The sequence below is a fragment of the Sphingobacterium sp. B16(2022) genome (assembly GCF_012030425.1).
In the GTDB taxonomy this organism is placed as follows: domain Bacteria; phylum Bacteroidota; class Bacteroidia; order Sphingobacteriales; family Sphingobacteriaceae; genus Sphingobacterium; species Sphingobacterium anhuiense.
Map to the genome: position 1 here is coordinate 57,672 of NZ_JAAUVN010000005.1, position 57,671 is coordinate 115,342.

Genomic DNA, 57,671 nt, shown 5'->3' on the forward strand with positions numbered 1-57,671 from the left:
TCCTAAGAAACTTTCAAAAGCAACTGCATGGTTTAATTTGTCTAAGATTCTTTTTTTGATGTCTAAAGAATAGGTAGGCTTGTTACGATCAGCCTCCATACGATCTTGTAACCATTTAATTTTTTCCGGGTTACGGATGTATTTGAATTCTGCACCAATTGAGCGACAATAAGTATCTTCAATTAATTGTCTAATATCTTTTAATTTGGCAGGACCTAAGCCAACTTCTACACCAGCATTAAAGATTGTGCTCATGTCAGCTTCAGAAAGACCAAATGTCTCTAATTCTTTTCCAGGATAATATTTGCGACGTTCACGTACCGGATTTGTTTGCGTAAATAAATGACCACGGTCTCTGTAGCCATTAATCATGTTCAAGACATTAATCTCTTTTAAAACATGATCTGGTGTTGCATCTCCAGAAACACCAACACTTTCGCCAGCATTTTGACCAAAGTCAAAACCTTCAAAAAATTTTTGCCATCCAAAATCTACGGATTCTGGATCTTGTTTGTACGCTTGATATAAGCCGTCGATATAGCTCGAATCAGCGTTACTCAAATATGTAAGTTTGTCCATCTATTTGAAAAAATATGAATGTGTCAAAGTTAGGAATAAAAATAGAGTTTTAGGTACTGTGATTGATTATTTTAGTAACGAATTTCATTTTTAATCTTGTTTTTATCGTGAATAAAAATTTGACTCTATATGATGATTTGCGATTTAATTATTCAAATAAGCCATTTTGTTATTAACCCCAATAATCCTCTGGTTCTTGAATTCCTTTTGGATAATGTGTATTAATTAACTTTTGCCAATCTATTGGTGTATTATCTTTTTCACTTGTGCCGACCCCTGCTATATGCGACCAATTGCCATAGTTGGTTGCGGGACTGTAGTCGAATATATTTTGTTCAAACCAATATGCGCCTTTTAGCCAATTGATATTATATTCTTGCACAAGAAAGCTCGATACAATAATTCTCGCAAAGTAAGGGAGGTATCCTGTTTTTTGGAGTAAGATCATGCTTTGATTAACAAAATCATTTTCTGTTTCTCCAAATCTCCATTTATCAAAGAGTAATTGATCATTTTTACTCATTATTTGCTCTTTTTTAAATCCTTTCTCCTTAAAGAAAACATTTGGATATTTTTTTAACATGAATCTGAAATAGTCTCTCCAGAGTAACATATCTATAATTTTGTCAAAACGTTTATTTTTCTTACCGTTTTCCCTTTTCTTAATTTCATGATACAGGTTTATCGGCGATAATGAGCCCAGTGCTATAAAAGGAGATAGTAATGTATAGTCATGTTCTGACCCTCTAGGATCATCCAGTACAGCCTGCATCATTTCAAGTGCTAGATCTTCTCCACCTTCAATGAATTTGTTTTTAACAAGTCGTATTTCTTCTTTGCTATAACCTAACTCTTCCAAAGTAGGTAGAGCTGTTTTCTCGAGATGAGGGGCTGTTACAAAATTAGTAGGGTAATCTGCTGATCTTCTTACAAAACTTTCCCGCTCTATTTTCTTTTTGAATGTTGCAAATGAATTTGGAATATCACGGATTGGAAAAGGTAAATCTTCTTTATGGTAGAGGGTGTGACCGATGATATGCTTTAAATTAATTTTACTTTTCCAGAGTTCTTCTTCTACTTTTTCGGATATTGTAGTTTCTCTGTTAGCAACTTCACGATGATGATATACTTCATCGACCTCATATTTTTGTGCAATGCGAGGAATAATATCTTCAGGATAGCCGACAAAAGTAATCAGATCACTTCCTAAGGATTGTAATTTTTCTTTCAGGGCTTTAACTGTTTCTAGTTGGAAAGCAGCTCTTATAACATTTGTATTTAAGAAATCGTATTGGTTTTTAGCATAATATCTGGGATCAAAACAAAAGATAGGGATGATAAAGGAACTTTTTGAGGATGCTTCTAAAAACACTTCATTGTCATGAAGCCTCAAATCATTTCTAAACCAGATCAACGCGGCCCTTTTTTCCATACAGATATAATTTTTTTGTATTATTTTCCTCGAAAAAGCTTATAGGAAGTACAAATATATAAGGTTATTGTTTGTTTTATGGACATTATTTACATATTGACAATAAAAGGACAATAATTGTAAGTGTAAAAAAATGGTGGTGATTAAACCTTAGTGTTTTTTATTTGTTTAATCTCTAATTAAAGAAATTTGAATGGTTCATTCATGGAAGTATTAATTACAGGTTTAAACACGTATTTGGGTAGAAGGGCTGTCAGTCATCTAAATTCTGAGGAATTTAAAGTCACTGGATTGGTTCGTAATTTGGAACTTTTTAATAAACGATTAAATGAACCTGTAACAGCAGATTTAATTGAAATTGATTTATTTAAAACAAATACTTTGAGTAAAAATTTCTCTTTAGGAAATTTGCAGTTAGGGATTTATTTTACTCAGGTTCCGGGTTTGAATGACCAATTAAATATGCAAATGGAGCTTATTTCACTTCGAAATTTTATTCAAGTTTGCAAGGAAAACATGTGCAATAGAATTGTGTATGTTGCACAGTTGATGGATTCGTTCTATATTGATGCCATTCAGAGTTTATTTGAGGAACATCGAGTTAAGTATACGGTTGTCCTTAAATGTAGTGCAGTAGGGAAGGGCACTATTATTAGTGATATTTTCGGTCGCTTGGCCAAGAGTAAATTTATTCCTTACTGGAAACTTATCGGCGATTTAAAATTTAAGCCTATCCCACTATTGGATGTTTATCGTTGGATTAGGACAATTCCCTGGGAAGATAATTTTATTGGTGAGGTAATTTATTTGGGCGGGGAGGAGTCTTTAAACTATAAACAGCTTTTTAATCAATACATGGAAGTTTACCATCCTGATCGTGAGTATAAAACATTTTCCATCAAGAAATGGTTGGTAAAATTGGTTTACACTCGTTTTTATCGAATTCATGAAGAGAATTTTGATGAATTTAGGAGAGTGATGAAATATGAAGCTGAAGTTGATAATACCAGCTGGTCTAGAAAAGTGCACTTCACTTTTACCACAATTAATCGTTGCTTTTTGCTTGATCAATAAATCAAGGTAAGTATTTTTAAAACTTTTTCCTCCCAATTATTCTGTTAATTTTGTAATAGAACAATAGAATGGAGCTATATGGGATATAGAAGTTTAGCGGAGTGTGTTAGCGATTTAGAGCAACATGGACATTTGATCCGAATTAAGGAAGAGGTAGATCCTTATTTAGAAATGGCAGCCATTCACATGCGTGTTTTCGACGCAGAGGGACCGGCTTTGTATTTTGAAAATATAAAAGGCACAGATTTTCCAGCAGTTTCTAATTTATTTGGAACTTTAGACCGTTCTAAATTTATGTTTAGGGATACATTAGATCATATTAAAAAGCTGGTTGATGTCAAGATGGACCCTACCGCAGTTTTAAAAAATCCGTTTAAATATTTAAGCTCTTCGGCTGTCGCATTAGGAGCTCTTCCTTGGAAAAAGAAATCCAATGCCTCTATTTTGTATGGTAAAACTGAAATTAGCAAGTTGCCTCAAGTAGTAAATTGGCCTATGGACGGTGGTGCATTTGTAACCATGCCTCAAGTTTATACCGAGGATATTACTAAGCCGGGTATCATGCAGGCAAATCTAGGGATGTATCGTATACAACTCTCTGGTAATGATTATATTCAAGATAAAGAAATAGGACTGCATTATCAATTACATAGAGGTATTGGTATTCATCAACAAAAAGCAAATCAATTAGGGAAACCTTTGAAAGTTAGTATTTTCATTGGAGGTCCTCCTTCACATCCTCTTTCAGCAGTAATGCCCTTACCTGAAGGGTTGTCAGAAATGATTTTTGCCGGGGCTCTAGGAAATCGTCGATTCCGCTATTTTTATGATCATGAGGGATTTTGTATTTCAGCAGATGCTGATTTTGTGATAACAGGAACCGTGTATCCTAATGAGAATAAGCCTGAAGGTCCTTTTGGTGATCATATCGGTTATTATAGTTTAACCCATCCTTTTCCTTTAATGAAAGTTCATAATGTGTATCATAAAAAAGATCCGATTTGGTCTTTTACCGTTGTTGGTCGCCCTCCACAGGAAGATACAAGTTTTGGTAATTTGATTCATGAAATTACAGGTACCGCAATTCCTAAGGAAATTAATGGTCTACAGGCTGTTCATGCTGTTGATGCCGCTGGTGTGCATCCCCTATTGTTTGCTATAGGAAGAGAAAGCTACACGCCGTATCAAAAAGTGGATAGACCGCAGGAGATCTTGACGATAGCTAGCCAGGCATTGGGTAAAAATCAACTTAGTTTAGCGAAGTACCTATTTATTGCAGCGATTGAAGATGATCCTGATCTGAATATTTATGATGTTGCAGTTTTTTTGCGTCATATGTTAGAAAGAATCGATCTTTCAAGAGATTTACATTTTCATACTAATACTACTATAGATACTCTCGATTATTCTGGTGATGGACTTAATTCCGGCTCTAAAGTTATTTTTGCTGCCGCAGGTTCAAAGAAAAGAATATTGAGTAATGAAATTCCTTTGGGATTATCATTTCCTCGTCCTTTTAATCATGTTAAGATGGCGATGCCTGGTATCCTTGTTGTCGATGGTGCTGCATTTTCATCTTATGAGCAAGAGGAAGTGATTTTGAAGGACTGGTGTGATGCAATGAAAGATGTTGATTTTACGGGGATACAGATGATTGTTTTAGCTGATGACGCATCTTTTACTGCTGCAAATGAAAACAATTTTGTATGGGTAACCTTTACAAGATCGAATCCAGCATATGATATTTATGGTGTCAATAGCTTTACAAAATATAAACATTGGGGTTGTTATGGACCGGTTATTATCGATGCAAGACGTAAGCCGCATCATGCCCCTGACTTAATTAAAGATCCTGCTGTTGAAAAAAGAGTGGACGCAATGGGAGCAAAGGGGGGTTCGCTACACGGCATTATCTAATGGTCTATCTAAAGCTGTAGTTTAGATAGAAAAAAGGACATTTATACATAAAAATGTCCTTTTTCTTATTATTTCTTTTTCTTGCTCATGTAATACTTTATTGATTTATAACGCACAACTGTTTATAATTGCCGCTTCGAAAATTACTTGTAAATGATGTCAATATTGGTCCGATGAAAATTTTAAAGTCTGCTAAAGTCCATGAAAGTCCGTAGAAGTCCATGAAAGTCCGTAAAAGTGCATACATCACTTAATAGTGATCCGACATTGATCCGGTATTCTTAGGACATCTCTTCGAGACTGGTTTGAGTCTGGTTCAACTGATATTCGACAGCGAGGAAAACAATAGTCGAAACAATGCCGAACATCGGGTAAATTAAACACGTCACAGCCTCGAATCTTTTACGAACGGTTCTCTAAAACGGTTCGAAGAACAGGATTATAGATTTATATCTTTTATTTGGCAATCAACTTTATTCTAACCTCATTTTTGTGCATTTAAAAATGATTTGCTTGTTAACGATACTTTGGTCTGTTAATCTTTATTTAATACAATTGAGTAAAATCACTTACATCAATATTGTCTTATTGTTTAATATAAATTGTTTTTATGGAATTTTGTCTCGTTAAACGGAACGCTTCTAAATAGAAGAGAGATTGCGTAAAGTTAGTTCATTATCTCTAGTTTTGTATAGAAAACACATTAATAAAATAGATATGTCGAAGACGAAACTTACAATTAATAATAACGGATCAGTAAAAATTGAAGGCGATTTTGAAATCGTTGATAGAAATGGTGACACTTATGGTTTGCAGGGAAGAACAGTACTTTCGATTTGTCGTTGTGGATTATCCAAAAATAAACCTTTTTGCGATGGTGCTCACAATGGTCATTTTGAACATGAGGCTATTGCATTTGATCTTCCTCCAAAGAAAGCATAACCCCTTCTGTAAGCAAATTTAATTACGAAATTAAAATAAATAATACCCATTTTGATGTCATTATGATGTTTAAATGGGTTTTTTGTTTTAATCTGGAATTGCTATTTATATTATGCATTTAAAATGAAAAGTCATTGCATAAAAAAACCTTCATCAAATGATGAAGGTTTTAGCGGAGAGCGAGGGATTCGAACCCCCGGACCTATGACAGTCAACAGTTTTCAAGACTGCCGCATTCGACCACTCTGCCAGCTCTCCGTCACAAAAGTACAAATTTTAAGCTCAATACCAAATTTATTTTGGCATTTAAAGCTGTTTGAATGTATTGTGAGCTGTATCATCCTGTTTTTTAGTTACTTTTATTTTGATTTTTTTCTTTAAATCTTTATCCCTAGTTTGCAATCATGGAGAAGGATTATACTTTATTACGATCGTCGTTAATGTCATCATGTAAATTACATGTTGAGGATCGCATTGCAAACTTAGAACTGGCATTGAAATCGGCTCACGAGGCAAGTACTGATGATACTAAAAGTAGTGCGGGTGATAAATATGAAACTACGCGCGAAATGATGCAACAGGATATCGCGAGATGTCAAATGCAGTTGGCAGAAGCAAAAAAGGATGAATTAATATTAACGGGGCTTCTTGAACCAAATCATTTGGATTTTGTACAGAATGGAAGTATAGTGGAAACAAATTTGGGTATTTATTTTATTGCAATTAGCATTGGTGTTGTGAAAATCGATCATGATAAGGTGTTTGTAATATCTAATCAATCGCCAATCGGAAAGTTGCTTTTACGAAAGAAAGTTGGGGAATCATTTGTCTTTAATAATGTAGAACAACGTCTACTTTCTATTAATTAGTTTGGGAATCGAAACTATTTACTCTGATAATTGTTTAGATTTAAGTGTCTATATTGGATGATTTAGGCTTTAAAAAAAATAAAAAACTGTGATTATGGAGTTAAAAAGAGTATTCCCAATGTTAATGATGGCGGGCACTTTAGCTGTTGCAATGCCTTCCTGTAAATCTAAAGTTTCTGATGCTGATTTAAAAGCTAAAGTAGAAACGGTGATTACTAGCCATCAAGGTATAACGACATCGGTTAAGGATGGTGTCGTTACTTTGGAAGGTTTCGCATCTTCAGATGCAGAGAAGGCTCAGATTGAAACTGACGTCAAAGCTGCTGATAAGTCTATCAAGTCTGTTGTGAATAATATTATCGTGCAAGCTGTTCCTCCGGCAGAGATTTCTGTTAATACTGTGGATGAATCATTAGCTAAAGGTATTGTTGATGCTACAAAAGATTTTCCAACTGTACAGGCTACTGTTAAAGATGGTGTTATTTCAGTAACTGGAACTATTGAAAAAGCAAAGTTAGTAACACTAAAACAAGCTTTGGATAATTTACATCCCAAAAAAGTTGATCTGAGTGCGGTTGTCACTAAATAACTAATTCAAAAAACGAATATCATGGCTTTAGAAGAAAAATATAAAGTATTATTGGATACTGCGAGATCATCTGGTATTAATGATTTAAATTATGCCGAGCAGGATGGCGTATTGCAAATTAGGGGTACTGCTCCTTCTGCAGATGTTAAGAATAAATTATGGGAAATATATGGAAATATAGACCCAAATTTTGCAACAGGAGATGTAGTTATGGATGTAGAAGTAGCTACTGAGGTTCCAGGAAGTGAGGTCAGGGTTGTTACTGATAGTTCAAATCTGAACATTCGTAAAGGACCTGGTACTGATCAGCCTATCGTTGGGAAAGCTGCAAAGGATGAAATCATCACATTGATTAGTAAAGCTAATGACCAGTGGTGGTTAGTTCGGACAAAAGATAATGAAGAGGGGTATTGTTTTGCACAGTATCTACAGACAGTTTAAGTCTTTCTTAACCTTTAATAGAGCCTAAAATTACATTATTTTAGGCTCTGTTCGTTTTAGAGGGTTGTAGCGGGACCTTGACAATTAGGATAGTTGTAATAACAAATTTCAATATCATTTGAAACATTGTTATCTTTGAGCTTTTGAGCAATTTCTTAATTATATTATGCGAAATTTAGTGCTTGTATATTTTTTGTTTATACTTTCCTTTTCATCTTGTCAAACAGATCCGCCCACATTTGGTGATATTTTAGCAAAGTCATTTGATCAAGAGATATTTAAAGATTTTGATAGTACGGCATATTTCTCTGCTATTGAGAAAGAATTAAAAGGTGATAACTCTCGTTTGTTTAACCCGAAATGGATGCGTGTATTAGCAGATTCCTCTCGTGGTTTTACCTGGATACCTAATCAGTTGTTTACGGGTGGTACAGATACTTTATTGTACTATCTAGAAAGATCTGAAGAACATGGTATTGATCCCTCAATTTTTCATACTGTAGAAATTAGCCGTGCTTTGAATCGGCTAAAAAGTAAGCAAATAACGGATTTAAATGAGGCTTACCAATTGTTGGCGAAAGTGGAAGTTCTTTCTTCAGATGCTTTGATTGCCTATTTGAACGTATTGGAAAACGGTATTGTAAACCCTAAAAAACTTTACGGAAGATATTTTGTCGGGCATAAACGATATTCGTTAGATAAGGCAAAGCATTTGTTGGATAGTACTTTAAATGTTTCGGAGGTTGTGAACCATGCTCAACCTACAAATTCGATTTATAGAAAATTTCAGCATCTGTTGCTTGAAGGAGATCTTAATAAGGAAGAACGTGTCAAAGTTTTGATGACCATGGAACGGTTGCGGTGGATGGGGGAAGATTTTCCTGATAAATATGTCTTCGTGAATATTCCGGAAATGAAACTTCAGATGATCACAGCGGGGGCTGTTGAACAAACGATGAATGTTTGTGTGGGAGAGACTGAAAACAAAGCTTTTGCTAAAACAGGGGAAAATCACGAAACTCCTATGATGCGTGGTGTACTGGATAGAATGCAAGTTAATCCTGTATGGAATATACCTAAAAGTATTGTGAAAAAGGAACTGTTAAATAGTGTAAGAGCTAATCCAGGTTATCTTGAGAGTCGGAATATGGTGGTTTATAATCTAAAGGGGCAAATCGTTGATCCTTATACAATAAATTGGCAGGCAGATTCGGTAGAGAATTTTAAATTTAAGCAAAACCCTGGATTTGATAATTCATTAGGGAATATAAAGTTCATCTTTGCAAATCCTTATGCTATTTATCTTCACGATACTCCTGCTAAACAGAAATTTAAGGTGAGTAACCGTGCTTTGAGTCATGGATGTGTACGTGTAGAAGATCCTACCAGTTTAGCTGCTTTTTTAGTTAATAATGAGAAAGAGGCGGAAAAAATTGCAACAGAAATCAAAGATTCAGTTAATAATTCCAGATGGGTGAAAATGAAAGAGGGCATCTCTGTTTACCTATCTTATTACACGACTTGGTTAGATGGGGATGATAAAATTCAACAATTTCCTGATATCTATGGTTATGACGAACGATTGAAGGTGGCAATGAAGAAATATCTCAATTAATTTTTAGTAACCAAATAAAATAAAATCCCCTTTACTTTTGTAAAGGGGATTTTATTTTATTCGGATTTGCTTTTACTAGCTTTCTTTGTTTTTTTCTCAGCTCTTTTTTCTTTTAGCGTCTTTTCAGCTTTCTTTTTATCATTCTTTACCGCATTTTGTTCCTTTGCCATAACAGTTATGTTTAAGTGAATAATAATTCTTACTAAAGCTACTGATAATAAATAAGATTATTTCTGTCTTAACGTATTTAATTGTTTTTGAGATATAATAGTTTATTGGAATAGATATTGAAGTAAATATATATTGCACCATTGTTGAGATTAAACTTTGATCTTATATTTTAGTCTTAACGGATGGTTTTTATAATTTAAGGACATGAAGAAACAATTTCTAGGTAAGGCTCTGGCTCTATTTGAAAGATTTAAAACCCATAAAATTACGTCGGCGGATTTAGAGGAAGCTGAACAAAAGGCGAAAAATTTGGATGTTCGAAAGGAAGATTTTCAATTGTTGATAGCAATGTGTAAGGATACATTTTCGGGAAAATACAAAATGAATAAGTGGAATTTATCCGTTATCGTTGCGACCATAATATATGTGATATCGCCATTAGATGCTATTCCAGACGTTATTCCGGTGTTGGGATGGATAGATGATGTGACTATTATTGGATATGCTATCTCAAAACTCTCCGAAGAAATATTAAAATACAAGTTGTTTAGTAAACAATCTATTGTAGTCGAATCTTAGGTCTAAAATATATTCATTTTTACAAAGCCCTTGTTATTCTAAATTTCAAGGGCTTTATTTTTGAATTGCGACTTGTTTTTTTTAGCAAAAATATGTTTAAATCTATATCTTAATTTTAGCTGTTTAAATAATATTTAAATTAATTTTTGATTATAATTCACTTATTTTCAAAGTATTATAAATGTGTAGTTTCAACAATAAGCTAAATTTTGTTTGTATCTATGTGTTATATTTAGCTAGATTTGAACAATATTTTAAAACAAAAGTATGACTTTATCAAAGATTAAACAGTTAGCTGCTTTGGGTATTCACCAGCCCAAGGAAGTATTTTGTCAATTGGATAGAATTGCTCTTATTGGACATGCTATTCAAAAAGGAGAAGCTTCATTGGCTGAAAATGGGGCTTTGAATATTTTGACCGGTAAATTTACGGGAAGATCTCCTAAGGATCGTTATCTCGTAAAGGATGAGATAACTGAAAACAGAGTTTTTTGGAATGAAGTTAACCAAGCAATTACTTCAGATGCATTTAATAAATTGTATGACTTGACTACTGAGTATCTATCGGCTAAGGAACTTTTTGTAAGAGATTGTCAGGTTGTATCGAGCGATGATTTATCGAAACATCTTTTAGTTGTCTCCACAAAAGCTACTCAGGATCTGTTTGCTTCCAATATGTTTATTGAAACAAACGGTATTGAATATACTGAGGTCGATTGGACTGTTCTTGTGGCTTCGGATCTTCAAGTTCCTAATTTTCAGGAGTTGGGTCTTAATGCTCCAAATTGTGTTGTTATTGATTTTAGTCGTTGTGTTGTCTTGGTCATTGGGACTGGTTATACTGGAGAAATTAAAAAAAGTATTTTTTCGATTTTGAATTTTATATTGCCGGTTCAGGATGGAGTTTTGTCCATGCATTGTTCTGCAAATGTTGGTAAAGATGGAGATACAGCTTTATTTTTTGGATTATCGGGTACGGGTAAAACGACACTTTCTGCGGATGTGAATCGTAATTTGGTTGGTGATGATGAACACGGCTGGTCTGACAATGGTGTGTTTAATTTTGAGGGTGGGTGCTACGCAAAGTGTTTAGGGTTAAATCCGCAACAAGAACCGGAGATCTGCGGAGCTATAAAATCGGGATCACTTTTGGAAAATATTAAATTTCACGAGGGTACAGCTGTTCCTAATTTTGAGGATGCGAGTATTACTGAGAATATGCGTGTTTCTTATCCTTTATCCTATATTTCTTCCTATAAAGATGTAAAATTGGTTGATGCACCTAATAATATATTTTTCTTGTCAGCGGATGCTTTTGGAGTTTTGCCTCCAATATCAAAGTTAACTATAGAACAGGCCATGTATTATTTTATCAATGGCTATACTGCAAAGGTTGCTGGTACTGAGATGGGTGTTTCAAAACCAACGGCTACATTTTCAGCTTGCTTCGGGCAGGCATTTATGCCATTACATCCTATGGAGTATGCTGAGTTATTAAGAGATCGATTAAAAAAGAATCCAGATACTAAGGTTTGGTTAGTCAATACTGGCTGGATCGGAGGCCCCTATGGTGTAGGTAGGCGCATCAAGCTCGCTTATACGCGTAGTTTAATTCAGGCCGCATTATCAGGAGAACTGGAGGAATATCCTATGGAAGTGCATCCGATCTTTAATTTAAAGTATCCCACATTTTGTCAAGAAGTTCCAGAGCAGATTCTAGGGGCCAAGCAATTGTGGGGCAATGATGATGCCTATGATGAGCAGGCCATGGCTCTAAAATCACTTTTTGAGAATAACTTCAAAAAATATCAAGATACCTATTTTACTACCGTCTAATGTAAAGGCTAAATCATTGTGTATATATGAAAACGTTGGGTCAATTTATTATTGAAAAACAGGCTGATTTCCCTTTTGCAAAAGGAGAGTTATCCCGATTGTTAAGAGATATCGCTATCGCCGCAAAGGTGGTAAATCGTGAAGTTAATAAAGCGGGGTTAGCTGATCTTCTGGGTGCATGCGGGGATATGAATATACAGGGTGAGGTGCAACAGAAACTGGATGTCTATGCTGATGTTCAATTTACTTCCGCACTACAGAGGGGAGGAGAATGCTGTTATTTAGCTTCGGAGGAACATGAATTGGGCATTGACTTGTCGCATGATGTTGTTTCCAAGAATGCAAAGTACATGGTTTGTATTGATCCTCTAGATGGTTCTTCTAATATCGATGTGAATGTTTCAGTAGGAACAATTTTTTCAATATACAGAAGGGCGAACAATGAACCTGTTTCGATGGCTGATGAACTATTGCAACAGGGGCGGAAGCAGGTTGCGGCAGGATATATTATCTATGGTTCGTCGACTATGCTTGTATATACTACCGGAAATGGTGTGAATGGGTTTACTTTAGATCCTTCTATAGGAGAGTTCTGTTTATCTCATCCTAATATGAGAATTCCTGAAAGTGGGCAGATTTATTCTATCAATGAAGGAAATTATATTAAATTTCCACAAGCGGTCAAGAACTATATTAAATATTGCCAAATTGAAGATTCGGCTTCAAAACGTCCTTATACTTCCCGCTACATCGGGTCAATGGTTGCTGATATACATCGTAATTTGATTCGTGGAGGTGTTTTTATTTACCCTGAAACATTATCTTTTCCTACAGGAAAGTTGCGTTTGATGTATGAATGTAACCCTATGGCTTTTATTGTTGAGCAGGCAGGAGGCAAAGCTACTACTGGCAGTGAACGGATTTTGGATATTCAGCCTACTGAATTACATCAGCGTGTTCCTGTAGTTATAGGAAGTAAACTCATGGTTGAACAGGTGGAGTATTTTTATAGTATGGAGCTTGAATCGTCGTTGAATGTATAAAAACTCATGAATGCAGGTTGTTTTAAGCTTTACTTTCCTTAAATTTGATTTTACATTTGAATAGAATTGTATGCGCAAGATTATAAGAGTTATCACGTTATGCTTTGTTTTTTTTACTTTTCAGCAGGTTATTGCACAAACGAAGCCTGTAGTAGAAAAAGATACTTTATCATATCCGTATCATCCTGAAGCTAATGCACAAGAGGATTTAGATAAATTAATAGCTCAGGCTAATAAAGAGGATAAAAATATTATTATTCAAGCGGGAGGTAATTGGTGTATTTGGTGTTTGAGATTTAATGATTATATTCATAAAACTGCTGAGATTAATGATTATCTCCGTCATAACTATCTATACTACCATCTTAATTATTCCAAAGAGAATAAAAATGAGGCCATATTTAAAAAATATGTACCTGATTCATTAAAATTAGGATATCCATTTTTTATTGTCATGAATAGTAAAGGTGAGGTCCTTAAAATTCAGGAAAGTGGTAGTTTAGAATCTGGTAAAGGCTATGACAAAGATAAGGTCATGCAGTTTTTTAAAAGTTGGTCTAAACAATAAATATTTATAACCTTCAAAAAAGGCTTTGGGATATAACTCAAAGCCTTTTTTGTTTACAGAATAAATTCAATTGATCTTAAATATTTGGATTCTTTTATTGCTACTCAGGTTTTGAATTATTTTATATTGACAATTGGTTAGTTTTGTAAACTTATTCTCTTAACATTTTGTTTAAGAGATGACCTTACTCTCAAGGTGGATGTTTTTTAAAGATTGAAATGGAAGAAAAATTAAGAATATTTGATTTAGCTGAACGGCAGTTAGGATTATATCCCGGTCTAGCCATGTTCTCCAGTAAAATAAATGGAGACTGGACTGATCTAAAAACTGATGAGTTTATTAGTCAGGTTAATGCGCTATCAAAAGGATTAATAGAATTGGGGGTCAAGCCTAATGAAAAAGTTGGTTTAATCGCCGAAAGTAGTGTGCAGTGGCATATTGTTGATTTTGCAATTCAACAAATTGGAGCTGTAGTTGTTGCTATTTATCCAAATATTACGGATGCTGATTATCAATATATTTTTAATGATGCCGAGATTCGGGTTGCTATAGTTAGTACAAGGAGTCTTTATCAAAGAATTGTTAATATTAAAAATTCCATCTATACGCTCAAGTATATTTTCTGTATGAGTTCGCATGATGAGGTACGGAATTGGAAAGAGATTGTTCAAATAGGAAGTCATATTGAGGATGGGCATCTTCAAAAACTGAAAAATGCAGTAAAATCTGATGATCTTGCAACTTTGATTTATACTTCAGGAACTACAGGAAAGCCTAAAGGTGTGATGTTGTCACATGATAATATCATAGCAAATGTTCGATCGGCCCGAGAGATTACCCCCTGTAAGGCTTATGATCGCGGACTAACATTTTTACCTCCTTGTCATGCTTATGAAAGGATGGTTATATACACTTATTTTTATATCGGTATAACCGTTTACATTGCAGAGTCTTTTGATAAGATCGGTCAAAATCTAATAGAGGTAAAACCTAACATAATGACTGCTGTTCCTCGGATTTTGGAAAAAGTATATGAAAAGATCATTAAGAAGGGACATGACCTGCATGGTCTTAAACGTAAAATATTTGATTGGGCTGTATCGGTAGGGGAAAATTATGATCCCGATCCTCAAAAAAGAAGTTTTGTATATGATGTTAAATTAAACCTAGCTAGGAAACTGGTATTGAATAAATGGTATGAGGGGCTTGGAGGTTCTTTACAGACAGTTGCTTCTGGCAGTGCTTCTTTGCAAAGTAAGTTGACACGTGTTTTTTTAGCTGCAGGTATTCCTATTTATGAGGGATATGGGATGACTGAAGCATCTCCACTTATATCTGTTAATCATTATTTAAGAGGCACTCGGGTAGGTACTGTTGGACTTGCGGTAAAGGATGTTCAGATAAAATTGGCCAGTGATGGTGAGGTTTTAGTGAAGGGGCCAAATATCATGATGGGATACTATAAAAATTCGGAAGAAACGAGTAAGACGATTATTGATGGGTGGTTGCATACAGGTGATATCGGAGTTTGGGAGGACGGTCTATTTTTAAAAATTATTGATCGAAAAAAAGAATTATTTAAGATCTCAGGAGGCAAATATGTGACTCCTCAGCCTATTGAAAAAAAATTAGTAGAGTCTAAGTTTATTGAACAGGCGATGGTGGTTGGTGATGGGATGAAATTTGCTTCTGCTTTTATAGTTCCTGATTATGGACATTTAATTGACTGGGCCAAATCTGAAAATCCTAATCTTCTAAAATTATCTAAGGCAGATTTTCTGAAGCAAGATCAGGTTATTAAAAAAATAAATCAAGAAGTGCGTATGGCTAACCAACATTTTGGTAATTGGGAGCAGATCAAAAAACCTATAATCATTGCAGATGAATTTACAATTGAAGGGGGAGAACTTACTCCTACATTAAAGCTGAAACGTAAAGTGATTTTGCAGAAGTACAAGACAGAGTACGATCATCTTTATCAAAGTGCCATTGATTGAATTTGATAAAAGTCAAATATAGGAAATGGTGATTACAAAAAATATGTTTTAGCAAAGAGTAGATATTTTTGCGTTACGTTTTTTTGTCCACACGTAATTTCTAAAGCGAATTTGTTTGTTTTTTATTTAACAAGTGCGGTTTTATATTTTGTATTTATTGCCGATATGCTTGATGAATAGGGCTGAAGTCGATATTTGTGAAAATTAAATTCTTAATTATGAACGAAGTAAAAATTTATTGTAAAAAAAGATTAAAAACAGTTTCTAAATACCAATAATTGTTCTACTTTTGTAGCAACAAACACGGTAGATGTAGCTCAGTTGGTTAGAGCATCGGTTTGTGGTACCGAGGGTCGTGGGTTCGAGCCCCATCATTTACCCCAAGCCAGTACATAAGTACTGGCTTTTTTTATTCTCTTTTATTTCGACAGGTTGTTCAAGTAGTATCCTATATTTTTATTAACTTCAAGCATACAACTTATCAATGAAAATGCATCGCTATCTTTTCTTTATCTTTATTTTTAGTCAAACCACCATTTTTGCTCAGCAAAAATTACCGAAAGGTTTTAGTTATGTTAAAGATATCATACCTGGAATAAATGTTGATCTACGTTATTATAGTTCACATAATTTTGTTGGTAAGAAAATCGACGGTTATAAATCGCCTGTCCTTATATGGAGTACTGCAGCGACAAATGCTTTGAAAAAAGTGGAGAAGGAATTAAATGCACAGGGAATGTCATTGAAAGTTTTTGATGCTTATCGCCCACAAAAAGCGGTTCAGCATTTTAAAAGATGGGCTCTACAAATTAATGACACTTTATCAAAAAGAGAATTCTATCCGAATCTAGATAAAAGAAATTTATTTAAATTAGGTTATATCGCAAGTAAATCGGGGCATAGTCGAGGTAGTACGATCGATCTAACGATAGTCACTCTTATTGATCATAAGGAATTGGATATGGGAAGTCCTTTTGATTTTTTTGGACCAATATCCCATTTTGATACTGAGGAAATTAATGCGACGCAGAAAAAGAATAGAATAATGTTGAAAAGCATCATGATGAAACATGGTTTTAAAGGCTATGCTAAAGAATGGTGGCATTTTACTCTAATTCATGAACCTTACCAAAAAACATACTTTGATTTTGATGTTTATTAAGTTGGTGCTGTTTTTTTGAAATTCAAGAAATTGAAAAACTAACTTTGTTATGTTAATTTTTTAGATCTATCAAAGCGGTAAGAAATGCCTTATTCATTCCTGTTATATGGTTTAAGTATATCGATAGACATGCGATAATGAAAAATTAACTATTCGTTTATGGAAAGCATTCTTTAAAAGCATATACATTCTATCTACGCTGGGTTCAACAGTTAAATCTTATTTTCTGGCTTCTTTTTAGTTTTTTATGGTCGCAAGTTTTAGGAAAAGCCTGTGACCAATTTGTGTAATACACCTGTTACTAGATACAATTGTCAGATCTGTTCTGGAAATGCCTTTATTTTAATTTGATAAAGTAATCTACATAACATGAATTTAGGAATTTATTTCGATTCGAGCTCTAAATAAAAATGTTGGAACTTTTATTTCAGATTAAGGATGTCTGAAGGTTCTGCTAGTTCCTTATAATCGTAGATATTTAGTTATTTTTGTTGAACTTGAATTTGATTGCACACATTCATCTTGAGTATCCTTTGTTTTTAATTTAAAGAATATTAAATGAAACCATCTAATTATATATTGATTTTGTTTTTATTGCTCTGCTTTAGTGATAAAAGTTTCGCTCAGATCGCTGTTGATACGATTAGCGCAAGGAAGAGCGAATACATTGTTAAAGCTTCTCGTAATAAGGAAAATCGTAGAGAAAATAGGATGCGACGCAATTTTGTAGATACTGTCGCTAGTTTGCAGTCGAATAGTACTGTTGATAGTCTGCGGGCTGATCTATCAAAGATCAATGTAAAATACATTGCAAATATTCGTGCATACGCATTGGAAAGTGAGGCTATACATAAGCGTGATATACGGACTGAATTTATTGAGAAGGTGAATAATTTTTCTGGAACGCTTCCTCCAGATTCTGTGACTTCATGGACGCATTATGTTCGCACTCAAATCGCTGATTTAAATGCATTTCACAGTAGTTTAGAAAGTTACAACCGTAGTCTTAATTTGACTTTAAGTCAACTAAAAGGGTTTCGATCAAAGTATAGTCAAAGTGAAACTAATGAGCGGTTAAGCACTTATTTGACTACATCAGAACAAGATGTGCAACGTAAAATTGATTCTTTACAAGTGTCTGTAAGTATTACCAATGATAATTTGAAGGCTTATTATGGTTTATCCCATCATGTGAAGGAAACTGTCTCTACGCAAACTAATGCAGGGAAGTCGGATACCTCAGCTGTAAAAAGTTCATTATGGAAAGCTGGAGGTGCCGCAGTTACAAAAGAGAAAATTTTAAATAATTTAAAAGATAATTACAGAAAGAGTAAATCGCTAGATACTTATGTGAATAAGACTGAGTGGACGAGTCGGGTGTTATTGATTATTTTGGTATTTGCTTATCTCTATTGGATTGTTTCGACAGCTTATGTATTAAATAAGCATAACAATAGCCTATCTGCTACGAAATCATCTTTTAATTATTGGGTTCCTGTTGGAAAAGCATTTGTTCTATTTCTGACGTTATTACCTATTGTTTCCATTGTTACTCCAACTTTGGTTATTCAAGGGATGCAATTGCTAATTATGGCCATATTTGGTCTTTTGTTAAGAAAGAAATTTACTGTAAAACATGGTAAAATTGTAGGATTTTTACTTCTTTTTTATATATGCGATGTCTTTGTCAATTCTGTTGTGAGCGAAGACCTTATTATGCGGATTGTTTGTATTTTATTTAATATAGTGGCTTTAGGAATAGGGTTTTATCTAAAAAAGAATATTAACGATCCTACTGCCGCGGGCTATATTCAACTTCCAGTTTTTATCATATTTGCCGTTTTAAATATTGGTGCAATTATTCTGAATATTTTAGGCTATGTTGATCACTCTCGTAGTTTTAGTATTGCTGGTGCGGTTGGTCTTGCACAATCTTTTACCTTGACTTTTTTCACGCAGATGATAAAAGAGGATGTTAGAAATCAGTTTTCAAGAAATCGTGTGAAGAGAGGATTTTGGTTGCGATTTAATGAAGAACGTGCTTTGAAGGCTACAGGGGATGCTTTGAAATTTGTTTGTCTTCTACTAGCCATTATTGTGCTGGCGAATAACCTTCAGTTTGCTGCTTCTTTAGCATCTTCGGTGTCTAAATTTTTGAGCAGTAATCATCAGCTCGGTGGAATTAATTTTAATTTTGGTAATTTATTGTTAGCGGTAATTATATTGGCTGCTGCTAATTGGTTTCAAAAGAATTTGAATTTATTGTTGATCGGTGGTGAAAATGGAACGTTGAGTACTGATTACGATCAGAAAATGACCCTTTTTCCCTTATTTAGGTTGATTATAATTGTTATAGGTTTTTTTATAGCTATTTCTGCTTTAGGTGTTAGTCTTGATAAGTTGACGGTAATCGTTGGAGCCTTAAGTGTTGGTATAGGTTTAGGAATGCAGAATATCATTAATAATTTTGTTTCGGGTATTATTTTAGCTTTTGATAAACCTTTTCGCGTTGGAGATCGCATTGAGTTGGCTGATAAAAAGGGTAGGGTAAAAGAGATTGGTATTCGCGCGAGCATCTTAAATACTGGAGATGGGGCCGAGGTTATTATCCCAAATGGTGATTTATTATCTGGACGTGTGGTCAATTGGACTTTATCTAATGATGATGCAAAAACAAGTTTTGTTATTCAGGTGGATCGTACAGCTGAACTTGATACTTTAAAATCGTGGATTACAGAGGCTGTTGAGCATAGTACTTTTAGTAAACCTGAATTGGGTATTGGCATTAGCGTTCAAGATATAAGTGAAGAAATGATTTACCTTAGTATTAGTTGCTGGATTGATAATTCGGGTAATAGTGGTGGTTTTAAAAATGATGTCTTGATTGAATTGAATAATCGGTTCAAAAAAGAGGAACTGAAGTTTTACAGTATTGCCCCTTCAAATAAATAGTTGAACTTATATAATAATAGCAAAAGGTCAGAATTATAACTTAGTTCTGACCTTTTGTTATTTCATCTAAATGCTAATGCTATATAGCTGTTTCTGATAAGTAGAATTTGATTGAAGGAGTTACAAATTGATATGCACTTTAATTTAAATTGAAGAATAATGTATTTTAATAGATACAATCTTTTATTTTCAAATCTCTTTCCTACATTTACGGACCTATAAATACAGTTTTAAAACAAATTATTATTTAACGTCTAAACAGCTATAAATAAAATAAGAAAACACAAAATTGTAACATAATGTATAAACAACACAGAAAGGTGATGTTTGCTTTGGCATTTCCTTTAATGGTTAGTATTGCTCCTACGCAGGCCAATTTCAAGGGAGAGGCTTTGCAGAAGCAAATTAATCCAACGTTAACTATTGTGAGCGCAAAAAAATAAATGCGACGACAATAGAGGTTTTATTTACCGATAATCAACGATTAACATTTGATTTTTACGGAGGACATATTTTTCGTTTGTTTCAGGATAATACCGGAGGTATCATTCGTGATCCAGAAGCCAAACCTGCAGCTTCGATATTAGTTTCAAATCCCAGAAAGCCTGTTCATCTTTTAAATCTTAACGATTCAAATAATCAGATAACTATTGCTACAGATGAAATTTCTGTTGTTATTGATAAGTCAACTAATTTATTGACTGTTGTTAATCAAAAAAATAAAGACAAGTCTATTGTTTTTACAAAACCTATTCAATTTGAAAAGGGAAAGGTAACTTTAAGTCTTCAGGAAAAACCGGAGGAGTATTTTTATGGGGGAGGTGTTCAGAATGGTCGTTTTTCTCATAAAGGAAAAGTTATCTCTATTGAAAATCAAAATAGCTGGACCGACGGTGGTGTTGCTTCGCCTACTCCTTATTACTGGTCATCCGGAGGATATGGTTTTATGTGGTATACTTTCAAGCCCGGTAAGTATGATTTTGGTTCAAAAGAAAAAGGACAAGTTCAATTGACACATGACAGCGACTATCTTGATGTCTTCTTCATGGTAAATGATGGCGCTGTTCCTTTGTTGAATGATTTCTATCAATTAACAGGAAATCCTATTTTACTTCCGAAGTTTGGTTTTTATCAAGGTCATCTGAATGCTTACAACCGAGATTTTTGGAAAGAGGATGAAAAGGGCATCTTGTTTGAAGATGGGAAGCGCTATAAGGAAGGTCAAAAAGATAATGGCGGTATAAAGGAGTCTTTAAATGGAGAATTGAATAATTACCAATTCTCGGCGCGTGCTGTTATTGATCGTTATAGGAAGCATGATATGCCTTTTGGCTGGTTGTTGCCTAATGATGGTTATGGAGCGGGTTACGGACAGACAGAAACTTTAGATGGTAATATTGCTAATTTAAAAAGTCTTGGTGATTACGCACGTAAGAATGGGGTTGAAATTGGATTGTGGACACAGTCTGATTTACATCCAAAACCTGAGATCAGTGCATTATTGCAACGTGATATCGTAAAAGAAGTGAGAGATGCTGGAGTTCGTGTTCTGAAAACGGATGTTGCCTGGGTAGGTGCTGGTTATTCTTTTGGATTGAATGGTGTGGCGGATGTTGGTCATATTATTCCTTATTATGGAAATGAAGCTCGACCGTTCACTATTTCATTAGACGGATGGGCAGGTACGCAACGTTATGCCGGCATTTGGTCTGGCGATCAAACTGGTGGTGTCTGGGAATATATCAGATTCCATATTCCGACATATTTAGGTTCAGGTTTATCTGGCCAGCCTAATATTACATCCGATATGGATGGTATTTTTGGAGGTAAAAATAATGCGGTCAATATTCGTGATTTTCAATGGAAAACTTTTACTCCAATGGAGTTGAATATGGACGGGTGGGGTTCGAATGAAAAATATCCACATGCACTGGGTGAGCCTGTTACCTCAATTAATCGTAATTATCTGAAATTAAAATCAGAGCTTATTCCTTATGCTTATAGTATTGCTAAAGAAGCAGTAGATGGTTTACCGATGATCAGAGCACTGTTCTTAGAGTACCCAAATGCTTATACACAAGGAACATCTACACAGTATCAATATTTATACGGTCCTTCCTTTTTAGTAGCTCCTATTTATCAGGCTACGAAATCTGATGATAAAGGTAATGATGTGCGTAATGGCATTTATTTACCAGAGGGTACTTGGGTAGATTATTTTACAGGTGATAAATTTACTGGAAATGTTATTCTCAATAATTTTGATTCGCCGATCTGGAAATTGCCCGTATTTGTAAAAAATGGTTCCATTATTCCCATGGCAAATCCAAACAATAACGTTCATGAAATAAATAAAGGACTTCGTATTTATGAAATCTATCCAGAAGGAAAAACGTCTTTTACGGAGTATGATGATGATGGGGTTTCTGAAGCTTATAAATTAGGTAAAGGATCTTCTACCTTAATTGAATCATCTTTAGACGGAAAAAATCGGTTAGCTGTTACGGTGAATTCTACAATTGGTGATTTTGATGGTTTTGTGAAAAATAAGCAAACAGAATTTAGAATAAACGTTACTTCAAAACCTAAAAAACTGACTGGACTGATTGGAAAACGCAAGGTTAAATTGGTTGAAGTAAATTCTTTAGGAGAATTGGCTAATCAAGAAAATGTTTATTTTTATGATGCTGCGCCTAACATGAATAAGTTTGCAACTAAAGGTAGTGAATTTGAGAAGCAGATTATTACTAAAAATCCTGTTGTACATATTAAATTGGCCTCTACAGATATTACAGCAAGTAATGTAAGCTTACTGTTGGAGGGATTTGAATTTAATCCACAGGATCGTTTCCGCATTTCTTCGGGTGCATTGATTGCGCCTCAAAATGCTATTGTTAGTGAAGATAATAAAGCTGCATATACATTGAAGCCGACATGGAGCAAGGTAGACCATGCTGATTATTATGAGATCGAATTTAAAGATATGCTTTATTCGACGATCAAGGAGAATGAATTGCTCTTTGATGGGTTAAGTCCAGAAACGGCGTATACTTTTAAGTTAAGAGCTGTCAATAAGAGTGGTTTTTCTGATTGGGTTGAAGTTAAGTCCGTGACGAAGTCAAATCCACTGGAGTTTGCTATTCATGATATTAAAGGCGAAACAACAGCTGAGAATCAAGATGGATCAGGAGTTGATAAATTGTTTGACTTTGACGAAGGTAATATGTGGCATACTGCATGGGGTAAAAATGCATTACCATTTGATATGATTTTAGATCTAAAGTCTGTTAATCAATTGGATAAGATTCACTATTTACCTCGTACAGGTCGTGGTAACGGTATTGTGCTGAAAGGTAAAGTTTATTATAGCGCAGATAAAGATAGCTGGACAGAAGCAGGTGCATTTAACTGGGCTAATAATGATGAACTGAAGATCTTCAATTTTGCTAATCAGCCTACAGCTCGTTATGTTAAGTTAGCAATTACTGAAGGAGTCGGCGGATTTGGTTCAGGTCGTGAAATGTATGTTTTTAAAGTTCCTGGTACAGAGAGTTACATTCCTGGTGATATCAACAACGATCGTTTGATAGATCGAAATGATTTGACTTCTTATACAAATTATACTGGTTTGAAAAGGGGTGATGCTGATTTTGAAGGCTATGTTAGTAATGGTGATATTAATAAAAATGATTTAATTGATGCTTATGATATTTCAGTTGTAGCAACTCAATTAGATGGTGGTATCAAAGATCCTAAAGTCGAAAAAGTTGCAGGTGAAATCAGCCTATCGATTCCGAAAGCAAGTTATAAGAAGGATGAGATCATTGAAATTATGGTTAAAGGTAAGGATCTTAAATCTGTTAATGCCATCAGTTTTGGATTACCATATCAGTCGCAAGATTACGAATTTATTTCAGTTCAGGCGTTAGCTGTTAAAGGGATGGATAACCTGACCAATGACCGACTTCATACTAGTGGTGAAAAAGTATTATATCCTACTTTTGTAAATATTGGCGATCAAAAAGCTTTAAATGGAAATGAAGATCTATTTGTTTTGAAACTTAGAGCAAAAAAAGATTTAAAATATACATTGAAAGCTGTTCAAGGGTTTTTAGTTGATAAAAATCTGAATACATTAAGATTTTAAATTCTTTTTATTTTTTATAAAAACGGGCTTAGAGAAATATTTCTAAGCCCGTTTTGTTTTTGATTCTTATCCTAGTATTAGACGGTATTATTAACTTGAAATAATTATCTTTATATAAACAATTATAACCCAATGAGTGAATATTAAGTATTCATATTATGTTTCGTGGTTTTTATTTTTAATTGTATGCCTAGTTTTAGATTTGATGTATGAAAAGATCCATAAAAATTATCAAAAATAGATCTGATATAGGGGCTGGAACAAGAGGTTCCGATTTAGGAATTGATGCTATTGAGGTTGCTGCGATTAATAAGGGAAGCCAATACTTTCATAATTATCCTCATATTGATGTGGAAACTCGCAATGATGCAGTTTACGACCCGTCCTTCCATCCCTATGCTAAAAGAATTAAAGAAGTCTACGAGCAATGCCGTGAGGTTGCACTTGTCGTTGAAAGGACATTAAGAGAAGGTTTCTTTCCTTTAGTTTTTTCAGGGGACCATTCATCTGCTATTGGAACTATTTCTGGAATAAAATCTGTTTACCCCGATCAATCATTAGGGGTAATTTGGATTGATGCTCATGCCGATATCCATTCTCCTTATACCACTCCTTCTGGTAATTTACATGGTATGCCTTTGGCAGCTACATTAGGCGTAGATAATTTATTGTGCACAGTTAATCGGCCTGATGAGGAGACGAAAAAATATTGGCAGAAGTTAAAGGGTGTTGGTGGACATTTAGGGAAATTTCAGGCTCAGGATTTGATTTATTTTGGTGTACGTGATACTGAACCTCCTGAGGATATATTAATCAATGATTTAGAAATTAAGAATTATATTGTCGACGAGGTTCGTCAGTTATCTGTAAAGGGCTGTATACGTGAGGTGATGAAGAAACTCGCCGGTTGTGATCTGATTTATGTTTCTTTTGATGTTGATAGCATGGATAGCGAGTTAATTTCTGATGGAACTGGTACGCCTGTACCTAAAGGTTTTTATGCTTCTGAAGTTATAGAATTGCTTGAAGGTATATTAAGCTCTAAGAAGGTTGTTTGCTTTGAGGTGGTAGAAGTAAATCCGTTATTGGATCACCAAGGGAATAAAATGGCTGAAGTGGCTTTTGAAATATTGGAAAAAGTAACTAAATCCATCGAAAGATAATCTATTATTCATGACTTTTAAAATTTGAATGGATTAAAAAGGCGAAGGATTATTTGATAAAAACAATCCTTCGCCTTTTTAATTTTAATATTCTTTAAGTATCTATTGTGATTTTGGATACCTTTTTTTATTTTATCGTCTATTTGTTGGATATTGTGATTGAATCTTGCATCAATGATTCTCGATATAATTTTTTATCATCATTGTCCATATCTGTATCCAGATCATCTTCTTTATATTTCCCTAATTTTATTATTGGGTTTTGTGCACTACCAGTTATTCGCATTGGAACTCCAAAAATACCAAAAGGAGGGAGCCCTAATCGGAATCCAAGATTCATCTTACCATCCAGTGTGACCTGTCCTTCAAAACGAGGTCTGAAAAATCCCATTTTCATTTTAGTACGTGCAATAGTCATTACATTATTGGCTATGGATGTATTGATCTTTACTTTTTTGACCGATCCATCAGCTAGACTTTCTTTTGAAGTTTCTTTTGAAATGTTGTTCAATAGTTTAAACCCCATGAATTGGATCTGTTCAAGGGTCAAGGAACCACTTCCTTTTATTGAAGGCATTATTGGATTCATGTTGTTATCTAGAAGTCCTGATAATTGATACTCAAGCGATACCAGTCCATGGGCATTTTTCGCAGAAGAAACCATTTCTTTAAACATAGGGATTTCATGATAAGCACGCTGGATGTCAAAACTATCAGCTTTTACGAGGTAATCAAATCGAGCTTTATTGCTGTTCAATGCTTTATATTGACCATTCATAGCCACTTTTAATCCTGAAAGTTCAAATCTTGTATTTGAGAATGAAAGGTTTCCATTTTGAATTGATACTTTGCTCGTTAGTTGATTTAATGTAAGCTGATCATATTTCATTTTATTTACGATGCCATTAACTGAGATATCTAGATTTTTTGGTAGTAAAATTACGCCTGAATTAGTACTTGTTGGGCTACTGTTTTCAGTTTCAGCAAAAAATGTAAAATCATTTACATTAATAATGGGGCTGCTTAATTGAAAATTACCTTTTAATGTCTGTGTTGTGTTTGTGAAGTATTGGATAAGATTATCTAAGTATCCTGTAATATTTAATTTGTTATGTCCATATGAAGATGCGACATCGCTAAAAACTAACTTCTCTTTGGCAAAAGTGAAATGTCCTTTTTTAATATTAAAGGGTTTAGGAAATAATTCAGATTGTACTTGTATTTGCCCGATGTCTAATGTTCCATGGTTCTTTAATTTATGGTATTGCCCACTTGTAGCATCGCTTTGTAATCCGGCGAGATCCAGATCGGTTCTAATATAACCATTGACGTTTATCCCCTCTATGGCAAATATTTTATATAGGGGTTCTAAATTAAGCTTCCCTTGAGACTTAATTGCATAGCGGATATTTTTAAAGTTTTGCAAATCTGCTTGCAAAAAGAAAGGTTCGCCAGCTAAATTGAAAGATATCGGTAAAACTTTAACTTTTAAATCTTTTAAAGAACCTTTTTCACTGGATATAAAGGTTTCAATATTTATCTCCTCAATTGGAAGGGGATAATTTAGTGTTTTTAGAAATCCGTTTTTTAAAGTAACTGTTGTATTTGTTTGTGGAAAAGTACCTTTTTTTAGATCCATTTTACCATCAGCTACCATATTGACAAAGATTTTTCCCGATATTTCAAGGCTATCGACTGGATATACTTTTTTAATATCGGCCAATTGAATATCAGCCTGCATATTTGATTTGACATCTAATTTTAGCAAATCGTTGATATGTATAAATCCTTTTATGTAATTGTTCAGTGCTTTAATGTCAATATGATCTAATGCAATTTGAGCATTGGTGATTTTTGCATCATTACATGTTGCTTTTAAATCATACTCAATTTTTTCGATAGCTGCAGGTAAATTTGCGAGTTTGAAATACCCTTTGCGTAACGTATTGTGAATATCAAAATTAGGTATAGATGCAATGGTAGTATCTATTTTATTTCTTAATCCTGAGGTTTTAATAGCCGTTGCGTAGGTTCCATTAATAAAACCAGCTAACATCCAATTTCCTCTAAAGCTTAAGGTGGGCAAAGCTAGTGCATTACTGACAGCACTTAAGTCTAGATTACTTTTAAATTCAGTATTTACATATAAAGGATTTAGTCCTTTAACTATTCCTTTGCTGTTGAAATATCCGGAAGCAACCTTAAATTCAAATTGTTTTAATTCAATTAAAAGAGAATCTGGGTTTAATTGAGGAAGGTTAATCTTAAGTTTTGTCTGTAGATCTTCTATTGGGATTTTAGCCGTCTTATTGGAAAAGTATCCATCTGTAATATTTAAACCCACGGTAAGATCTGGCATTTTATGTTCTTCTACAATGTATTCCCCTACGAGATCTATGAATAGTTCTGAGTTACCTTTTATTTTTGTTTCGGCCAACCATTTCGAGTAGGAGGTCGGAACTAAAGATAGTAATTCAGATAAAGTGCTTTTACTGGATTTTAATTTAAAATCCAGATGATAGCCATTTGTTAAGAAACCAAATTCACCTTTAAATTTAACAGGAAGTTTATTGATCCGAATGTCATTCCTTTCAAATATAAAAGCCAATGTATTGGTGTTTACTTTAGTCATGAGACTGGCATGTATCATTTTATCATCTACATATTTTTCTCCGTCGAAAGTTAGGCTTAATGATTGTATGTCGGCTTTGCTATCTAAATCAAAAAGTGAAGACATGAGATCACCATGACCTTCATAATCCATTTTTTTAGCTTCTAGGATGATTGGAACTGATAAATCCTCGTAATACACATCTACTTTTTGAAGTAAAATGCTTTTAAAGGCTAAGTCAATTGCGGTACTTGTTTCATCAGTATTTGTTATTTTATCATTCTTTTTTTTAACGATATTATAATTAGACTCACCATCTTTATTTACTTTAACATGGATTTTGCCATGATCGATATAGAATTGTTCAACGACAATTTTTGACTTTAAAAGGCTTAGAATATCGACTCCAAGACTTACCTGTTTTGCTTTTAATAGCTCAACATCTTTAAAGGGAGCAGATCCTTTTAGGGAAAGGTCATGAAGGGAAGCTGTTAATGCAGGGAAGTGGTCGAAGAAAGATAAATGAATTTTACTGTAATTTAACTCGCCATCAATCTGATCATTAATAACCTCTTTAATTTTTGTATTTACTTGTTCCTGAAATAATAAAGGAATAGTAAAAATGAGTGCAATAAATAAAATACAAGCTGTAAAGATTATTTTACCAGTGAGTAAAAAGTAGGGTAGATATTTTTTTAACACAAATTCTTTTTTTGAATTTGCAAAGAACGTATAAATCTTTGTAAAACAATATTGAAAAATTACAATTTTCAATATTCCTATACAAAGTGATGGTAAAGAAATTCGGAGCCTTTATAAACTTGATCTTATGAAACGGATAGCAAATAGGGGGAAGATATTTTTATAAAATATACTAAAGGGATTAATAAATAAGTTATTAATCCCTTTAGTATACGTTTAATGAGCGTTGATGTCCACTTCAAATATCCCAAAGATATTGTTGTCCGGATCAGTAAAATATTCTTGATAACATTTTCCTATTACTGCAAACTTAGGTAAGGCAATCTTTCCGCCATTATGTAAAATGTTTGCTGATGTCTGATCAAAATCGTCAACTTCCATTGAACATGTAAATGCATTAGTACCACAATTTGACGGAGGAACTTCTGCTGGACGTTTTAATAATCCACCCATTATACCTGCTGTTTCTATTCGATAGTATTCAATTGGAAGGTTTTCTTCTTTAATAAATGTCCAACCAAAAAGTTGTTGATAGAATGAAGCAAGGTTTTTAGGATCAGTTGCTTGAATCTCAAAGTATACAACTGCATTTTTCATTATTGCATTTTTTTATTCCCTTCAAAATGAATCATCCACGAAATACCATATTTATCTTGGAATGATGAATATAGCTCAGCCCAGAATTGTTCTCCTAATGGCATTTCGATATTTTGTGCTTCTGCAGTGAGTTTTGCATATAAGTCTTTTGCTTCATCAGCTGTTTTTGTATCCAACATTAAATAAGCATTTGTTCCAGAAGTTGCTTTATGTCCGAAACCTTCGATACAATCGGATCCCATTAGCATGACAGAATCATTGATTTTAATTGCTGTATGCATTATTTTATCTCCTGCATCAGCAGGTAGTGGATAATTTGGATCGGCTGGCATATCCTTGAAGCGGTATATACCTAGTGATTCTGTATTAAAAACAGATTGGTAAAATTTGAAAGCTTCTTCGCAATTACCGTTAAAGTTTAAGTAAGCATGTAAAATAGCCATAATTTTCTTTTTTATATTTAAGTTATATCAAAGTTAGTTGTTGATTTGACAACTGTATGTCAGTAAATAAATTGGTAAAAAATATTTTTATTATTTAAGTTTTGTTTCTATTCATAAACCAGAATATAAAAGAACTGTTTTAAAGTCTTGACGATCTGTTGCTTTATTTATCTTACTCAAAAGTAAAGTAAACCCTAATCAATCGACTTCGCATAGGACAAGTAATTTTACTGCTCGGATAAATTATATTTCTTTTCGGATTCGACTTAACGATGTGTCTGTTATGCCTAGGTATGAAGCTATATATTTTAAAGCTGCTTGCTTAATTATTTGGGGTTTGGTACTGATTAAATTATGATAGCGTTCGGTAGCAGAAAGTGAAACCATATCTATAAAACGTTTTTTGTTAATGTGTAAAGCATAGGTCATCCATGATCGTCCCCATTCATTAAAAGCTGGAATGGTATGATACAAAGATTGAAAGGTATTAAAATCAATTTTCCAAACGCTACAGTCAGTTAAACATTGAAGATTTTCGGGAGAAGGAAATTGAAGAAAAAGTGAAGTGACTTCGATAACTACATCATGATCACCAAAGAAATCAGTTGTAATTTCATTTCCATTATAATCATGAATAAATGACCTTATGAGGCCACTTTCCAAAATATAGTATTCATGTGCCTTTTCGTCTTTGCGGAGTAAAAAATCATTTTTAGAAAAATGAAGAAGCTCATGTCCGGTCATTATTTTATTTAGGTCACTTTGTTTAATTGCTAGATTTTCATAATGATGAAGTAAAGCTTTCATAATGGGTGATTTATATTTTTTTTCTAGTATGAATTTATGCAAAAAATGCCAAATCTGGTTAGAAAATGAAACAAGTATATTTAGTAATGCATGTTTTATTGTTGATTATTAGAGGGTTCTTTATTTGGTACTGATTGAGTCATTTTAATGTATAAATGGTAAAGAACTTAGTTGTTTAATGTTAAATTTTTAATAAAATTTAAAAAACATTATGAATTTAATTATTTATTGCTTTAATTTGTGTCAATAATTCAATCAAAAGAAAGAAACAATAAAAAAACAATAATATGTGTGGTATCATCGGAGCATTTGATTTAAAGGAATCTGTCACATTAATCAGACCTCAAGTTTTAGAAATGTCTAAGCGTATACGTCATCGTGGACCAGATTGGTCAGGTATTTATAGTTCAGATCTGGCTATACTTGCGCATGAGCGACTAGCTATTGTAGATCCAAAATCGGGTAGTCAACCTTTATATAGTCCAGACGGGCAAGTTGTCTTAGCTGTTAATGGCGAAATTTACAATCATCAGGAATTGCGCGATAGTCTGCCAAATTATGATTTTGCTACACAATCTGACTCTGAGGTTGTACTCGCTTTATATTTAGAGAAAGGACCTCAATTTATAGAAGATTTAAACGGAATTTTTGGTTTTGCTCTTTATGACGCTCGCAATGATTCATTTTTTGTCGCTCGTGACCATATGGGTATTATACCTTTATACTATGGTATGGATGATAAGGGACAATTTTTTGTTGCTTCGGAATTGAAGTCCTTAGAAGGATTTTGCACTACTATGGATCAATTTCCTCCGGGACATTATATTTATAGCATTGAAAGTAAAGAGCCTAAGCGTTGGTATTCAAGACAATGGGAATCATATGACGCAGTTAAGGATGCTGAAACAGATATAGCTAAATTGCGTGAAGCTTTAGAAGCTGCTGTTCACCGTCAATTGATGTCTGATGTCCCTTATGGTGTCTTATTATCCGGAGGTCTAGATTCATCAGTAATTGCTGCTGTAACAAAAAAATTTGCTTCCAAACGTATAGAATCTGGTGATGAAGAAGAGGCGTGGTATCCACAATTGCATTCTTTTGCTGTTGGATTAAAAGGTGCTCCAGATTTAATTGCTGCACAAAAAGCTGCAGACCATATTGGCACTATCCATCACGAGATTAACTTTACTATTCAGGAAGGGCTCGATGCTATCCGCGATGTTATTTACCATTTAGAAACTTATGATGTTACTACGATAAGAGCTTCTACACCGATGTATTTATTATCACGTGTGATCAAATCTATGGGGATAAAAATGGTTCTTTCAGGAGAAGGTTCTGATGAGTTATTTGGAGGATATTTGTACTTTCATAAAGCACCGAATGCTAAAGAATTTCACGAAGAGACAGTTCGTAAATTGAAGAAATTGTATTTATATGACTGTTTGCGTGCTAATAAATCTTTAGCGGCATGGGGTGTGGAGGGACGTGTTCCATTTTTAGATAAGGAATTCATGGATGTTGCCATGACGATCAACCCAAAGGATAAAATGATTAAGGATGGTAAAATGGAAAAGTGGGTGTTACGTAAAGCATTTGAAGATTATTTACCAGAAAGTATTGCCTGGAGACAAAAAGAGCAATTTTCTGATGGTGTAGGTTATAGTTGGATCGATACTTTAAAAGAACAGGCTGAAAGTAAAGTAAGTGATGCCGTATTTGCAGGTGCGGCGGAAAGATTTCCTATCAATCCTCCTAAAAATAAGGAAGAGTTTTTATACCGTACGATCTTTGAATCACATTTCCCTTCAGATGCGGCTGCTAAAACAGTGCCCTCTGTTAAGTCTGTTGCTTGCAGTACTCCTGAAGCTTTATTATGGGATGCGTCATTTCAAAACTTAAATGATCCTTCGGGCAGAGCTGTTGCTGCGGTTCATAATGATAGTTATGTTAAAAAAGAGGTATTGGCTGATTAAGATCTAAATTACATCGATAAAATGGAAAGGCCTCATCTTTTAGTAGATGAGGCCTTTTTTATGTGACTTTAATGTGTGTAGCTTTAATTTTTTGACCGAAAAATATTTCTGCTTTTGATTCAAAATCAAGTGGATCATCGGTTGTATAAAATTGCATGCTTCCATTTTTAGAACTTTTGTATTCAATATCATGGTGCAGGTCCAAATATTTTTCTAAGCTTTTAGCGACGAGTGGTCCCTGTGAAATGATATTGATATGGCTGGGTACAAATTGCTTAATTACGGGTAGTAATAAGGGATAATGTGTACAGGCCAATATGATGGTATCAATATCAGGCGATTGTTTTAAAAGTTTTTCAATATCTTTTTCAACGAAATATTTTGCTCCTTCTGTATTGATTTCATTATTTTCAACTAAAGGTACCCAAAAAGGACAATCGTGTTGAAATACTTTTATTTCGGGATAAAATTTGTTGATTTCAATTTTGTAGGATTCCGATTTCACTGTCCCTGTTGTTGCTAGTATGCCCACCTGATTTGTTTTTGTGAATTCTTTTACAATTTCAGTTGTTGGACGAATGACACCCAGTACTTTTTTTCCAGGAGGAAGGTCATTTTGTTGGATTGAACGTAATGCTTTGGCAGAGGCTGTGTTACAAGCTAGAATAACAAGATTACATCCTAAATCAAATAACTTAAATACACATTGTTTTGTAAATTCATAGACGGTTTCGAATGAACGGGTTCCATAAGGAATGCGAGCATTATCGCCTAGGTAGATGTAATCGTATTGAGGCAATTGTTTTTTGATCTCTTTAAATACGGATAAACCACCATATCCAGAATCAAATATCCCTATTGGACCAATTTGTTTTTTTTCTTGCTCCATAAAAAAGTGCTATAAGTATTACCTTATAGCACTTTTATTACTATAGGGTAAACTATATTTGTTTAAGCAAAGATGGTTTTTCTTTATAAATTTTCCATATTAATTCTCCAAATAAAGTATTTTGCCATGCAAACCATTTTCTGGTAAAGTTTTTTGGATCGTCTTTATGAAAGGATTCGTGCATAAAACCTGTATCTCCATGTGTAGCAATCAACATTTTAACACATTCGATTACCTCTTTATCATTATTTGATGTAAAGGCACGCATCATGATAGACATTGGCCAAATGAAATCGCGACCAATATGTGGTCCACCGATACCTTCTCCAGCAGTACCTTTAAAGAAAAACGGATTGTTTTCTGATAGGATATATTGACGTGTACGTTGATATACGGGGTCTTCTACTTTTACTGCATCCAAATATGGTAATGAAAGTAAACTTGGAACGTTTGCATCATCCATCATTAAGAATGAGCCGAAGCCATCAACTTCAAAAGCATATACTTTTCCAAATTGTGGGTGATCTATTATTCCATGTTTTTGAACAGCTGCTTCCACTTCATTGGCTAGTGCTTCCATTTTAGTGGCTAAAGTATTGTTATTTTTGACTTTTCTTAAGATTTCTGCAGATTGTCTAAGGCTGACTACTGCAAAAAGATTAGAAGGAATCAAGAAAGAAAAAACAGTTGAATCATCTGAAGGTCTAAAGCTGGAGCAAATCAAACCAACAGGTTTAACGGGATATCCATAACCATCAACCTGCAGGGTGTCTGATCCTCTTGGCGTGGTACGCATAAATTTATATGGACCTAGATTTTCTTTACGTTGTTGCTCAATAAATGTCTGATAGATTTTTTCCTGTGCAGCTTCCCATTCTTCATTAAAAGGGCCTGCATCATTTGTTTCTTTCCAGTAGTGATAGGCGAGTCTGATGGGGTAACATAGCGAATCGATTTCCCATTTACGTTCGTGAATCCCTGGTTTCATGTCTGTATGGTCACTGAACCATTCACCTTTTTTTGTAGGATCATTGTAGAATGCATTAGCATAAGGATCTATGTTGATGCATTTACTCTGTTTATGTATTAATCCAGAAATCAGATTTTTCAAACTTTTATCATCTTTCATAAATGCGAGGTATGGCCATACCTGAGCGCTACTATCTCTTAACCACATCGCATCAATATCACCCGTAATTACATAGGTATAATTGCGATTATTTTCAACATATGGGAATACTGTTGTGTCTAAGGTATTTGGAAGACAGTTGCCAAATAACCAAGCCAATTCTTTATTACTTGTTGCTTTACCAAATGTTACAATTGCATTTTCAATAGCTTTACTTGAAAATAGACGTTTATCTGCAGGAATACGCACTGTTGGGAATGAAGTCTGATTCGAAGCAAAAGATACTTTGCTTGCAAATAATCCAGCACCCAATACGGCTGAATTTTGAATGAATGTTCTGCGTTTCATTGTTAAATTTCAAAAAGGTTATTTATTATCATACTGGTTTTCTCTGTATTGCAAGGTAATAAAAAATCGTTAAAATGGAAAGCAAATACGTTTTAGCATGTTTTTTTTGTAAATAGTAATCTTTATAAGTTTAAAAAAGCGTTATTTTGTTTTTTAGGAATAGATTTTGCTGTCCTATTTTACTGTATAAAAAAATCTCATGAAAGAAAAAGTGTCATTAAAATTTTTAGCATTTGCTGGAGTGCTTGCACTTGGTATGCTAAATCAGAACGAATTAAGCGCACAAATTAAAAATCAACCCTATTCCTATCAACTTTCTCAAAAAATGAACGATGTACTGTATTCGCCACATACGCGTTTACATACATCATCTAAACCATTTCTATTTACCGATGAATTATTGGCGAAGTTTGATTCTATAAAAACGAATCAGCCGGTAGCTTCGGATAATTGGTTTATGCGTAAGATATTTAATGAACATCTTATTGAGGTAGAGAAAGATGATTATACTTTTTATGCTGATTTATTGCCCGATATGATAATTGGGAAGGATATGATGGGAGATAAACGCCGTACTTGGATGAACTCTAGAGGTTTTCAAGCGGGAGTCACAGTGGGAGATAAATTTACATTTTACACCAGTGCAACGGAAAATCAGGCCGTTTTTCCAGAATATTTGTCGGATTATATCGATGATAGAAAAGTTATACCAGGAGAGGGGAATACAAAACATCAGTCTAATAATAAGAAAGACTGGATGAATGCAACTGCTAGTTTAACTTATGATTTTAGTAAGCATTTTCAGGCTACTGTAGCTTATGATAAGAATTTTATCGGTGATGGATACCGTTCGCTTTTATTGTCGGATTTTTCTTCTAATTATACACATTTAAAATTTACAGGTACGATTGGTAATGTTCAGTATACTTCAGTCTGGGCGTATATGAATGATCCAACCAATAAACGTTCTAATGCCTTAGGTGAGACTGAGCGATATGGTGACGGTAAGAAGTGGGGTGTTTTTCAGTATGTGGATTACAATGCTACGAATAGATTTTCGATTGGATTTTTCCAGGCCATCACCTGGGCAAATCGTGATGCCGCAGGTACTCGAGGTTTTGACTTTACTTATATTAACCCTGTGATGTTTTTACGTCCGGTCGAATCTAATAATTCAACATCTCCGGATAAGATGTTTTTAGGTTTGAATACAAAGTATAAAGTTCTTAAGAACATAACAGCTTATGGCCAGTTCCTATTAGGTGAATTTACGGCAAAGGAGTTTTTTGCGGGTAAAGGTTATGTGCATAATAAATGGGGAGCTCAGTTTGGTGTACGGGGATATGACATATTTGATGTAAAAAACTTAAACTTTTTAGTTGAATACAACACAGCCAGACCTTATACCTATGCCCACTTTGATTCTGGTTCAAACTACAGTAATAATGCTGAGCCATTGGCGCATCCTTTGGGAGCTAATTTTAGAGAGGTTGTTGGTATTGCTAACTATGCATGGAAAAGATTTGATTTTTCTGCGCAGCTGAATTATAATGAAAAGGGGTTAGATCTTGAGGATGGTTCAAATATGGGAGGTGATATTTTTCAGTCTTACCGTACTTTTGCTAACATGTATGGTAATCATATTGGGCAAGGGATAAAAAGTCAAGTCGTTTATGCAGATGCTAAAGCTGCTTATGTTCTGAATCCTAAGTATAATCTTAGATTCGAATTAGGTTATTCGCAACGTTATCAAAAGATACAATATGAGACCCCGCTAACGCATAAATCGGGTGTATTTAGTATTGGTCTTCGTTCAAGTTTTAGATCATTATATAGTGATTTTTAGTCTGTAAATTGTTTAAAAGAAACCGAGCTTGGTTGCTCAAGAAGCTATTTATTTTAATGAAAAACATATTAATTCTCAATGGACCTAATCTTAATTTATTAGGAGTCAGAGAAAAATCAATTTATGGAGCACAAGATTTTGATAGTTATTTTTCAACTTTAAAAAATAACTATGAATCTGTTGAGTTGAGTTATTTTCAAAGTAATACTGAAGGATTTATTATAGATAAATTGCATGAGGTAGGTTTTGAATACGACGGTATTGTACTCAATGCAGGGGCTTATACGCATACTTCTGTTGCAATTGCTGATGCTATTGCGGCTATTAATACTCCGGTTGTAGAGGTCCATATTTCAAATGTTCATACACGGGAGGAATTTAGGCATCATTCGTATTTGTCAAAGAATTGTGTAGGAGTCATTTGTGGCTTTGGTTTAGATAGCTATCGATTAGGAGTTGAAGCACTTCTTGCCCGCTAGTATTGATATTATATAATAAAAAATCCCCTTGAGCGATCAAGGGGATTTTTTATTGTTTTTAATTATTCAAATCATTTATTTCTTTAAATGCAGGTCAAAGTATCTGGCAATTTTTTCATACATATGAATGCGATCTTTCCCAGAAACATTATGTTCATGAGTAGGGTATAGGAAATAATCAACCTGTTTTCCTGCTTTGATACATGCTTCTACAAACTCCATACTGTGCTGTTGTACCACTACAGGGTCTTGAGCTCCGTGAATGATTAATAAGTCGCCCTTCAGCTGATCTGCTTTATCGATTAGTGTAGTCAATTTATAGCCTTCTGGATTTTCTTGAGGCATATCCATATAACGTTCTCCGTACATGACTTCATAGTATTTCCAATCCATTACTGGACCACCTGCTACTGCTGCTTTAAAGATGTCGTTATGGTGTATCATAAATGATGTTGTCATAAATCCACCGAAACTCCAGCCGAATATACCCATCTTGTTTTGATCAACAAACGATTTGGATTTCAAAAACTCGATACCTTTCATTTGATCAGCCATCTCTGCTTGTCCTAATTGACGGTGTGTTGCTGTTGCAAATGCTCTTCCACGAGCGTCTGTTCCTCTATTGTCCATTGTGAATACAATGTAACCTTGTTGCGCCATGTACATATCAAAATAACCCGCACCGCCTAACCATTTATTGGTTACTAATTGTGAATGAGATCCTCCATAAAGGTAATACATCACGGGATATTTTTTATTTGTGTCAAAATCACTTGGATAAATGATACGGCCAGTTAAAGGTGTTGCTCCATCTGCAGATGTCAACGTGATAAATTCTATTTTAGGAGGATTGATCTTTCCTAAAAACGGATTTGTTGATTCCACTATCTTTTCTGTTTTACCGGATTTTGTAGCTTTTATCTGAACAATATTTGGAGTTGTCAGATTACTGAATTGGTCTAAAATATAAGAGCCATCACTGTTTAATTTGGCATTGTGTGTTCCTGTACCCTGTGTTAATTGTATTGTTTTACCGGTTTTAAGGTCTACTGAAAATAGCTGACGATCTAAGCCATCATTAGTGACACCTGTATAATAAATTAAATCTCCTTTTGGCGAAAAGTCGCCTAGCTGCTGTACAATAAGATTTTGATGTCCTAATTTTTTGATCAATTTACCATCAGTATTATACAGGTAAAGTTGATTGAAACCTTCTCTGTCTGATTGATATAGAAATTGTTTTGGGTTATTTGGTAAAAACAATAAATCATTTTGAGGTTCTACCCATGTCGAAGCTGTTTCTTCAAATAATGTTTTGATTAGACGACCATCTTGTGCATTATATTGGTTAAGTTTTAGATGATTTTGTTCACGATTTAATACCCCAACATAAACTGATTGTCCAGAAGGATCCCATGTTACCGCTGTTAAAAACTGTTCTTTTGGTTCTCCCGTCGCAAGGGTAATTTTTTGTTTTGTTTTCGTATCATAAATGACCAAGGTAACTTCTTCACTTTTCATACCCGCCATCGGGTAGCGAATATCTTTGACTGAAGCTACACGCGTGTCCCATTGGATAAGCGGGTACTTAGTAACCATCGTCTCGTCTTTGCGGTAGTACAATAATTTGTCATTTTGCGGGTTCCACCACATACCTTTTTTGATACCAAATTCTTGTCTATGCGTATAGTCACTTCCACTAAGAATACCGTCTACTGTATCTGCAGTAACAACAGTTAATTGCCCAGTATTGTCTTTAATTTGTATATTATTACCAATTAAAAAAGCTACTTTACTGTAATCTGTTGTATATTCTTGATTTGTTGCCTCCAACTTTGTTTCCAACAGATGAACTATTTCTTTATTCTTTACGTTAACAGCGATATGATAATGAGCTTGTTTCGTATAGAGTATAAAGCTGATCGTATTTGCATCCTCCCATTTATAATCACTAGGAAAGATCTGCAAATTAATCTGCTCATTCGGAATTCTTGTTTTTAAAGCATTTTGTAAGTCATTTTTGCTCAGTATTATTTCCTCAGACCCTGTGTTCGTAGCACTTTTCTGAACTAAATTTTGATATCCCTTATCCAAATAACTAATGTTATTGCTGTTGGGTATCCAATTGCTGCTAATAAGGGCAGTCGGGGCATATGTACGAGGTCCAAAGACTGTTTCTTCTATATTCAAGTTGCGCTGACCATAAGCCATTGAACTTGCTAATAACAAAAGTAGCGTGAGTTTTTTCATGCATTTAAAGATTTTTAGTGCCTAAAATTATTGTTTTCTTTTGACTATTTCTCATTTGTGTTACTAAAGAAGGTCTTTTTTTTAAAATAAAATATTGATTTTTGATGTAAAACAATATTTTATGAATGTTTTATGGTTATATGTGAACTTTATAGGAGATGAAAATTTCTTTTTGTAGTATTTAATTTGGTACTTTTGCAAAAGTTAAATGATTAGCATATGCATAGTCTTTTATCGATATATTTCCACATTAATAATATAACCTACATTGCGTGATCATTTAGAAATAGTATGGCAAAAGGCACGGTTCTTTATCAATAGTCAACCGTTTCATGAAGGATTAAAAATTACGGTGGCAGTGCTAATTCCGGTTGTAATATTTGCTTGTTTCGGCCATTTGCACAATGGTGTAACCTTAGGAATAGGTAGCATTATTGCAAGTACTCCAGATCTGGTTGGTCCTTACCGGGAACGCCGTCAGTCCTTGTTTATCAATGTTGCTGTTATTTTCGCAATGAGTATGCTTACGCGTATACTTCCTTTTTCAGATGTGTTCCTTGGTTTGTTTATTGCTTTTTTCTCTTTTGCAGCTTGCATGCTCAGTGTTTTTGGTATCAGAGCTATGGGAATCGGAGCTTCTTGTTTATTGGCTCTATTTTTTAGTTTGACATTGACACATGAAAGCAGTCATCCTATAACAGAGGCTTTATTGATGACTGGAGGTGCAGTCTGGTATATGATTTTTGTGTTAGCAGTACGCTACATGAGACCTTATCGGGTCAGTCAACAGGTTCTGGCGGAGTGTGCCTATAAGATCGGTACTTTATTGCGTATCAAAGCTTGCTTCTTTGATGTTCATACTGCGATTGCAAAGACTCATAAACGTGTTATTCAGATCAATGTAATATTGAATCAACGACAGGAAAATGTACGTGAAGTTTTATTTTCTGCGGCTACTGAGAAGCAATTTGCAAGTTACCAATATAAACAGCTTACTTTTATTTTCGCGACCTTGATGGAACTGTTTGAAAGAATAAATGCTTCTCATCATGATTATTATCAGATTCGTGAAAAATATGGACATACAAAGGTTTATCAGGTCATACCTGAATTGTTAATTAGCTGTGCTCAAGAATTGGAGCGACTGACGACTCCAATCAGTTTATTGAAGCCACCGAAGAAAGCTATTCAATTTACAGGACAGTGGGATAAAGCCTATGCTGAGGTTATCGCTTTAGAGAGCCAAGAGCAAGGAACGACAATCGTATTGAAGAAAATCCTTGTTAATATCCGTTATGTCATGCAGAAAATAAGAGAGGTTCATCGTATTTTATCTAAATCTGAGGAAGTTCATGATCACTCTGAGTTACTTGCACACAAAGAACGTTTCTTTAAACAAAGAACCTTTTCGTGGCCAGCATTACAGGCACATTTAAATTTAAAGTCACCAATTTTTAGACACTCACTTCGTGTCGCTATTGTTATGTTGGTTGCTTTTGTTATTACTAAAACACTTCCTGTTTTTTTTCCAGAATACATTGCTTTGACAAAACATAGTTTTTGGATTTACATTACCATAATTGTTATTCTGCGTCCTGGTTTCAGTTTAAGCAAACAACGAAGTATTGATCGATTGAAAGGATCATTTCTGGGGGGCATGTTGGGATTATCAAGTATTTTCTTGATCACAAATATTTATGTACTCCTAGGTCTCATGTTAGTTTATATGCTATTGACTTTTACTTTTTTAAGAAGTAAATATGTTTATGGTTCGTTTTTTCTAACTGCCTTTTTTCTAATTGCTTATTATTTCTTTACAGGAGTAGATGATTTTGGCGTTCTTTTATTGAAGGAACGTCTATTGGATACTGTAATTGGCTGTGTGCTTTCATTTTTATCTTTTCATTTCATATTTCCTACTTGGGAAAGTGATTCAGTAAAGACGTATTTGAAAAATGTGATACAGGCGAATGTACATTTCTTATCTGTTAGTTTTCGTAAGTTATCGGGTGATAAAGTCGATATTGCGGATTATAAATTGGCTAGGAAAGAAATTTATCTCAGTTTAGCGGAATTGAATGCACTAAATGAACGTATATTGAATGAACCTATATTTCAACGCCCGTTCACAAAGGAATTAAATGACTTTTCTATTTTTACGCATCAATTGATTTCCTATGCTATGGCCTTTACAAATATGCTGGACCATAGTTCCGGTTTAGCCTTTCATGAGGAGCATGAACGGCTGATGAACAAGATTCTTTCGAAATTAAAAAAGACCTATACTTTGTTTGCCACTGATTCATTAGAAATTCTTGCCTTGAAAACAGCTGTTTCAAAAGCGCATATTAGTGATCAGAGTGACGAGCTATTAATTAGAGAGCAATTAGAATTAATGGATGGTCTTGTGGATAAATTGTATCATAATTCTTTAGATATTTTCTTACTGGCTAAGCGGTCGCTATAGGTAATTTCAGAAAAATAAAAAAGGTAGCTTTTGATTTAAGCTACCTTTTTTTATATGTATTTTATGCCAGCGGGTTTACTTGATCTGCAACTGGAAACTCTTGCCCAGTATTTCCGATTAGTTTGTTGAGTTCAAATCGGGCATTATCTGTCATATCTTCACCTCCAGCCAATTTAGCTTTGTCTAATAAGTCTAAGGCAAGTTTCTCTTCCTCACGTTGTTCATTAACAAGCCATTGAAGGAAATTCCATGTTGCCCAATCACCTTCTTGCATACTTAAATTTACTATTTTATAGATAGATTCTGTATTTTCTATTTCTTGTTGCAGTACCATTTCAAAGCATTCTAAAATGTTTTTAGGTTCTGGTTCTGGTTTCTTTATTGCATCAATTTTTACAGATCCACCTCTTTCTTGAATATATTCTATTATTTTGGCCATATGTACGCGCTCTTCTTGGGAATGCTTCATAAGAAACGAATTGACACCATCTAACATATTCTGATCAGCCCAACAAGCTAACATTAAATATACTTGAGCAGAATATGCTTCTAATGTAATTTGATCATTCAAAGCTTTACTAAGAGTCTGTGATAATCTATTGGTTGTTATTGCCATTTTTTTGAGATTTATGCACCACGAATTCGTATAGGTTTATTCGGGTGTCTGTTAAAAAATTGTATACCTGTGTCACATATGTTAATGTGTACTTTATTAGAATCAACAGCCAGGAGACGAAAATGTTTGCAGATATTCTTTTTAGGGATGAGTAAAATGAGCCAATTCTTTTTATTATAAATAGTTGAAAATGGATTATTCGGTGATTTTTGTGATGTTGTTTCTATTGATCACCTTGTTTATCTTCAGATTAGAACTGTGTGTATATATTATATCTTAGTTGTCTATATTATATCTTATCATCTTGATCTTTATGTCTATAACAAAGCAAAATTTTGCTTGTCATATCGATAATAATTTAATTTTTATATCTTTAACATAAGATTATTAACCAATGAAATTTAATTCATATTTATTTTTTTTATTCTTTATAGCGGTTTTGTTTAATAGCCATGTTCTGGCTAATAACAAACTTAATAAAGCTCCTGTTCCAACTTGGGTTAGAGCGAATAAACTTTCACCTTCAAAAATTGATATTAAAGATATAGGACAAGGGTATTATTATGATTTGATTGAATATCAGGTTAATATAGGGGAGCAAATTAAGTTTTTTAGAGATGTTAAAGTTTTATTTGATAGTAACGGTGCTGAAAATGCAGGTCAAATTTCAATAAACTTTGATCCAAAGTATCAGCAGGTTACTCTTCATGAATTGAAAGTAATTAGGGATGGGAAAACTATTGATAAGCTTGATGTCGGTAAATTTACCTTAGTTGCTACTGAGACCGATTTATCTCGATTTATCTATAATGGAACTTATTCTGCTTATTATATATTGGATGATTTAAGAAAAGACGATAAGATCATTGTTTCATATAGTTTGAAGGGATTTAATCCTGTTTTTGAAAATAAGTTTTTTGACAAATATTATCTGCAATCTTATGAACCTATCGGTTTGGCAGTAGTTAATTATATTGTTCCGAAAAATAGGAAGTTAAATTTTAAATCGCATAACAATGCTAGTAAACCGCTTATAGAAGAAGGTAGTAATCACGTTTCTTATAGCTGGGAAGAGCAGTCGTTTCCTGCCGTTGAATTTGATGAATATGCGCCTGCATGGTATACAAATCTACAATGGATAGAGTGTACAGAATTTAATTCTTGGTCAGAAGTAGGGGGCTGGATGGCGCGGACTAATCCAACTGTAGATTTTAAAGACGGTTCTCCGCTAGCACTTCTGGTTGATAGATATTGGGCTGATTCTCAGGGGGATTCGATGAAATTTCTGAAAAAGATAACGCACTTTGTGCAGAATGATATTCGTTATATGGGAGTTGAGCTGGGTGAATTTTCTCATCGTGCTAACACACCAGAAAAAATTTTTAATCAGCGATACGGTGATTGTAAAGATAAATCGTTGCTGATGATTTCCATGTTAAAACGGAAAGGAATAAAAGGATCTTTGGTTTTAGCGAATTCGTACCTTACATATGGTATGGAAGATTATCTACCATCGCCAGGTGCTTTTAATCATGTTGTGGCTGCTATTGAGATTGGAGACAGACAACAGTATATTGACCCTACCATCACTAATCAAGGTGGCGGGATTACAGATTTATATTTCCCTTACTACGGTAGAGTTTTAAAAATCGATGATTCGAAGCATTTGACATCTGTTGATAAAAATGTCAATGGATTAACAAAAATTTCAGAAACTTATTTGCTAGATAGTAAGGGTGGAGCAATTTTAGAGGTTAAAACGAGCTATAGCGCCTCTAGTGCAGACTTTATAAGAACTTCATTTAAAGAAAGTGCAAAAAATCAAATACAAAAGAGTTATTTGGATTACTACAAAAAAATGTATCCCAAAATTTCCATTAAAGAGTCACTAAAATTTGAGGATGAGTTTGATAAAAATATTATTCATGTAACAGAGAGGTATTATATTGAGAAAATTGGTGAAAAAGATGAGGCGTCAAATAAAAATATCTTTGGCATATATGCGAGTCAAATTAATAATAATTTACCTGAACTTAATTCATCAGAAGGTTTAGCGCCTCTTGGTTTGTATTTTCCGTATTGCTTAGAATATGATATTCGCATCGTAAATCATGGCGGGGTTGAATTTAATCCAGAAAGAGAGAGCTCTTTCATTGATCGTGATTCTTATTATTTTGGTAAAACTGTTAAAACGTCAAAAGACACGCTTATTATCAGCTACAATTTTGGATTCCACAATCCTTTCGTAGCATCGAGTGATAAAAAACAATATGTTGATGATTTTAAAAACAGAGATGTTTTATTGTACAATGCATATTATATTGAGGATAATGGAATAATCGTTGGCTCTAACATTTCAGGTAAAATCAGTATGCTTACAATTTTTGGATGTGTTTGCATTATTTTAATCTGTGTTATTTTTATACTTCGCTATAATAAAACAGCATCATCTTCAATGATTCAATTATACGAGGAGCCCGAATACCATTCAGTTGGGGGATGGTTGATTTTATTAATTATTTCGATGGTAATTACTACTCTAAGAGTTGCGTATAATTTTTTTGAGTCTGGGTATCTAACTCAGGAGATCTGGGAGAGTTATAGGTATACTAGTTATTTTCCGGACTATGTTCATAAAATATTTGTTGCGAGTGAAATTTTATTAAATATCATTCTCTTAATGGGTTTTATATACTGCATCTATTTATTTAGTAAAAAAAGAGATCTTTTCCCACAAACTATGATTGTTGTGCTCGCTGTGATGTTTCTTTCAAATGTTGTTTTTACTTTTTTTAATTATTTTTATATGAGTAATATTTTAGCTCCCGATGTAATTTCTACAAATGTGAAGAATATCATCTACAGTGTGCTATGGGGGATGTATCTTTATAATTCAGAACGTGTGAAAGGAACTTTTGTAAACGCTTATAATCAAGAATTAGCGATTGATAAAGATACTGCACTTTCGGAATAGATATGACTACTATATTTTTATTTGCCAGTTTTATGTATGCGTTTTTAAATTAGATCATGATGTTGTATAAAATTTTTGTATTCTTTTGTTTAATCTTAACTAATTTCACTTCTTCAGCTCAGGGTTATAAATTGTTGCAAGATATTTCTTATGTAGAAAAGTCTGAAAAAGATATGTATAAACAAGAGCGCTGTAAGTTAGATTTGTATTTTCCGGAGGACAAATCGAGTTTTGCTACAGTCGTATGGTTTCATGGCGGAGGATTAGAGGAAGGAGAAAAATATGTACCATTGGAGCTTAAGGAAAAGGGGATTGCTGTAATTGCTGTTAATTATAGATTGAGTCCCAAAGTAAAGGGGCCAGATTATATTGATGATGCTGCTGCCGCTGTTGCCTGGGCGTTCAATAACATCGCAAAGTATGGTGGTGATCCTACTAAAATATATGTATCTGGGCATTCGGCTGGAGGTTATCTAGCATTGATGGTCGGATTGGATGTGAGCTATCTGAAGAAATACCATATAGATGCTAACCAGATCAAAGGTATAGCTCCTATCAGCGGACAAACAAATACCCATTACACTATCAAGAAGGAACGTAAACAGTCAATGGAAATACCCATTATTGATCAGTATGCACCTATTCATTTTGCTAGAAAGGATGCTCCTCCGACTTTGTTGATTACAGGTGATGCTAGATTAGAATTACCTGCCAGATATGAGGAGAATGCACATCTGGCCAAAGTGCTCGAAAACTTAAAACATTCTAAAACGGAGTTATTCCAATTACAGGGTTTTGATCACGGTGCTGTGTATGCCCCAGGTTGTTTGTTGTTATTAAGATGGATGGAGAAATTAGACCGAAATTAATAATGAAAATTTAGGAATAGATTAAGATACATTGATCTTGTTGATTTTTAATCTATTCTGATTTTTACGGTTTATAATCTTCTTTCAGATTTTGAATTGAATTCATCGTCATATTATTTTTTGTGGTTTATAGTAAATGAATGAGAATATTGCTTAAAGTGTTAGTAAATTAGCAATTGTACGAACTATTTAGGTAATTTAATGTTATTGATTATACTAAACTATGCCAATTATGAAAAACGAAAAGATCAATATGGATGCGCGTATTTTACAATATAATCTGCATTATGGTTTTATGGAAAATCCTATGATGTTCAATTTTGAATATAATCCTCACAGACTTATTGTAAGAAATTATGCGCTTAGGAATAATCACATAGAGGTATATAAAGGTTATCTGCTTAACTTTTTTCCAGATAGGGCCACTAAAGAATTGGAGCAGTTTGGTGTAGATATCTTACATTTAAAATACTTTAATAAAGACGAAGCATCAAAGTGGCTAATGACTCAAGATGTTAAAATTTTACAATCTGATATTAATGCAGATGATCAAGATGCTGTGTTTAATATTGTTTATTTATCAGATCAAGATGATATTAACCCTTATCTGAATGAGGACAATGATGATTTCATCTTGCGTCATTCTTGTCCAAATCAAGTACTTAAATCAAGAGAAAAAATATGGTTAGATACGAGAGTTGATGGAATTGGTTTGCAATTCTTATAATTTAATTGATCCGTTTCTGACCTTCTTCTATTTTATTTATTTCGTGCTGAAAACACCAAAGTATAATAAGGTATTTCACTTTTTATTTTCTAGCATGGTCTCTGGTTTCATATTCTTTGCTCCGATATGTCTTCAAATTTGTGTGTGAGTTACCAAAAGCTTATTTTTATCTTTTGAAGGAATTAAAAGGTAATCAGATATCATGTCATGAATATAGAGCAACAAAAAATTATCTTGGTAGAGGACGAACAAGATGTAGCTGATCTGATTGTTCAGGGCTTGGAAGAGGACGGTTATCAGGTAATTCATTTAAATAAAGCAAATTTATTGCAGGAGCTGCTTAGCAATCATGATATATCTCTCGTACTGTTGGATATATTGTTACCAGGTACCAATGGGCTGGAGATTTGTAGACAAATCCGGTTTTGGGGTTATACTGATTTACCTGTGATGATGCTAACTGCCTTGGGAACTCCCGAAAATGTTGTTCTGGGTTTGGACAACGGGGCTGATGACTATCTTTCTAAACCTTTTAAACTGATTGAACTTAAAGCAAGAATTCGTTCTTTGATTCGACGCAAGCATTCCATACTTCAGGCTACACAGCGGGATCAGGAACCAGTCCATGAGATATATAAATACGGTTTTTTTGAAATCGATGATTATAAAAAAATAGCTTATTGTGAAAAACAAGAATTAACGCTTACGAGTACAGAATATCGATTGCTTTTATTGTTTATCCAAAATCCCAAAAAAGTATTTGAGCGTAGCGAACTGCTTGATCGGGTATGGGGAATAAACTTTGATATTGGTTCTAATGTAGTGGATGTTTATGTTAACTATCTCCGCAAGAAAATAGAAAAAGTATCATCCAAAAAAGCTATACATACAGTGATCGGTATGGGATATGTTTTAAAAGTCGAAGATTAAGATTTTATGCATAATTATAATAAAAAGCTTATTTACCTCATTACCATTCTGGTTATCTATGTCTGTTGTTTTGTTGGTTTTATTTTTTATTCTATTTCCAATTTTGCGTTTCGCGATTTTTATAAACGGTTAGATCTGAGACGGAATATAGCAGCTGAGAAGTTTTTAAATAATGGTAGCGCAGATCAAAATAACCAATGGAGCTTAGAATTTATTGAGAATCTTGATAATCAGCACGAATTTCTTGTCGAGTTTGATGCCGCTGGGAATATTGTTAAGAGTCGCGGTTTTAATCGAAAGCTATGGAGTAAGATCGATAAAAAAGGTGTTTCTAATTTTAAATCCGATAGTCAGTTTTATTCGACCAAATTTTTTGAAAAGGATGGACGGAGGTATATAATTGGAGCTTCTGCTGAGAACTACTTTTATACGCATCATCTTGCATATCTTCGAAATCTGCTGATAATTAGTTTAATCTTGGGTATACTTTTTATTTTGGTAGTTTCCGTTTTTATGAAACGTTCTTTTTTGAAGCCTATCTTAACAATGATGAAGGAGGTGCAACAAATAGGTTCTGAAAATTTACATAAAAGATTGGATGAAGTTAAATATAAAGGGGAACTTAAGGATCTTGCCAGCACTTTTAATAATATGTTAACAAGATTAGAGACATCATTTGAAACTCAGAAAAATTTTATCAGTAATGCTTCACATGAATTGAATACTCCTTTGACTTCCATAATAGGGCAGGCAGATCTGGCACTATCAAAAGAGCGAAGTAAAGAAGATTATCAAAAAACTCTTTTGAAAATTATTTCATCTGCTGAGCATTTAGAAAAAAAAACAAAGGCACTTTTGTTGTTGGCACGTACTGGTTTTGTCAGTAATTCATCTTCTTTTAGTCCTGTTCGTATTGATCAAATTATAATGGATGCAGAGTTGACAATCAAAGCTATTAATGATAAGTTTCGTATTGTTACTGATTTTGACTTATTGCCAGATGACAGTATGCGTCTTAAAATTAATGGAAATGCTATTTTACTTCAATTGGCTTTGTCCAATATTATTAGTAATGCCTGTAAGTACTCATCTAATAGGACTGCCTATATTGCTTTAGGTGCTTTGGATAATAAGGTGTTTATTTTGATCAAAGATGAGGGCATAGGTATCCCTTCAGAAGATTTGGAACATATTTATGATCCTTATTTTAGGGCTTCAAATACCGATGGTATTGACGGTTATGGTATTGGCTTGCCTTTGGCTCGCAATATCATTAAATTACACGAGGGGACGTTAAAAGTTAAATCTTCTGTAGGAAAAGGAACAACAGTTGAAATAGAGCTCCCTACTTATCTTAAATTTTAATCCTATTCTAATCTTTTCATTTGTTTTAATCTCATTTTAATTTCAGCTTTGAAATTCTAATAGAAAGCTAATTTCAGCTTCATTCCATTGCAATCTCTCGGTGTTAACTTTGTATCAAAAGTAATTTGATATGAAGAAACGTATATTGATTCCTAGTGATTTTACAATAGATTCCCTTTTATTTGTGATCCAAAGTCTCGAACATTCGAAGGCGAAAGAAGTGGAGGTCGTATTGGTATATGGCAACCGCAGTAGTACGTCTATCAGTGAATTGCTAGGTATTAAACTGGAGGATCAACTGTCAGATCTTCATTCGGAAGATTTTATTAAAGCTTGCCAGATGATCTGTAATCGCTATGAAGATCGGAAGTTGGTCATATATACGGATATCATCGGTACCGACAATTCAAATTACTTACATAATTATTTATTAGGCGCAAAGATTGATGAAATCAGAGTGCCATCAAATTATGCATTTGAAAAAAGAACTAAGCATTTTTTTGATGTAGGAAAGGTTTTACTGCGGTTGAACGCGCGTAAACTGGGGCAAGTCGGAATTATACAGAAACCCGGTACTGAGAAATTTGAGTGTAATGTTTTATCTGATTTATTCTTTAAAAAAAAATGGGATGTCAATTATTAAAATAAATCTGCTGGTTAAATTCAACTTTATCTTACTTGCTTTGCTTCTTTTTTTAGCAACAACTATGGTGATGTTTTATGAAAGTCCAGAGCGTATGTTGGAAGGAGAATGGGTCGAACAAGGATGGTATTTTGAAAAAGTGGATAATATGCCATCTTTTCAAAAGCAATCGACGATTCATGAAGAAATTAAAAATACTCTGATTGCACATTTACCGCCTCTTCAAGACGGTTTGTGGCACTTTGAAAGAAAAGGAAGCCGCAGTTATATTGCCCATCATCATGATAATAGATATAATTGGTTTTTAAAGGGAAGAGGTCATATTTTGGAGCTACGGAAAGACGATAAACTTGTGGAAAGTTTTGTGATACATGAACTTAGTGATACCAGATTAATACTACATCTTAATTTAGATCTACAGGCTAAGGGAATTGCACGAATTGTGTTGGAGAAAGGAGAAAAAATAAATTATGCTAAGAAAATATAGTAATCATCGCACGATACAAGACAATATTAAATTGGGATCCTTGACTGCTTTTTCAGCAGGTATGGTCAATGTCGCATCGGTCATCGTTTTTTTTTCATTTACCTCAAATGTAACGGGGTATTATGCCATTTTTGCTCAAGAGATTGCTAAGGGTAACTGGTATCAGGGGGCTGTAGTTTTATTCTGGATATTATTATTTTTAATCGGCAGTATGCTTTCGAATATGATTATTATTCATGGAAAGGGGCGTTTTAGTGCTTTTCTTACTCATTCTATACCTTTAGTTCTTGAAATATTAAGCATATTATTTGTCGGCATTTATCTGGATTTTTTTTATAAAGATTCTTTACAGGAAACAGAAATCTTGGTGGGGGCGTTGTTATTCGCTATGGGGCTACAAAATGGATTGACTGCCAGTATTTCAAACTCAGTAGTAAAAACGACTCATTTGACTGGACTTACAACAGATCTGGCTATTCTGATTTCTATGTTTACAAAGGAATCTAACAGACATAATAAAGCACTTGTTGATAAGTTTAATTTATTGTTGAGTATAGTAATGGCTTATGTTGCGGGCGGGCTGTTAAGTGGTTTATCATTTGCTTTTTTGACCAATAAGACATTTTACGTAGTATGTTTTGTCCTATTGATCATAGGCTCTTATGATTACTATAAACTATATATTATCAAAAAACAATATGTGCAGCGACACCGCCAATCATTAGTTTCCTAGCTTTTTATATATTTTTTATCATTTCAAGTTGAGACACATTATTTTCAAGACTTAAACTTTTAAAAAATCCAGTGCTTTCTGAAGAACTATTGTCGATATTAAAGGCATATAGTTCTTTTGATCCGGTTGATTGTGTCATCGCATTTATCAATTGTGTTGCTATGCCTTTCCGTCTATGGATTGTAGGAACTGCAATTTGTTGTATTCTTTTTGTCTGAGCATTATAGATTATATATCCGACCAATTCGTCTTCTAAATACGCGCAGAGGATAGTAATCTTATCTTTGCTTTTTTCTAAAGTTGTTATGGAATTTTGCCAAGATGGTTTAATTGACCAAAAAGATATAAAATCATCCCATTTAAAATTTTCTACTTGTTTAATAGATAAAAAACTGGATTTCTTATCTGATTCAAAAGATCCTTTAAAACAATCTAGCGTTCTATTAACCCGATAATTCATTTTCTCATAGGCGCGTATTGCACGTTGGTTACCGACAATAACTTCCAGTACCATATGATCTACATCAAGATCTCTTAGTTTTGGGATTAAGTAATTATACATTTTACCTACCAAACCTTGTCCTCGAAAATCAGGAATGACTCCAGTAGCAGCATTATAAGCGACCAATTTTTCACCATTATGATTTAAGGCATGAAGCATAAAACCAACTAATTTACCTGAATAAAAAACTCCTAAAGATAAATCAAGCCGGATGTTTTCGGTGAAAATTTTATATTCCAACTGCTGAGAAGTAAGTTGAAATGGAACGATATAATCAGAAAATGATTGGTTCAAAATTTCTGTAATGTAATCAATTCTGATATTTTCTAAAGTTGTAATTTCCATTTTTTATTTTTTATTACAGAATGCTTTCTTATTATTTTTGAGTAAGATGAGTGAACTATTCTATTCACTTTACTAAGGTATAACTTTCTTAAGTGCTAGAAGTTTTACTGTTTTAGTGTACCTGGAGAAATGCCAAATTTCTTTTTAAATGCTGTTATAAAATGTTGGGGATTCTGATAACCGATGTGGTCTGCCACTTCATTTACATATTTATCCTCTTCTAACAACAGCCTTTTTGCTTCTTCCATTTTCAGATCTTTGATGTAGCTGTATACTGTCATTCCAAAAAGCTCTTTAAAGCTTAGCATAAGTTTCCGTTTGTTCATGCCAATAAGTTGAGCCAGTTGTGTGATGGTTAGGAATTGGTCCATGTGCTGCTCGATTAGTTGCTTCGCATGAAAGAGTTTATCTCTATCCATTTTTCCAAAAGAGAGAGATTTTTGGTGGGGATGATTATTGGATTTTTGTAATTGCAGTAGGAAAAGTTCTGTCATTTTTGCTTCCATATATAGCCCGCGCATCTTTTGATTGTAAGGGTTAATTTGAATCTGAGCAATTGTATTACGCATTGCTGGAGTAGTGGTCATCACAGTTCCTGAGAATAGATTTGATGTGTCAGAAACAAAATCACTTAATAATTTTTCAAAATGAGATTGGCCTATCCTAATTTCCAAAAAACTTCCTGTTTCAGTTGGAGACATCACAATATCTTGTCTATAATCTTCTAAATATGTTATAGTATTGCTTCCTTTTATAAGATTCAATGGTTGTCCGGAACGATAAGCTCCACTAGATCCATCTAATCTGAAGTGCATTTCAAGAGCTTCTTTTTCAATATTAATCTGGAGTTGCTCTTCTTTAATTAATGTGTAATTGCACTGGATAAATTGTAACGAATCAAAGGTCGTTTCGTGAAAAAAAAACGCACCACCTGATTTTGTTTTTATATTATGTTTCTTTTCCGAATAAGCAGAAAACTTTTCGCTTTTTAGACTATTGCGTTGGATAATAGTTAATTCCTGATTTTGCATCATTGCGTAGGTTTTAATCTCTATTGCGTTATCTTCTCTCGATATGTAATGATAATATTTGTACAAAGGTAAGCAAATAAGTTTTTATGTATTGTTTTGGAATGAACTCGATATACAATTTGCTTTATTCCTTCATAAGTTGAATTTTTTTTTAAGACAGTTTAAAAATGAAAGTAGAAAAAATACAGGATGTTATTGTTGTCGGAGCTGGGCAAGCTGGACTGGCCATAAGCTATTATCTTAAAAACCATAGAATAAAACATATCGTATTGGAGCAGCATTTTATTGGTTATTCGTGGAAAGAGCATCGCTGGGATTCATTCAAAATGAATACACCGAACTGGATGACCACTCTTCCTGGTATGGATATTCCGATTAATAAAAGGGAATACTTTATGACTAAAGAAGAATTTGTAATGTATTTGAAAAAGTATGTTCGAACATTTAACCTACCTATATTAGAAAACCATAAAGTAATCGGAATTGAAAAAACTGACATAGGTTTTGCTGTTAATATAGAGAAGGAGGGTGTATTTTATACATTTTTATCAAAAGCAGTTGTAATCGCTTCGGGTATTATGAATAAGATTTCATTGCCCAAGCTATGGAAAAACGTACCTGCTCATGTAAAACAATTTCACGCTTCCGAATATAAGAATGTGAAACAAATGCCTACTGGAAATATATTGGTTGTGGGAGGTGGGCAATCAGGTTGTCAGATTGCTGAAGAACTGGCTCTGGCAAAGAGAAAAGTATATTTAGCTGGAAGTAAAGTCGCAAGAGCACCACGCCGCTATAAAGGGAAAGATATCATGGAATGGATGGATCGGATGGGGATGATGGATATGTCCAGTAAGTTGTTAAAAGAAAAATCTCATTTACTTGCTGTGCAACCTCAAGTTTCAGGTCTAGGTTTGTTAGGACATACGGTAAGTTATCAATCATTGTATAGTATAGGGGTCACAATTCTTGGTGGTTTAAAAGGCGTAGATGATGAAAATCTATATTTTGACGATAATGCTAAAAGTAATATCCATTATGCAGATGAAACCTCGGTTTTTATTAAGAGTCAAGTAGATGCTTACCTTGAAAAGCATTCTGCATTTATTTCAGAAGAAGAGGAGGATCTTTCAGATTGTCCTGATAATAACTATGTTTCAGCTTCCGATTTACGTATACTTTGTTTAAGAGACTTTGATATAGCTACAATAATTTGGGCTACAGGGTTTGGATATGACTTTAGTTATCTAAATGCATCTTTAGTTGATGATAAGGGAAGACCTGAGCATGTAGATGGTGAAATGCTAACGGAGGGTTTTTATTGCATAGGCTTTCCCTGGTTACGGAAGAAAAAATCAGGACTTGTTTTTGGAGTAAGTGATGATGCAAAAGCAATTGTAGAAAAAATTATGCAAAATTTGAATAAGAACCAATGAATTGAAGTGTAATTTTTATCCCTTTTGAGCAAGAAGGTATTGTGAATAAAATGTCTATTTCGACATTAAAGACTGCTATCTGCATAAAAAGATAGCAATCTTTAATGGTCTGATCTATTATGAGTTGTTTAGTGACTCATAAATACTATTGATTAATGTCCGTATTTGAGAAATATTTTGATTAGAAAATGAAAATTCATCTGAGAATCTATTTGCCCCTTTCAAAAATTCTCTCAATTCCTGACCGTGCTGAATGTTATCTTCGTTTATGAATCTGTCTTTGTAGTTATTGAGATAGTTTAGATATGCTTGAATAGTGGTTTCATTTGCGACTTCTTTTTCTATTAGTTGCAATAACTTTAGATAATCATTTTTTATTTTCTCTGAACTTACCATGATAATGGAATTTGTATTACTAATTTTTTAAAAGCATCGTCTCTAACTGCTGGAGGGATGAATAACTGCAGTTCTCCTCCAGGTAGGTGTGGATTAATTACACCTGCTGCAATAGGTTGTTTTGCGGTAATTCCCTGCCAAACTTTTAAAGTCTGCTTTTGTGGAACTTCATATTCGTAGCATTTACTAAAATCGTTCCAAGCGGGCTGAACGGCAGTACCACCAATAACAGCTCCAACAGATTTTGGTTTTTCCTTTGTCCAGTATCCTCCTGCAGGATTACCTCCGGTTACCCGGTAAATTTTTGTTCCGGAAGGTAGAACCGTTGCTGTTGCATCAACAAAGTTGGCGGCCTCAATAGCTGGTAGATCTAAAGCTGGATCATTCCAATCCGGATGGTTAATACCTGCCAATAAACCATTTGATTTATAATCAGATTTTGCGATTCCTGGAATATTGTTCCAATCTTCTATATGAACTCTTTGGTGATAAATGCTGATTGCAGTTTCAAGTTTAGTCATTAAACCCGCTTTATCACTCGTTTTAGAGAAAGCTTCTTTTAGCTTCGTATTATCTAATCCTTTTTGTACCCAATTATTTAATTTGGCCTTAGTACCTGTACCAAGTGATCTTTCCAGATCATCCATCCATCCGGTTGGGTTTTCAATTTCTTCATTAATTGGATCATTGTCTGAAGAACAGTTAATAACAAGTTGACTTGTGAAAATCAACAGAATTAACATCATTTTTTGTGTAAATCTAGTCATAAGAATCTTACGGGTTTAGGTTTTTGATAAAAATATATTTAATAAAAATTAATGAGTTTAGATTTGAATGGTATTTTTTAAAACTAATTTTGTTCTATTAGGGAATTAAATTCATTTTTTATTTTATTTCTTATTTATAATTCATCAATTTTAATCATAATTAATTAACCCTGCAATAGGAAAATTAAAATAACTTTACATAATTAGGATGTGATTCTATTTTTATGGAATTTGCGGTGTAGCATTTTTATTATAAGCAGGTAAAAATTTAATTTTTACGAGCGATTCTGCTATAACAACATTTTTTTGTATTCTTTTGGTTGTCAGCTGAAACAAAAACATCATTGCTAAAGGGGGGATAGCAAGTGCTGGAAATCAAGATTTATGTGATACGTAAATCGAATGTTCTGAAATTTGGATATTATAATTTCAGAAGGGGAACGCGTAAGAGTTTATCAGAGGCAGTTATATATAGATATCCATCTCCACCGAAATTACAGTTTGCCGTTGCAATTCCGAGTTTAATTCTACCTATTACATCTCCTTTATCGTTCAGTATGATAATTCCGCTTCCAGCAGCGGCAAAAACATATCCGTCAGGATGTACTTTAATACCATCGGCAGCCATTGGTTCTGATGGAAACTTTAATTTGAAATCAACAAAAACCTCTGGTTTTCCCACTTCCAATTTATTATTTAAAGAATATTCCATAATAAATGGGTGCTTGTGATCACTAATGGAGACATACAGTTTATCTTGTTTTGTTGAAAGTGCTATACCATTAGGTCTTGTTAAATTAGAGATTATTTGGATCGCGTTTCCAAAGGAATCTAGTCGATATACACCATTACTAATGATCTCTCTATTTATAGTATCCACTTCCCGGTTAGGGAGTCCGTAAGGAGGGTCAGTGAAAAAGTAATCTCCATGATCATGTTGACAGATATCATTAGGGGAATTAAATCTGAGCTGTTTCCAGTGTGTACTTAATGGTGTAAATTTTCGTTTATTGAGATCGATCTGAACAATTTGTCTATTCCCATGATCACATGCAACGAGATATCCTTCTTTGTTGATCACGAGCCCATTAGTACCTGGTTCTTCACTGTAGATCTCAGTTCCTTGGTATCCTGCAGGTTGTATAAATTTCTCTACTCCATTTTTTGAGGACCACTTATATATGGTGTTCAGCCTTGTGTCGCTAAACAAGAGATAGTTACCTTTTTGAACCCATACCGGTCCCTCTGTCCACTGGAAACCTTCTGCTAGTAACTCAATTTTTATAAGAGGGTCAATTATTTTTTTAAAATCGGGGTGAAATACCTCTATTTTAGCTTGATCATAGAATTTTGAAGGAGTTTGTCCGAATACAGGTGATGAAAATATTATAGTCAATATAGCTACTGTCAATTTTATGTTTCTATGAATAGTCATTATTAAAATTTTGATTGTGGTTTAAATTGAGTATGGTTTTGAATAGATCAGCATTTCTATAAAGTTTTATCCTTTTATAAAACACAAAAATTTAAAAACTATTGGTACTCAGTTATTAATAAAGATAGTAATATTTATCGTTTACTAAAAATAATCAATTCTTCTTATCCAGAAACTTAACTATATGTATGTTTAAGGTTATTTCATGGTTGTATATATTAACCTTTGTTTAGGTTAGATGGCAGAGGAGAAGATCAAAATAGCAGTAGCTCCCGTTTATTATTTCAGATTGGAAGATGAATTTTTATCGGTTAGGGTAACTGAAGTTTTATGATAAAAAAACTCCTGCAAGCTTTATGTTGTGCAGGAGTTCCTTTTTTTGTTAGCTATAATTTCGTTTATTTTAAAACGAATTTGAATCCCAATGAGAAACTTGATGGATCAAAGTTAACATCATGAGAAATATTCCACCAAGGTTTCCAATCAAAATGCATCGCCAATGGAGCGGAAGGAATTCTAAATTCTAAACCGAGCGCTGGTCTTATTGCAAAATCTACATGCGTATCATCACCATCTTTCCAATGATACTTTTTGTACCCTTTATCATAATCGATAAACGATACTTGCGGACCAACACCAATATACCAGGAAAGACCACGAGCTCCTGGAATTCTTTTGTTATAGGAATAGTCAACGCCTAGCACTGTGATATTATCCCCAAATAATACCTGTGCATTTACAGCGTCATTTCCGCCAAAGTTATGTTTTATTTGTGGACCAAATAAAGTTTCGCCA

At 33.9% G+C, this 57,671-nt stretch carries 46 protein-coding genes and 2 tRNA genes (2 of these 48 cut by a window edge); 31 read left to right on the forward strand and 17 right to left on the reverse strand.

The window, feature by feature from the left end; genetic code table 11:
• On the reverse strand, positions 1 to 579 hold the beginning of the coding sequence (locus HCX49_RS20885) for a 2-oxoglutarate dehydrogenase E1 component (RefSeq protein WP_132771996.1). 2,160 nt of this gene lie to the left of the window's left edge; only the first 579 of its 2,739 coding nucleotides appear in the window; it begins with the start codon at positions 577 to 579; its stop codon lies off the left edge, out of view.
• Between the two features lie 172 nt (positions 580 to 751).
• Positions 752 to 2,011, reverse strand: a complete 1,260-nt coding sequence (locus HCX49_RS20890) for a deoxyribodipyrimidine photo-lyase (protein ID WP_132771995.1) — start codon at positions 2,009 to 2,011, stop codon at positions 752 to 754.
• Between the two features lie 204 nt (positions 2,012 to 2,215).
• Here HCX49_RS20890 and HCX49_RS20895 point away from each other — a divergent pair, with 204 nt between their 5' ends.
• From HCX49_RS20895 to HCX49_RS20905, 3 genes are all read left to right on the forward strand, one after another.
• Positions 2,216 to 3,085 carry a hypothetical protein gene (locus tag HCX49_RS20895; RefSeq protein ID WP_132771994.1) on the forward strand — a complete coding sequence of 290 codons (870 nt, stop codon included), beginning with the start codon at positions 2,216 to 2,218 and terminating at the stop codon, positions 3,083 to 3,085.
• 78 nt (positions 3,086 to 3,163) lie between these two features.
• Entirely contained in the window at positions 3,164 to 5,002 is a 1,839-nt protein-coding gene (locus HCX49_RS20900) for a UbiD family decarboxylase (RefSeq protein ID WP_168128032.1), read from the forward strand.
• Between the two features lie 717 nt (positions 5,003 to 5,719).
• Positions 5,720 to 5,944, forward strand: coding sequence for a CDGSH iron-sulfur domain-containing protein (locus HCX49_RS20905; protein WP_021189749.1), 225 nt, complete (start codon positions 5,720 to 5,722; stop codon positions 5,942 to 5,944).
• Between the two features lie 173 nt (positions 5,945 to 6,117).
• Here HCX49_RS20905 and HCX49_RS20910 read toward each other — a convergent pair.
• A tRNA-Ser gene (locus tag HCX49_RS20910) sits at positions 6,118 to 6,202 on the reverse strand.
• Positions 6,203 to 6,348: 146 nt separating this feature from the next.
• Here HCX49_RS20910 and HCX49_RS20915 point away from each other — a divergent pair.
• The 15 genes from HCX49_RS20915 (at position 6,349) to HCX49_RS20985 (ending at position 25,076) form a co-directional block, all read left to right on the forward strand.
• Positions 6,349 to 6,813 (forward strand): GreA/GreB family elongation factor, encoded by a 465-nt coding sequence (locus HCX49_RS20915; protein WP_021189750.1) that lies wholly within the window; start codon positions 6,349 to 6,351, stop codon positions 6,811 to 6,813.
• 94 nt (positions 6,814 to 6,907) lie between these two features.
• Positions 6,908 to 7,402, forward strand: coding sequence for a BON domain-containing protein (locus HCX49_RS20920; protein WP_021189751.1), 495 nt, complete (start codon positions 6,908 to 6,910; stop codon positions 7,400 to 7,402).
• A 21-nt stretch (positions 7,403 to 7,423) separates the two neighbouring features.
• Positions 7,424 to 7,843 carry an SH3 domain-containing protein gene (locus HCX49_RS20925; RefSeq protein ID WP_168128033.1) on the forward strand — a complete coding sequence of 140 codons (420 nt, stop codon included), beginning with the start codon at positions 7,424 to 7,426 and terminating at the stop codon, positions 7,841 to 7,843.
• Positions 7,844 to 8,009: 166 nt separating this feature from the next.
• On the forward strand, positions 8,010 to 9,458 hold the full coding sequence (locus HCX49_RS20930; RefSeq protein ID WP_168128034.1) for a L,D-transpeptidase family protein: 1,449 nt from the start codon (positions 8,010 to 8,012) through the stop codon (positions 9,456 to 9,458).
• Positions 9,459 to 9,833: 375 nt separating this feature from the next.
• Entirely contained in the window at positions 9,834 to 10,208 is a 375-nt protein-coding gene (locus tag HCX49_RS20935; protein WP_168128035.1) for a YkvA family protein, read from the forward strand.
• Positions 10,209 to 10,475: 267 nt separating this feature from the next.
• Entirely contained in the window at positions 10,476 to 12,044 is a 1,569-nt protein-coding gene (gene pckA, locus HCX49_RS20940) for a phosphoenolpyruvate carboxykinase (ATP) (protein WP_168128036.1), read from the forward strand.
• 26 nt (positions 12,045 to 12,070) lie between these two features.
• Positions 12,071 to 13,087 carry a class 1 fructose-bisphosphatase gene (gene fbp, locus HCX49_RS20945; RefSeq protein WP_132771990.1) on the forward strand — a complete coding sequence of 339 codons (1,017 nt, stop codon included), beginning with the start codon at positions 12,071 to 12,073 and terminating at the stop codon, positions 13,085 to 13,087.
• Positions 13,088 to 13,157: 70 nt separating this feature from the next.
• Positions 13,158 to 13,655 (forward strand): thioredoxin family protein, encoded by a 498-nt coding sequence (locus tag HCX49_RS20950; protein ID WP_168128037.1) that lies wholly within the window; start codon positions 13,158 to 13,160, stop codon positions 13,653 to 13,655.
• Positions 13,656 to 13,873: 218 nt separating this feature from the next.
• A complete protein-coding gene (locus HCX49_RS20955) occupies positions 13,874 to 15,652 on the forward strand; it encodes an AMP-dependent synthetase/ligase (RefSeq protein ID WP_168128038.1) in 1,779 nt (592 codons plus the stop codon).
• A gap of 306 nt (positions 15,653 to 15,958) precedes the next feature.
• Positions 15,959 to 16,035, forward strand: a tRNA-His gene (locus tag HCX49_RS20960).
• A 101-nt stretch (positions 16,036 to 16,136) separates the two neighbouring features.
• On the forward strand, positions 16,137 to 16,814 hold the full coding sequence (locus HCX49_RS20965) for a M15 family metallopeptidase (RefSeq protein ID WP_206368645.1): 678 nt from the start codon (positions 16,137 to 16,139) through the stop codon (positions 16,812 to 16,814).
• Positions 16,815 to 17,372: 558 nt separating this feature from the next.
• On the forward strand, positions 17,373 to 19,766 hold the full coding sequence (locus tag HCX49_RS20970) for a mechanosensitive ion channel family protein (RefSeq protein WP_168128039.1): 2,394 nt from the start codon (positions 17,373 to 17,375) through the stop codon (positions 19,764 to 19,766).
• A gap of 299 nt (positions 19,767 to 20,065) precedes the next feature.
• A complete protein-coding gene (locus HCX49_RS20975; RefSeq protein ID WP_168128040.1) occupies positions 20,066 to 20,209 on the forward strand; it encodes a hypothetical protein in 144 nt (47 codons plus the stop codon).
• An 11-nt stretch (positions 20,210 to 20,220) separates the two neighbouring features.
• Entirely contained in the window at positions 20,221 to 23,913 is a 3,693-nt protein-coding gene (locus HCX49_RS20980) for a TIM-barrel domain-containing protein (RefSeq protein WP_410528507.1), read from the forward strand.
• Between the two features lie 209 nt (positions 23,914 to 24,122).
• Positions 24,123 to 25,076: an arginase gene (locus HCX49_RS20985; protein ID WP_168128041.1), complete on the forward strand. Its 954-nt coding sequence runs from the start codon at positions 24,123 to 24,125 to the stop codon at positions 25,074 to 25,076.
• 139 nt (positions 25,077 to 25,215) lie between these two features.
• Here the strand turns inward: HCX49_RS20985 and HCX49_RS20990 are convergent, their stop codons facing one another.
• The 4 genes from HCX49_RS20990 to HCX49_RS21005 all read right to left on the reverse strand — a co-directional run bounded on the left by HCX49_RS20990 (position 25,216) and on the right by HCX49_RS21005 (position 30,236).
• Complete coding sequence (locus tag HCX49_RS20990) at positions 25,216 to 28,389, reverse strand: AsmA-like C-terminal region-containing protein (protein WP_168128042.1); 3,174 nt, start codon at positions 28,387 to 28,389, stop codon at positions 25,216 to 25,218.
• A gap of 216 nt (positions 28,390 to 28,605) precedes the next feature.
• On the reverse strand, positions 28,606 to 28,986 hold the full coding sequence (locus HCX49_RS20995; protein WP_168128043.1) for a VOC family protein: 381 nt from the start codon (positions 28,984 to 28,986) through the stop codon (positions 28,606 to 28,608).
• Positions 28,986 to 29,429 carry a VOC family protein gene (locus tag HCX49_RS21000; RefSeq protein WP_021189762.1) on the reverse strand — a complete coding sequence of 148 codons (444 nt, stop codon included), beginning with the start codon at positions 29,427 to 29,429 and terminating at the stop codon, positions 28,986 to 28,988. The genes HCX49_RS20995 and HCX49_RS21000 overlap by 1 nt, the downstream gene beginning before the upstream one ends.
• 243 nt (positions 29,430 to 29,672) lie before the next feature.
• Positions 29,673 to 30,236, reverse strand: coding sequence for a Crp/Fnr family transcriptional regulator (locus tag HCX49_RS21005; protein WP_132771982.1), 564 nt, complete (start codon positions 30,234 to 30,236; stop codon positions 29,673 to 29,675).
• A 287-nt stretch (positions 30,237 to 30,523) separates the two neighbouring features.
• On the opposite strand from HCX49_RS21005, the gene asnB reads away from it, so the two are divergent.
• Complete coding sequence (gene asnB / locus HCX49_RS21010) at positions 30,524 to 32,212, forward strand: asparagine synthase B (RefSeq protein WP_168128044.1); 1,689 nt, start codon at positions 30,524 to 30,526, stop codon at positions 32,210 to 32,212.
• Positions 32,213 to 32,270: 58 nt separating this feature from the next.
• Here asnB and murI read toward each other — a convergent pair whose 3' ends face one another.
• Positions 32,271 to 33,101 carry a glutamate racemase gene (gene murI, locus HCX49_RS21015; protein WP_132771981.1) on the reverse strand — a complete coding sequence of 277 codons (831 nt, stop codon included), beginning with the start codon at positions 33,099 to 33,101 and terminating at the stop codon, positions 32,271 to 32,273.
• A 52-nt stretch (positions 33,102 to 33,153) separates the two neighbouring features.
• Positions 33,154 to 34,578 (reverse strand): glycoside hydrolase family 125 protein, encoded by a 1,425-nt coding sequence (locus HCX49_RS21020; RefSeq protein ID WP_132771980.1) that lies wholly within the window; start codon positions 34,576 to 34,578, stop codon positions 33,154 to 33,156.
• Between the two features lie 199 nt (positions 34,579 to 34,777).
• Here HCX49_RS21020 and HCX49_RS21025 point away from each other — a divergent pair, with 199 nt between their 5' ends.
• Positions 34,778 to 36,424: a gliding motility protein RemB gene (locus HCX49_RS21025; protein ID WP_132771979.1), complete on the forward strand. Its 1,647-nt coding sequence runs from the start codon at positions 34,778 to 34,780 to the stop codon at positions 36,422 to 36,424.
• A gap of 56 nt (positions 36,425 to 36,480) precedes the next feature.
• The gene (aroQ, locus tag HCX49_RS21030) at positions 36,481 to 36,903 is read left to right on the forward strand and encodes a type II 3-dehydroquinate dehydratase (protein WP_021189767.1); all 423 of its coding nucleotides are present in this window, start codon (positions 36,481 to 36,483) and stop codon (positions 36,901 to 36,903) included.
• Between the two features lie 75 nt (positions 36,904 to 36,978).
• Here the strand turns inward: aroQ and HCX49_RS21035 are convergent, their stop codons facing one another.
• On the reverse strand, positions 36,979 to 39,153 hold the full coding sequence (locus HCX49_RS21035) for a S9 family peptidase (RefSeq protein ID WP_031288146.1): 2,175 nt from the start codon (positions 39,151 to 39,153) through the stop codon (positions 36,979 to 36,981).
• 268 nt (positions 39,154 to 39,421) lie between these two features.
• Here HCX49_RS21035 and HCX49_RS21040 point away from each other — a divergent pair, with 268 nt between their 5' ends.
• Positions 39,422 to 41,620 (forward strand): FUSC family membrane protein, encoded by a 2,199-nt coding sequence (locus HCX49_RS21040; protein ID WP_168128045.1) that lies wholly within the window; start codon positions 39,422 to 39,424, stop codon positions 41,618 to 41,620.
• A 61-nt stretch (positions 41,621 to 41,681) separates the two neighbouring features.
• Here HCX49_RS21040 and HCX49_RS21045 read toward each other — a convergent pair whose 3' ends face one another.
• Positions 41,682 to 42,236 (reverse strand): ferritin, encoded by a 555-nt coding sequence (locus HCX49_RS21045; RefSeq protein ID WP_021189770.1) that lies wholly within the window; start codon positions 42,234 to 42,236, stop codon positions 41,682 to 41,684.
• A 394-nt stretch (positions 42,237 to 42,630) separates the two neighbouring features.
• Between HCX49_RS21045 and HCX49_RS21050 the strand changes: the two genes are divergently transcribed.
• The 8 genes from HCX49_RS21050 (at position 42,631) to HCX49_RS21085 (ending at position 50,964) form a co-directional block, all read left to right on the forward strand.
• Positions 42,631 to 45,210, forward strand: a complete 2,580-nt coding sequence (locus tag HCX49_RS21050; RefSeq protein ID WP_168128046.1) for a DUF3857 domain-containing protein — start codon at positions 42,631 to 42,633, stop codon at positions 45,208 to 45,210.
• Positions 45,211 to 45,266: 56 nt separating this feature from the next.
• Positions 45,267 to 46,079: an alpha/beta hydrolase gene (locus tag HCX49_RS21055; RefSeq protein ID WP_237682866.1), complete on the forward strand. Its 813-nt coding sequence runs from the start codon at positions 45,267 to 45,269 to the stop codon at positions 46,077 to 46,079.
• A gap of 232 nt (positions 46,080 to 46,311) precedes the next feature.
• Entirely contained in the window at positions 46,312 to 46,806 is a 495-nt protein-coding gene (locus tag HCX49_RS21060) for a hypothetical protein (RefSeq protein WP_168128047.1), read from the forward strand.
• A 207-nt stretch (positions 46,807 to 47,013) separates the two neighbouring features.
• On the forward strand, positions 47,014 to 47,736 hold the full coding sequence (locus tag HCX49_RS21065) for a response regulator transcription factor (RefSeq protein ID WP_132771974.1): 723 nt from the start codon (positions 47,014 to 47,016) through the stop codon (positions 47,734 to 47,736).
• A gap of 6 nt (positions 47,737 to 47,742) precedes the next feature.
• Entirely contained in the window at positions 47,743 to 49,101 is a 1,359-nt protein-coding gene (locus tag HCX49_RS21070) for a sensor histidine kinase (protein ID WP_168128048.1), read from the forward strand.
• 130 nt (positions 49,102 to 49,231) lie between these two features.
• A complete protein-coding gene (locus tag HCX49_RS21075; RefSeq protein WP_021189777.1) occupies positions 49,232 to 49,744 on the forward strand; it encodes a hypothetical protein in 513 nt (170 codons plus the stop codon).
• Entirely contained in the window at positions 49,731 to 50,231 is a 501-nt protein-coding gene (locus HCX49_RS21080) for a hypothetical protein (RefSeq protein WP_031288155.1), read from the forward strand. Before HCX49_RS21075 ends, HCX49_RS21080 begins: the two co-directional genes overlap by 14 nt.
• The gene (locus HCX49_RS21085) at positions 50,215 to 50,964 is read left to right on the forward strand and encodes a YoaK family protein (protein ID WP_132771972.1); all 750 of its coding nucleotides are present in this window, start codon (positions 50,215 to 50,217) and stop codon (positions 50,962 to 50,964) included. The genes HCX49_RS21080 and HCX49_RS21085 overlap by 17 nt, the downstream gene beginning before the upstream one ends.
• 4 nt (positions 50,965 to 50,968) lie before the next feature.
• Here the strand turns inward: HCX49_RS21085 and HCX49_RS21090 are convergent, their stop codons facing one another.
• Positions 50,969 to 51,811, reverse strand: coding sequence for a GNAT family N-acetyltransferase (locus HCX49_RS21090; RefSeq protein ID WP_168128049.1), 843 nt, complete (start codon positions 51,809 to 51,811; stop codon positions 50,969 to 50,971).
• A gap of 104 nt (positions 51,812 to 51,915) precedes the next feature.
• On the reverse strand, positions 51,916 to 52,845 hold the full coding sequence (locus tag HCX49_RS21095) for a helix-turn-helix transcriptional regulator (protein ID WP_168128050.1): 930 nt from the start codon (positions 52,843 to 52,845) through the stop codon (positions 51,916 to 51,918).
• Between the two features lie 164 nt (positions 52,846 to 53,009).
• Between HCX49_RS21095 and HCX49_RS21100 the strand changes: the two genes are divergently transcribed.
• Positions 53,010 to 54,278, forward strand: coding sequence for an NAD(P)-binding domain-containing protein (locus HCX49_RS21100; protein ID WP_168128051.1), 1,269 nt, complete (start codon positions 53,010 to 53,012; stop codon positions 54,276 to 54,278).
• 117 nt (positions 54,279 to 54,395) lie between these two features.
• Here HCX49_RS21100 and HCX49_RS21105 read toward each other — a convergent pair whose 3' ends face one another.
• The 4 genes from HCX49_RS21105 to HCX49_RS21120 all read right to left on the reverse strand — a co-directional run.
• The gene (locus HCX49_RS21105; RefSeq protein ID WP_168128052.1) at positions 54,396 to 54,674 is read right to left on the reverse strand and encodes a hypothetical protein; all 279 of its coding nucleotides are present in this window, start codon (positions 54,672 to 54,674) and stop codon (positions 54,396 to 54,398) included.
• On the reverse strand, positions 54,668 to 55,420 hold the full coding sequence (locus HCX49_RS21110) for a hypothetical protein (protein ID WP_168128053.1): 753 nt from the start codon (positions 55,418 to 55,420) through the stop codon (positions 54,668 to 54,670). The genes HCX49_RS21105 and HCX49_RS21110 overlap by 7 nt, the downstream gene beginning before the upstream one ends.
• 442 nt (positions 55,421 to 55,862) lie before the next feature.
• Positions 55,863 to 56,876, reverse strand: coding sequence for an SMP-30/gluconolactonase/LRE family protein (locus tag HCX49_RS21115; protein ID WP_021189787.1), 1,014 nt, complete (start codon positions 56,874 to 56,876; stop codon positions 55,863 to 55,865).
• A gap of 398 nt (positions 56,877 to 57,274) precedes the next feature.
• Positions 57,275 to 57,671, reverse strand: partial view of a hypothetical protein gene (locus tag HCX49_RS21120; RefSeq protein WP_021189788.1) — the 3' portion only. It continues 119 nt past the right edge of the window; 397 of the gene's 516 nt are visible here — the last part of the coding sequence; its start codon lies beyond the right edge, outside the window — the gene reads right to left on this strand; it ends in the stop codon at positions 57,275 to 57,277.

Coding starts and splice junctions, on each gene's coding strand:
- HCX49_RS20890 (WP_132771995.1), bottom strand. CDS start 2,011: ATGGAAAAAAGGGCCGCGTTGATCTGGTTTAGAAATGATTTGAGGCTT.
- HCX49_RS20895 (WP_132771994.1), top strand. CDS start 2,216: ATGGAAGTATTAATTACAGGTTTAAACACGTATTTGGGTAGAAGGGCT.
- HCX49_RS20900 (WP_168128032.1), top strand. CDS start 3,164: ATGGGATATAGAAGTTTAGCGGAGTGTGTTAGCGATTTAGAGCAACAT.
- HCX49_RS20905 (WP_021189749.1), top strand. CDS start 5,720: ATGTCGAAGACGAAACTTACAATTAATAATAACGGATCAGTAAAAATT.
- HCX49_RS20915 (WP_021189750.1), top strand. CDS start 6,349: ATGGAGAAGGATTATACTTTATTACGATCGTCGTTAATGTCATCATGT.
- HCX49_RS20920 (WP_021189751.1), top strand. CDS start 6,908: ATGGAGTTAAAAAGAGTATTCCCAATGTTAATGATGGCGGGCACTTTA.
- HCX49_RS20925 (WP_168128033.1), top strand. CDS start 7,424: ATGGCTTTAGAAGAAAAATATAAAGTATTATTGGATACTGCGAGATCA.
- HCX49_RS20930 (WP_168128034.1), top strand. CDS start 8,010: ATGCGAAATTTAGTGCTTGTATATTTTTTGTTTATACTTTCCTTTTCA.
- HCX49_RS20935 (WP_168128035.1), top strand. CDS start 9,834: ATGAAGAAACAATTTCTAGGTAAGGCTCTGGCTCTATTTGAAAGATTT.
- pckA (WP_168128036.1), top strand. CDS start 10,476: ATGACTTTATCAAAGATTAAACAGTTAGCTGCTTTGGGTATTCACCAG.
- fbp (WP_132771990.1), top strand. CDS start 12,071: ATGAAAACGTTGGGTCAATTTATTATTGAAAAACAGGCTGATTTCCCT.
- HCX49_RS20950 (WP_168128037.1), top strand. CDS start 13,158: ATGCGCAAGATTATAAGAGTTATCACGTTATGCTTTGTTTTTTTTACT.
- HCX49_RS20955 (WP_168128038.1), top strand. CDS start 13,874: ATGGAAGAAAAATTAAGAATATTTGATTTAGCTGAACGGCAGTTAGGA.
- HCX49_RS20965 (WP_206368645.1), top strand. CDS start 16,137: ATGAAAATGCATCGCTATCTTTTCTTTATCTTTATTTTTAGTCAAACC.
- HCX49_RS20970 (WP_168128039.1), top strand. CDS start 17,373: ATGAAACCATCTAATTATATATTGATTTTGTTTTTATTGCTCTGCTTT.
- HCX49_RS20975 (WP_168128040.1), top strand. CDS start 20,066: ATGTATAAACAACACAGAAAGGTGATGTTTGCTTTGGCATTTCCTTTA.
- HCX49_RS20985 (WP_168128041.1), top strand. CDS start 24,123: ATGAAAAGATCCATAAAAATTATCAAAAATAGATCTGATATAGGGGCT.
- HCX49_RS20995 (WP_168128043.1), bottom strand. CDS start 28,986: ATGAAAAATGCAGTTGTATACTTTGAGATTCAAGCAACTGATCCTAAA.
- HCX49_RS21000 (WP_021189762.1), bottom strand. CDS start 29,429: ATGGCTATTTTACATGCTTACTTAAACTTTAACGGTAATTGCGAAGAA.
- HCX49_RS21005 (WP_132771982.1), bottom strand. CDS start 30,236: ATGAAAGCTTTACTTCATCATTATGAAAATCTAGCAATTAAACAAAGT.
- asnB (WP_168128044.1), top strand. CDS start 30,524: ATGTGTGGTATCATCGGAGCATTTGATTTAAAGGAATCTGTCACATTA.
- murI (WP_132771981.1), bottom strand. CDS start 33,101: ATGGAGCAAGAAAAAAAACAAATTGGTCCAATAGGGATATTTGATTCT.
- HCX49_RS21020 (WP_132771980.1), bottom strand. CDS start 34,578: ATGAAACGCAGAACATTCATTCAAAATTCAGCCGTATTGGGTGCTGGA.
- HCX49_RS21025 (WP_132771979.1), top strand. CDS start 34,778: ATGAAAGAAAAAGTGTCATTAAAATTTTTAGCATTTGCTGGAGTGCTT.
- aroQ (WP_021189767.1), top strand. CDS start 36,481: ATGAAAAACATATTAATTCTCAATGGACCTAATCTTAATTTATTAGGA.
- HCX49_RS21035 (WP_031288146.1), bottom strand. CDS start 39,153: ATGAAAAAACTCACGCTACTTTTGTTATTAGCAAGTTCAATGGCTTAT.
- HCX49_RS21045 (WP_021189770.1), bottom strand. CDS start 42,236: ATGGCAATAACAACCAATAGATTATCACAGACTCTTAGTAAAGCTTTG.
- HCX49_RS21050 (WP_168128046.1), top strand. CDS start 42,631: ATGAAATTTAATTCATATTTATTTTTTTTATTCTTTATAGCGGTTTTG.
- HCX49_RS21055 (WP_237682866.1), top strand. CDS start 45,267: ATGATGTTGTATAAAATTTTTGTATTCTTTTGTTTAATCTTAACTAAT.
- HCX49_RS21060 (WP_168128047.1), top strand. CDS start 46,312: ATGAAAAACGAAAAGATCAATATGGATGCGCGTATTTTACAATATAAT.
- HCX49_RS21065 (WP_132771974.1), top strand. CDS start 47,014: ATGAATATAGAGCAACAAAAAATTATCTTGGTAGAGGACGAACAAGAT.
- HCX49_RS21070 (WP_168128048.1), top strand. CDS start 47,743: ATGCATAATTATAATAAAAAGCTTATTTACCTCATTACCATTCTGGTT.
- HCX49_RS21075 (WP_021189777.1), top strand. CDS start 49,232: ATGAAGAAACGTATATTGATTCCTAGTGATTTTACAATAGATTCCCTT.
- HCX49_RS21080 (WP_031288155.1), top strand. CDS start 49,731: ATGTCAATTATTAAAATAAATCTGCTGGTTAAATTCAACTTTATCTTA.
- HCX49_RS21085 (WP_132771972.1), top strand. CDS start 50,215: ATGCTAAGAAAATATAGTAATCATCGCACGATACAAGACAATATTAAA.
- HCX49_RS21090 (WP_168128049.1), bottom strand. CDS start 51,811: ATGGAAATTACAACTTTAGAAAATATCAGAATTGATTACATTACAGAA.
- HCX49_RS21095 (WP_168128050.1), bottom strand. CDS start 52,845: ATGATGCAAAATCAGGAATTAACTATTATCCAACGCAATAGTCTAAAA.
- HCX49_RS21100 (WP_168128051.1), top strand. CDS start 53,010: ATGAAAGTAGAAAAAATACAGGATGTTATTGTTGTCGGAGCTGGGCAA.
- HCX49_RS21105 (WP_168128052.1), bottom strand. CDS start 54,674: ATGGTAAGTTCAGAGAAAATAAAAAATGATTATCTAAAGTTATTGCAA.
- HCX49_RS21110 (WP_168128053.1), bottom strand. CDS start 55,420: ATGATGTTAATTCTGTTGATTTTCACAAGTCAACTTGTTATTAACTGT.
- HCX49_RS21115 (WP_021189787.1), bottom strand. CDS start 56,876: ATGACTATTCATAGAAACATAAAATTGACAGTAGCTATATTGACTATA.